Source organism: Bacillus salipaludis, from assembly GCF_004358205.1.
Map to the genome: position 1 here is coordinate 230,687 of NZ_SMYO01000008.1, position 57,671 is coordinate 288,357.

A 57,671-nucleotide genomic window follows, 5' to 3' on the forward strand; every position below is an offset into this window, starting at 1 on the left:
TAATGACTGGACTCCATGATAGAATTTCTGTACAAGATATCGGTATTGATAATATAACAGACGCAGATGGACTAGCTGTTGGAAGACCATCTGGATTTGTGGGTAAAACGATAGAACCGTTTTTAAGTGGTAATTATACGGTTTGCGATGAGCAATTATATATGTTGCTAAAGGAACTAGTTGATACAGAGGCGATTCGTTTAGAACCTTCTGCACTAGCAGGCATGATTGGCCCCATTAAATTATTTAAAGAGGGAACCGATTATTTACAGAAGCATAATTTAACTAAAAAAATGAACAAGGCTACACATATTATTTGGGGAACAGGTGGAAACATGGTTCCTGAAGAAATGATGGCAGAATATTATCGAAAAGGATTGAAGTTAACGTTAAATGAACAATAAGTAAATTAACACGGGGTTAGGTATTCTTTAACCATCCCATCATAGAATAATGAGGTCTTAATATAACGTTACACCGTGCATCGCATGGACTAATTCCTATCAGCTACTTGCATAAGTATTGAATTCGTTTAAAACTTCTAGTTAGATGGGGGAAGGAGCTCCTATCCCCATCTAATGGTCAGATTTGGCTCAAATATGATTTTCTCGGGAGAAATATTATAATTATCTGACGGTCATTCCTTATTAATGTAATAAAATAAATAAATATAAAAGTAAGGAGAATAAATGTTTAGATTTTCAAAGAGATGAAGGGTTTTAAGGCTAGAATACAAAATGAAGTTATAGTGAATTTTTTCTTGTTTTACAAATGGTTAGAGTCCATAGAAATAAGGAGAGGAACGCTTTGCGTTCCTCTTTTTTATTAACATCCATTGGTCCCAGTAGGAAACAACCCCAGTTAAAAAAGCATTTCTTCTTTTTCTTTTCCGAATTTTTTATTCTCTTTTTTCTCTTTTTCTTTTAATACATAGCTGAGTAAGTCTAGTAAAATACGGGCTGCTACTTGTCCAGTTATGCCCGTTAGATCATATGGAGGGGCAACTTCTACTAAATCAAACCCGATGACTTCTCCTCTTTTGGAAATTCCTTTAAGCAATTCATTAACCTCATCGTAGAGGAGCCCACCTGGAGAAGGTGTTCCTGTTCCAGGTGCAATGGACGGATCGATTCCGTCAATATCAATCGTTACATAATATTTTTCTCCTGCAGGAATAAGCTCCAACACTTCTTTAAGTCCCATTTTTCTCATCTGACGAGGTGATAGGATCACGCTGCCATACGCTCTTGCTGCATCGACGTCTTCTTTTTTGCTGCTGCTGATCCCGCGAATACCGAACTGGAATATTTTCTGAACATAATCCAGCTCAGATAAGCGACGAATGCAATTTCCATGACCATACCTCATTCCTGAGCGATGATCCGCCCAGTCTAGATGGGCATCAATTTGAATCACATGAAACGGACCTATGTCTTCTAGTCCCTTTCCAACTGCTGCTGTGATGGAGTGATCGCCTCCTAATACAACCGGCATAGCACCTTTGGAAATAATTTTTCGTATTGCTTCTTCTGTATTTTCATGGCACTGCATAATATCTCCGTGTACCATGTCTACATCACCACAGTCGACGACTTTCCATTCAGGCCCAAGATACATAGTATCATTTTCAATATCATAAGCACCATCCAGACCGAAACTATATAATGTAGAGCCTTCGCGGATTCCTCTAGGGCCCATTCTTGCACCAGATTTCCATTGTGTCCCCATGTCATTAGGCACCCCGATTACAGCTACATCTGCATCAAGCTGGTTCAGGTTCGAACATATTGGGTATTTCCCAAAAGTACAAATTCCTGTAAATGGTAAGTTTAAAAACTGCTTTTCATCACGAATAGACATTCTTGCTGCCTCCTTTTTAATTTTCATCCACTCTTTTTCCTTATGCAAAGTTTTCTGAGGGGGGCCGTTTGTTAACCAATTATTTTTAATTCTATTTTTATATTGTTTACACAATTAGCTTTCAATTAAAGTTGTTGTTTTCTCCTCATAAGTCTTTTGAAATAAATTCAGATAGTCTTCTTTTGTCAAATCCCTTGAATTTGCCTGAGTACACAAATGTTTAAAGGCTCCTTCTGCTAGGAATGGGAAGTCTTCGGGATTTACATTACTTAAATCTCGAAAGCTAGGAATGCCGATTTTATTTGCCAGCTCTTTTAACAACACAACACCTTCATAAGCCGTTTCTTCAATTGTTTTTCCTTCAGGATTTGCCCCAAGCTTGATTGCTACCATGGCGTGCTTTTCTGGATTTGAAGGAATATTATATTCAAATACATGTGGAAGAAAAATAGAATTCGCCACTCCATGTGGAGTATCATAAAGTCCTCCAAGTGGTTCGGCCATTGCATGTACAGCCCCAAGATCCGTGTTATCAAAGGCGATACCGGCAACCAAACTGCCCAAAAGCATATTTTTCCTAGCCTCTAAATCGTGACCATTTTCTACTGCTAATGGTAGGTACTTTGCAATTAATTCTATGGAATATAGTCCCAAAGCATCTGAAAGTGGTTGAGCAACTTTGCAGGTGTAAGCTTCGATAGCATGTGTGAGTGCATCCATTCCTGTAGCTGCTGTAATGGATTTAGGCAAAGTTACTGTCAATTCAGGATCTACAAGTGCAAGTTTAGGAGCGATTTTCAAATCTAGTATCGCCTCCTTTTGTTTCGTCACGGTATCGGTAATGACAGAACCTCTTGTAACTTCACTACCGGTACCTGAAGTTGTCGGAATACAAATTAGTGGTGGGATTTCCCGTTCTAGTAAATTTACACCGTAACGTTTTCTTAATTCTCCTCCATGTGTTAAAAGTGTCCCAATTGCTTTGGCTGTATCCATTGAACTTCCGCCGCCAAGACCAATTAAAAGATCGATGTTCTCGTTTTTAAACTTTTGATAAGCACTCTCGCAATCTACATCTTTTGGATTAGGTGATATTTCATCATAAACAATATAATTAACACCTTCTTGATCTAAAGATTGTGTGATTTTGTCCAAAATTCCTGTTTGTGCAAGTCCTTTATCTGTAATAATGAGTGCTTTATTTCCCCCTAATTCTTTAGCCCTTTTCCCAATATTCTTTACTTTACCCTTTCCAAACTCTATAGAAGTAGGCAGATTAAAATGAAAATCCCATAACATATTAAATTTCCTCCTTTATTATTCCCAATATTCTGAATTTAAATCTGGTGTTTTCTCTATTTAACTAATTGCTAAACCATTCAGTTGGCTTAACATCTAAATTAATATTGATTTGTTTTACCTCAGTAAACGTATCCAAACCAAAGGTTCCTAACCCGCGGCCAATCCCGCTCTGCTTGTACCCTCCCCACGGTGCTTCATTATAGGCGAGGTTATAAGCATTAACATAGGTAATTCCGGCTCTTACTTTTTTAATAACCCTCAAAGCTTTGGCGCCATCTTGTGAAAAAACACCTGCTGCAAGCCCGTATGAGGTATCATTTGCCAGCTGGATTGCTTCCGCCTCATCTTTAAACTTTTGAACGACAAGGACTGGTCCAAAAATTTCTTCCTGAACAATTCTCATGTCAGGTTTGGTGTCAACAAATATTGTTGGCTCAATGAAATAACCATTTTCAAGCCCGTCACTTGTGATGCGGTTGCCCCCGCAAACTAATGTAGCCCCTTCGTTTAAGCCAATTTGAATATATTCAAGGATGTTCTTCATATGGTCTTCACTTACAAGCGGCCCCATCTCTGTAGACGAATCATCTCCAAGCCCAACCTGAATCTTTTTCGCTCTTTCTACTAATCTAGCAATGAACTTATCATGAATGCTCTCTTCTAATAGTAAACGCGATCCTGCATTACAAACTTGTCCGGCATTGGTAAAAATCCCATTTAATGCATAATCGATAGCTGTCTCAAAATCTGCGTCAGCGAAAACAATATTTGGTGACTTGCCGCCTAGTTCGAGTGAAATGTTTTTAATATTTCCTGTTGCTGCATTCATGATGCTTCTACCCGTTGCTGTACTACCTGTAAAAGAAATCAGATCCACCTTCTGACTTTCCGCTATTTCTTTTCCTACTGTTGAACCACCTCCCAAAACTAGGTTTGCAACACCAGCTGGTATCCCCACTTCTTCCATGATCTGAAATAATTTGTAAGTGGTGACCGGAGTGATTTCAGCTGGTTTAAATACAAGCGTATTTCCCGCAGCAAGCGCAGGGGCTATTTTCCAAGCTCCCGTCAACAATGGAAAATTCCATGCAGCGATAAGTCCGCATACACCGACAGGTTCCCGAATAACCATGGCTTGTACAGGATCGGCAACAGAATACGTTTGACCATTTGGTTTTGTCACTAACCCAGCATAGTATCGAAAGCAATCCACCGTATCAGCAATATCAAACTCAGATTCTTTAAGGGGTTTTCCCGTATTCTCTGTTTCAAGTTTGCTAAGCTCGGCTGCCCTTTCTTCAATCTTATCCGCTATTTTAAATAAGTAGGATGCACGTTCAGATGCCGGCAAGTCTGACCAAATTCCGGAGTCAAAAGCTGTTCGTGCTGCACTAATCGCCATTTGGGCTTCTTCTCTACTTCCCTGCGGAGCCTCAGCCATGATTTTACCGTTTGCGGGATTCACAGCATGACTCTTCTCTCCGCTTAACGAATCCATCCATTCACCATTAATAAACATTTTCAACTTCAACATTTTGACAAACCTCCAATATGTTATTTTTATCTTACCTGTTGAGAGATAACCTCTTGATCAATGTCTTGGTCATTTTCTGGAATCATTTCTTTATCAAAATAAAACTCAGGAAGCGGTTTGCGGAACCATTTCGTCATATAGACAAGATAAATCAATCCGCATGCCATCCAAATGCCCCCGAGAATCAACGCATCCATTTCTAAATGCGACCATAACCACATCGTAAAGGCTGCGCCAATGAGTGGTAATAATAGATACCGAATGCAATCCCGAAAAGAACGCTTGTGATTTCTGATAAAATAATGGGCGATAACAGACACATTTACCGATGTAAAGGCAATTAACGCTCCAAAATTGATAAACTTTATAACTTGTTCTAGGGTTAATAAAATTGCCAGTAAAGAAACTGCGCCAATCACAATGATGCTAAGTGACGGTGTTTTAAATTTAGGATGAATATATCCAAATATTTTTTTAGGTAATACGGAATCTCGCCCCATCGCATATAACACTCGAGAAGCGCTTGTGATTGAAGCGATACCTGAAGAGAAATTACCAATAATCACCGCTGTAATAAACATGGATTTAAATAAATTTCCTCCGACGAGCACTGCTATTTCAAGGGCTGCAGAATCAGCATGTTTGAATGAAATGCCCGGATTCACCAATTGTGCTAAGTAAGAAGAACCAATATACAAAACTCCGATAAACAATAGCATGATAATAATTGCTTTTGGAATCGTTTTTTCGGGATTGATTGTTTCCTCTGATAAAGTGGTCAGTGAATCAAAACCAAGAAAACTAAAACAAAGAATGGTAGCACCTGCCAAAATATCGGATAAGGAAACATCCGCATCAAACAATGGCTTAATTGAGAAAAGACTACCCGTCCCTACTCCTTCTGATAGACTTTTGAAAGTTAATATCCAGAAAAGGCAAACAAAAATGACTTGAGCAATCACAAAAATTTTACTAGTTATTGCTGATATCTCCACACCTAGTATACTTGGAGATACGATGCTTGCAGTCAACACAATTACCCACACATAATGCGGGATTCCAGGAAATACCGAACTCAAAAAGACAATCGACATTAAGCAGGTAACCATAGGTGTTAACAAATAATCAAGCATAATCGACCAACCCACAATGAACCCAACCTCAGAATTAATAGATTTTTGCGTAAAGGTATAGGCTGAACCTGAAATCGGGAACGCTTTCGCCATTTTGCCATAGCTGAGAGCTGTAAAAAGTATTGCTAAAAAAGCAATAATGTAAGCAGCTGTAATGACACCTTTTGAGGTAACGGCAGCAATTCCATAGGTATTAAAAAACACCATGGGGTTATTCCATGCAATTCCTAAAAAAACAACCTGTGACAAAGTAAGCGTTTTTGCAAGCGCTTTCTGTTTCATAACTCAACTCCCTCCGTGTTAATAAATTAAATTCTTAGATGATTTAGAAGATTTCGTATCCTTATTGTAAACCTTGTTGTTACACAAAGGTCAATAGGTGTATTATAATTTTTAAGGGAGGTTATCTCAGTGAAAATAAAGGAAAAATTAACCATTGGTGAAATGGCGGGGCTACGAGGGATAACGGCGGAGACCTTACGCCACTATGATCGGATTGACCTATTCAAACCTCAATATGTTGATCCCGATTCGGGGTATCGCTACTATTCTATTTTTCAATATGAAGTTTTAGGGACCATCAAAGAGTTGCGGCAACTTGGGATGAGTACAGACGAAATAAAGGAATATTTTAATGAACGTAATTTTAATAAGTCCTTGGATATTCTTAAAGCCAAACATACGGAACTTAAATCAAAACTGAGTGAGTTACATGACTTGGAGGAAAATATTCGCGGGAAAATTGGATACCTGGAGCATGTAGCGAAAGAAAAAGAACTTCAAGAGGTGTTTTTTCGCGAAATTGGAAAAAGGAAGTTAATTACCTTAAATGAAAAAATAAATAATAATTTGGAGCTTTGTTATGGTGTTATAAGGTTAGAAAATATGCTCACCGAGAAGACACCAATTCTGGCTAGTAATAGACTAGGCATTATCATCAAGGAAGCAGATCTTAGAGCGAAACGGTTTGAAGAACCTTCCATTATTTTTGTCGTTGCAAAAAATAAAGAAAAATTACCAAAACAGTGCCAAATCACTGTTCCTGCCGGTTTATTTGCATGTATTCGTTACAACGGAGAATTATTATGGAACCGAAGCGAAAGTTTGAGTAAGATTTGGGAATATCTCGAAGAAACAGGATATCACATAACTGGCGATGCACTGCAAATCATGCACGTCGATATTACAATCACAGATAAGCCAAATGAGATTACATTCGAAATTCAGGTTCCAGTTCAAATTTAGGGACGGTGGGTTAGGAACCTTGTCCCACCTTGATGAAGTGATGGGACGAGGAACCGTCCCCTTGTATCAACTCCTATTTAATTAACAAATAAAAACCACTTGGATTATCCTAAGTGGTTTTTACTTTGACTATTAGTATCATCAAAAAAGCATTACAGATATGTTAATTAATACGCTTTTTTGTATGCTACCGATAATGTTTTTCCACGAAAACCGAACTAATTATAAAAGTTCGTTTCTATTCGTGTTCCATAGCAGCCTCCTGGAAGAGCAACTGACCGTATGAGTTAACGATTACCCATCCACTGTCCATTTTAAATCCATGTAGGTAACGACTCTCCCAATACATTTAAATTCAACTCTACTTTTGTTTCCAAGCGGAACGAGTAGCTGCCTCCTTCCATATTACGCGATTATTATCGGTCGCTGCAGGCTCCGATTCACCAAAGATGGCGCGTACCCAATGTCCGTCAGTTGGATTTGGCATGAGAATAAACTTAGTTCCAAAGAGATCTTTATCCTGTTCCATCAACTTGGCACGCTTGTCAATGTCTGCAACGTAATAAATTCGGCGGAAATCGTTCAAGTTATCACCTAAATAGGAGATTACCTTATAATTTTGAGCTATCTCGTTTTGACGGGGTTCCTTGTTTGATGTGTCTCTGAGAATTGTCAGATGCTTTTTATCGACATAAGGAAATTTAAGTTTCTTTAGTTGTGTTTTTGCGTAGTGATATGTTTTTGATCCTTGGTCACGGCTCGAAACATAGAAAACCTCCACCCCTTTTTTCTTACAGTAATTAAAGAAATCCAGTGCCCCTGCAGTAGCCGCCATGTTATACGTTGGAATCCACTTGTCCCAAATCGCATCGTCGAAGAAGTCTTTATTATTGTTAATAAGATATCCCCAATAATTGACCGGACTGAGAATTGTATCATCAATATCCGTGATAACAGCTAACGGTTTATCGCCCTCCTTGCGGTTGGCAAGGGCACGATCAACTTGGATTCGTGCCATATTAAAAGATTGGTGATAGAGCGCTTTATACTCTGCTGCAGTCTGCTTCCAGGCAACTGCTACATTCAGTATATTATTGAGTCCATCTACTGTAGAACCTTCAGCACTTGGTGTTATTTTTGGTTGTTCCACTGCTGCCTGTACATGTGCTGAATGCTGTTTAGATAAGCCAAATACATAACCAACCGTTGCACTACTAAGTACAACAATAATTGCTAGAATCATTGAAAAATGTCTTTTCATTTCTTTATCCTCCTCAAATTTTTTATAACATAAAATATGTTAAATCATCACTCTGACATATTTCTGACATTATAAACAATTCTGAAAAGACGTGATTATAGAAAAAAGCGACTTGAATCGGAAACAGCTCCTTTTCAAATCGCTTTTGGTCCTTTAGAGGATTTTTATTAATTCCATATAGTGCTTTTCAACTTTTAAAGAGGGTGTGCAGCCCATTTCTTTCATAAGATATTGGCTATGCTGCTGATATTGTCTGATGAGGGCTGGCTTGTCTTTACGTTTTTCGTAGATCTCCATTGCCATAATACATGCCTTTTCCTCATAGGGGAAAAAGCGCAATAGCTTTTTCAGGTATTCCAATTCTTGTTCTATGGATTGGTTTTTATCAAAATAATTGATTAGCCGATATGTAAGTCGAATATAAATTTGGTTGATGCTTTCGCTAAGAGCAGCACTCCAAAGATAAGCTTTATTTTCAAAAAGCTCTCCACGGTAGTATGATTCAGCTTTCATAAGCAACGATACTTCTTTTTCGCTGTCAGGATGTTGGTTGCTCCTTAACAAATCCGTGGATACTCTTACAAATTCCTGATAATCCAAGAGACATTCCTCAAGCTCTACCCAGTACCCGTCACTATTACTTTTAATCTTAAGTGGCACCTGCTCATTCACAATTGTTTTCTTTAAGCGGTAAATAGAGGTATGGAGATTGGTTGTCGCCCGATCAGGGTCTAGGCTGGGCCAAAGCAAATCACAGAGCCTCCATTTGCCGATAGGTTTCCCAAGGTGCATGACAAGATAAGCCAAGAGCTCCTCTACCTTCGATGTTATCCAGTGTACCTTTTGATTTGAATGTCTCCCAAAGACTTCAAATTCGCCCATACAAAGAATTCTTCCCTTGTGCATGATTTCTTGATCCTCAATTTTGGATTCAGGCCTTTGCCGGCTCGTACGGTTCATGATTTTACGAACCACTCGATTTATTTCTTGCGCATCAACAGGCTTTAAAATATAATCCAGGGCATTAACTTTAAAAGCTTCTATCGCATACTGGCTGTATGCAGTGACAAAAATGATATGCGTTTCCCCATGAATCGCCAAAATCTTTTCTGCCAATTCCAATCCATTCATGTCTGGCATTTCAATATCCACAAACGCAACATCTGGTTTAATCTCACCAATTTTTTCAAGGGCTGTTTTAGGGTGAGTAAATTGCTTGACCACTTCCAATTGACCATTTAGATCAATCACTCGTTTTAGTAGAATATGGTTTGGATGCTCATCATCTATGGTAATCGCAATCAGCTTCGGCAAGGCAAATTTCCTCCTCCAGTTATTTTATCAAGTGTTTTTCTTAAACGGTAAATATAAAGTGATGATTGTACCATACCCTTCTCTGCTTTCAATGGTCAGTTTCGTATCTGCAATATGTCCCAGCCTTTGATGGATATTGGCAAGGCCTACTCCAAAAACAGTTCCCTTTCTAGATAAAATTTCTTTAATTTTTTGTTCCGACATCCCAACCCCATCGTCTGTAACAGTAACTTTTATCGATTCGCCTTTTGGCTGGACGGTAAGCTTTAACGTGCCCCCCTGCGTTTTTTTTACAACCCCATGCCGGATTGCATTCTCTACTAAAGGCTGTATCATCAATGGCATGATCCTTTGCTGTAAACAAGTTTCATCAATTTCGAAAATGGTTTGAAGTCGTTCTCCATATCTGGCTTCCTCAATATCCACATAAGATTTCACCAGTTCAATTTCACGTTGCAGCGTTACCAGCTCACCACGGTTATCGGTATTAAAAACAATTCTTAGGTATTTACTGAGACTGTTCAATAATTCTCCCGCTTTTTCCGAATCAGTATAGCAAAAGGCCATGATCGCGCTTAGTGCATTATATAAAAAGTGAGGTTTTATTTGCGATTGCAAATAGGCCATTTCGTTTATCGCTACTTCCTTTTCAAGTTTTTTCGAAACCTTTTTAGTTCGAATAAAACCGAATACAAATAGTGATAAAACGATCAATACAATCAGCAAAATGAAAGTGATTAGATTCCGATGTCTTTTTTGCGTGATATACCTGTTCCTAAGTTCACTTTCACCAACTTTATACTTATCAACAATATCATTTGTATCAAAATAATTCATAGCACGATTCATAATGCTTACTAAAGTATCCATCTCACCTGTCTGTTTAAAAAAATAGCAATAATATTTAGGTGATTCTTTAATGCGATAAACAGAAGTCAAATCAAAAAGCTCATTTTCATAAAAATCTTCCAAAAAGACATTTTCGTTTTGAATGATATAGTCAACATCCCTATTTTTTAGTCCGAGATACATTTTACGATCACTATCAAAATATGTGATTTGTTCTTTAGGAATAATTGTCTCAATGAAATCTGTTATGGATGTTCCCTTTACGATTCCTACTTTTTTATGAAGAAGTTCTTGCACGTATTTTATCTTTTTTGGGTTGTCTGCTTTTGCAATTACAGAATAATATGTGGAAACATACGGGTGTGAAAAGAGACCGAATTTTTGTCTAGTCTCCGTAATGCTAATTGGAAACAGGAGGTCAATATTTTTCTCTTTCACTTTGTTAACCTTTTCGGACCAACTAAGGTTTTCATCGCGTATGAAGATATAGTCTAACCCAATGAGGTGTGCAATGTTTTCAAAAAGTTCGACACTGGCACCTGAATATTTACCTTTGGCTTTATCATAAAAGGATAGGGGTGCAAAGTTGTCATCCACCATAACACGCACTTTTCCAATTGAACGTATAAACTCCTTTTCCTTTTCTGTCATAGGGAAATGATTGTACAAATATGCTTTCTGCATTTCTTTTTCATATTTTGCAACGATTGGGCCAATTGCGATGGAAATCGCTTTGTTCAGTATCGATAGTAATAGAGGATTGGAACTGCTAGTTATTACTCGATAGGTATCATAGGTTCGGGAATTAGGGACCGGACGCGCCAAGAGACCATGATCAATTAAACTTCTATAATTCCCAACATTTGAGTAGATAAAATCAATCTTATTATTTTTCAATGCATCATAAGCAGCAGAAAGATCTTTGTATGGATAATATTTTATATCGCTAAAATTATTCAGTGATTGACTGTTATCGTCTATCATGTTTAGAATACCGACTTTTTTCCCTGCAAGTGTATACACAAGTGTATCATCCGTTATTTTTTTATCATTCGAATAAAAAATGAAATTCATATTGATGCTAATGGGTTCACTAAGCAAAATCTCAGGATAGACTACTGTACGCCTTTGGATTATGGGTGACAAATCCAATGATCCATTCGATATTTTATTGATGACATCCTCTGAACTACTCACTGCGACATAAGATAGTTTTACTCCTAACACTTTTTCCAGTGTGGAGTAGAAGAGTTTATTTACCCCATATTCATTTCCATTATTTTTAAATTCATAGAATCCCCCCATGGAATCAAGATTATTAGGAACTTTCAACCCTTTTTTCCTGACATTATCAAGGTACTCTATTTCATCATCTGTGAGTGGAATCGACTCGCTTGAAAAAGAGTCTGCAGTACTACTATATTTTTCATAGATATTTTCATAGCTATTTCTATTTTTTGAAGAGGTTGCTTCTGCAACCGAGAAATTCGAAGTAAAAAGCCAAACCATAATCAAAAGTATGATCACTTTTTTTCCATTCATTCAAATAGCCCCTCATGTTGCATTATTCCATTTCACCTAATTTACGACCCGCTATTGCATTTTTTTAATCAGTATAAAATCGACATCAAGAGATATCAACAATATCTTACAAAATTATCGAAAAAATCATTTTACTTTTATTGGAGTTAAGACAAGGCTGTTTTCTTAAAGATTTCGTTCATAACAGGGAAGCCCGTTGCCATTACTACACGTCCTGTTGTCGTGTGCTGCATCACTTGTATTTCCTTTTTTGCTTTTAAAACCATCTTGGTAACCGATGGGGAAAAAATGCTCTCTGTTTCAAGCTGAGTTACTGATTTTCCAATTAAAAAAGAAACACCCTTTCCGTAAATGGCTTGGCAATTCGGACTAGCTTTTAAAACCATTCCGTTTCCATCCGTAATCACGATGTTATCTTTCGAAGCTCTAAGAATGGCATCCAATTCGATTTGAAGAGTTCCAAAGTGTTTTTCCATATAATCACTGCCTTTGCGAATGAATTTCCTTATTATTAAGATACCAATTCATTTTCAAAGTAAAAAGGCTATTCAATAGAAAAAAAGAGCGCTAAGGAAGCAAAAAGGCTTCCTTAGCACTCTTTAAAGATTACTTATTTGACGGCTTCTTTTAGTTCTTTACCTGGTTTAAAAGCGGGAACTTTAGAAGCAGCGATCTGCATTTCCTCGCCTGTTTGTGGATTACGGCCTGTTCTGGCTGCACGTTCACGTACTTCAAATGTTCCAAACCCAATTAACTGGATTTTTTCTTCCTTAGCAAGTGTATTAGAGATAGTTTCAAACAACGCATCCACCGCTTTGGTAGCATCTTTCTTAGCTAATTCTGTTTGTGTTGCGACAGCGTTGATTAGTTCAGTTTTATTCATAATCTAGCACCTCATCCTTTTATTTTAGATAGTATGTAAAAATGATATCATAACACATCTACTATAAGGTTTTCCAATTTAACAGATTCATATACATTTATTCCAAAAGAAACAGTATCCCTTAATAGTATGCTTTAAGAAAAATCATAAAAAGACACAAGCGCTTTTAACCCGTGTCATTTATTAAGTGTATCCAAACTTTTGTGAAATCTCGTGTGCCGCACTCTGACCTTTTCAACCAACGAAGGCAGCATTTCCTTTTGGTAATTCACATCAAGGCCTGCAATACTAATGCCTGCAATGATAGACCCATTGTAATTAAAAATAGGAGCAGCAACAGCAGATATATAATTTTCAAGTTCCGAATGACTTAGGAGAAAACGGCTTTTTGTTTCCATAAAAATGCTGGCAATATAATTTAACTTCTTCCATTAGAACCAATCGAAATATTTCATTTTCCCCAATCGCATTAATATATTAATCTAACGTTTGCGGTTATCATGGGTAAACCCTCTTCCAAGCACCTCGTACACATCATTAACACTCACAAATGCATAGGGATCCATTCCCTCCACCAATAATTTTAGTCGCCCTATTTCATTTCTGTTAACTACACAATAAAGCACTTCCTTACTCTCTCCTGTGTATCCTCCTTTACCGTTAAGTAATGTAACACCCCTTTCCATTTCCATTGTGATTTTCTTCGCAATCTCTGTGTTTGTATTCGATATAATCATTACGGCTTTGGCTTTATACGCTGCCTCCTGGACATAATCAATGACTTTTGCTCCGATAAATACAGCCACAAGGGTATACATAGCACGGGTCAAATCCAGATAAATAAGCGATATGGCAACGACAATTAAATCAGAAAAAAACAATGTTCGTCCAATACTCCATCCCATGTGTTTTTTCAAAAGATAGGCGATGATATCGATTCCATCTGTTGCCCCGCCAAAACGAAATACAATCCCTAATCCAATTCCGACCGAAACACCTGCATAAAGAGAAGCGAGCAATGAATCATGTAAAGGCAAAGAGAAATTTTCGAAAACACTAAGAAAAATAGATAACGATACAGTTCCCACTACCGTATAAATAAAGGCAGTTCTCCCCAGTGTCTTCCAACCTAGAAACATAAGTGGAATATTGATCAATAAATTGACTAACCCTGGATCCCAATTAAAAATAAATTTCAGTAATATGGTTATTCCTGTAATACCGCCTTCTGTTAAACCGTTACTTATGTTAAAACAATCAATGCCAAAACCCATAATGGCAGAACCTACAATAATAGCTGCTATGGGTTTTATTTCAAGTTTCATTTAACTCAACCCCTCAATGACTAAAGCTTCAAATTGATTTGATTAAAAGATTAATGCATGTTTTATGCCAAATGGTATTACTGGTTTTTAGGGATATTTAACTAACAGTGGTATTTAATTTTGCATAAACTATCTATATCTGAATAGTTGGTTAACAATAGTTTAAATACAAAAGAGGATTCTACAGTAACGGAATCCTCTTTTCATAAATATGTTATTTTTCGATTAGAGACTTTGTATGATCATAGACCACTGTACCATCAACAATTGTTAGCTGGACTTTCGTATCGGGTATTTCCTCCACCGGTATTTCAAAAAGATTTCGCTCCAAGACGACAACATCCGCAAGTTTCCCCACTTCCAATGTGCCTAATTCATGCTCTCTAAATGTACCGTAAGCTGATCCTGACGTATAGGCTTTTAAAGCATCAGCAAGCGCAATCCGTTCATGCGGATGCCACACTGTTTTTCCACTGCTGTCGATTCTCGTTACTGCACGATAGATTTGTAGAAGCGGATTCAGGATATCAACTGGGAAATCAGTTCCAAATGCCAAGTTTGCACCAGATTTTTTCAAAGTATTTATTGAAAAAACATGCTTTTCTCGTTCCGAACCAATTCGATCAGTGTAAACACCCCGTTCCGACATTGCAAAGTGATCCGGCTGCATTGAAGCAGTAACACCCAGCTCCTTAAAACGAGGGATATCATTCGGATGTATTACTTCTACATGCTCGACGGAATGACGTGAATCCCGTTTGCCGTTGACTTTTTGCGCTTCCTGATAAGCATCTAAAGCTAGACGGATGGCTCCATCACCAATCGCATGAAAACGAATACTGAAGCCTTCCTTATCTGCATCCGCCACCCATTTTTTAATCGTCTCAGCAGGGAAAGTTGTCTCACCACGTGAATCCGGTTGATCTGCATAAGGTTCTAATAAATAAGCCGTACGGGCAGTAATAACGCCATCAATAAATTGTTTCAGTCCGGACACACGGAGTTTATCCGATTGATACGTATCTCTCAATTGTTTAGCACGCTCTATATCGCCATTTAATACTGGCCATAAATGAATGCGTGTTGTTAAGTCCCCTTTATCTTCAAATTCTTTGAAAAGGCCATAATCATTAATAATATTCATTGACTCCGATGCAAATAAGTCATGGACAGCCGTTACTCCTAAACTAGCAGCATGAGTAAGGAAATTTGTTAAAAGAGCTTTCTTTTGTTCTTTCGTAAAATCATAGGCATGGCGGATGACCGCATCCGTTGCTCCTTCATAGAGAAGGCCATTTGGTTCTCCATCGTCGTCCTTCCCAATCCTGCCGAAAGAAGGGGATTCAGTATGTCGATTAATATTTGCGATCTCTAATGCCTTTGTGTTCACCCAAGCATAATGCATTTCGGCATGAAACATAAGCGCTGGACGATCAGGGAGAATCCGATCCAATGAATGACGGGTCGGTAATTTTTGAGTATCCCAATAACCTGCATCCCATGTAAATCCGATTACCCATGGATTTTCCGGATTAGCTTCAGCGAATTTGCGAATCATTTCCAGTGCTTCCTCTTCCGAACGGGCCGCGAACAGATCGACACCATTAAGGGCAACGGCCCCCTGCATAAGATGAAGATGGAAATCATGGAATCCCGGCATGATGAGTTGATCATTAAATTGATAAATTTTCGTATTCTCACCTGCAAAGTGTTTCATTTCTTTCTCAGAACCAATCGCAACAATTTTGTTATCCTTAATCGCAATCGAAGCGGGTTCAGGCTGGTCGGTAAGACCTGTAAAAACAACATCACTCGAAATAATCATATCAGCTTTTTGTTGACTCATAATTAATCAATCCTTTCATTTATATAGATAAATGCCACTTTAATGAGCTTCTTCTAAGCCAAGCTCAGGAGGCAGCTGCCTAAACATTTTTGTTAAGTTTAATAGATAGATAAATCCGATGAGAAGCCATGTTCCACCTAATAATAGGGAATGTTTGTCCAGCTTGGTAATCAACAGTCCAATAAGCGCCGTCCCAATAAGCGGGATTATCAAATATTGAATCGTTCCTTTAAAAGACCTCTGTTTTTTTCGGATAAAATAGTGTGCGATAACCGAAAGATTCACAAAGAAAAAGGCGAACAGCGCTCCAAAGTTAATAAGCGAAATGGCAGTGGTTAAATTTAGGAATAGTGCACTTAACGCAACAACACCAATGAGTAAAATATTGAATACCGGTGTGCGGTATTTTGGAGATAGATAGCCAAAGATTTTTTTCGGCAATACATCCTCCCTTCCCATTGCATACAGAATACGAGAGGCGCTCGTACCGGAAGCAACGGCTGAAGCAAAGGCGGCTGTTAGGCCGATTGCATTAAAGACACTCGTAAAAATATTCCCGCCAACATACATCGCAATGTCAATATAGGCGGATTCAGGATTTTTAAAAGACTGAAACGCTGGATAAATGAGTTGTAAAACATACGTACCCGAGATAAACATGAACCCACCAATAAGCGTGATGATATAGATCGCTCTCGGCAATGTTTTCCTGGGTTCCTTAGTCTCTTCTGACAACGTAGTAACGGCATCAAAGCCTAAAAAAGAAAAACATAAAATAGGAATAATAGATAGTAGCGTTGGTACTTTAATGTGAGAATCATAGAAGGGAACGGTTGAAAATAATGTCCCTGCTCCTCTTCCTGCAAAAATTCCTTTAATCGACAAAATCAGAAACAGTACAAACGAAAAAACTTGTAAGAGAAGTAAGATGGTATTAAAATTCGCTGCTAATTTTATACCTAGGATGTTGACAATCGTAATAATCACAATAAATGAAATGATCCAAACAGACATTGGAACGGATGGGAACATTGCATGTAGTGCGATTGCATTGAGAAGGGAACTGATCATCGGGCTAAACACATAATCGAGTATGATTGTCCAACCAACGAGAAACCCTAAATGAGGGCTTATCGATTTTTGTGCAAACGTATAAGCTGCCCCTGCATTTGGGAACGCTTTCACCAATTCCGCATAGCTATAAGCTGTAAATAACATGACAATTAGAGCAATCGCATAAGCGGTGGGGAGCATCCCATTTGTACTTGTAACAGCTACCCCATATGTTGAAAACATAGTCGTTGGAGCCATAAAGGTTAAACCAAAGAACACAACATATTTTAATGATAAAGAACGCTTTAGAGTTGGCGTGCATGTTTGATTCATAGATCAATCCTCCTTATTTGCGTATTAATTGCCCTTATTCCCTATTGAAAATGACCTTTTCGCCTATAACATAGAAATCATCCCTCATTTCAGAATAATATGAAAATATCATAAAGTCTTGTCCAACTCCAGAGTCAACTATTCCTAAAAAAAAAACAGCCTCGAATTGAAAAAATCATTTCGAAGGCTGTTTTCAATTTATCCTTTTTGAATAGGAATTTGGATTTCATAATAGGCTTCATCATATTGATCCGTCAAAGAGATATCAACCTGCATAATTGCAACAGCATCACCATTTGGAATGTAACCATGAATTTCGCAATGATGGAGCAGCTTTTTAAGCAAGTACAGCAAGTTCTCCCGATCAACTCCCCCATAGTAGGAGCATATATAGAGACCCTTTTCTAGTTTTTGAGTTGACTGTTCCGGTCCATCATCTTGAACAAGAATAAATAATTGGCATTGAAAAGCACTTAATTTACTGGAAGAATCAGATGTTTGGCGGATTTCATCAAAATATTCTTTTTTGATAAATTCTCCAAATTTATTGCTGGCCAATACCGGTATGTCCCCACCAATCATATTTTCAAGCTCCAACAGTCCAAAATATATATTTTCTTGATCCTCCCAACCTACTGGTCTGTCGAGCTGAATGTATTCTCGTTCTTCAAAATGTTTAATGACAATATCAGAATCCTGATAACTTTTTGTGAAACGTTCGATATTATTTAACCGGGTCTTCAATATTTTATGAATTTTTTGCAGCTCATTAATTTTTTCCTGAATATTGTCTAGTGATTGTTGAAGTAAATGAACCGATTTTTTGACGTTACGATTTGTTAGAAATTGCTTAATTTCCTCTAAAGAAAAACCAATTTTTCTTAATTCCTTGATGGTTCCAAGAATCTCATACTGATAAATCGAATAATACCGATAGCCAGTTTTAGGATCCGTGTAAATCGGCTTTAGCAATCCAATTTTATCGTAATGACGCAATGTATCCACTGTTACATTTCGAAGTTTTGCCATTTCTCCAATACTTAGCTTATTTTGCATGACCCTTTCTCCTTAAACGCAACTAACGGTAGTTAATAATTAGATTACAAGCTTATTATACTATTTAAAAAATTTAGTATACAATCTAAGATTTGACCAAACAGAGATAAAATTTTTTTGGGGGTCGGGTATATTGCTTAAAATCAATTATTTACACTTACAAACATGCAAATAATGGTGTATAATTACTTAAAACCACTTAAAAGGGAGGCTCAAATCTTGTACCAAGAGGAAAGATTATTATCAATCATGGATTTTCTAAAAGAGAATAACAGGATTTCGGTCGATCAAATTTGTTCACTGTTCGATGTCTCTAGAGATACAGCAAGAAGGGATCTTGTCAGGCTTGAGGAAGAAAAAGCGATTGTGCGTACTCGTGGCGGAGCGATCCTTCCATCCGTCCATGATGAGGTGAAAAACTATACAAAACGACTTAAAACTGTATCAGAAGAAAAAAAGAAAATCGGTAAAATGGCTGCCTCATTAATTTATCCTAACGACAGAGTAATCTTAGATGCCTCTACAACCGTCCAAGCTTGTGCAGAACAGATTGAAAGCATAGATTGTACCATTATCACCAACTCAATCAACCAGGCAGAAGTATTATCATCCAAGCCTCAAATAAATATTCAGCTTTTAGGGGGCACTCTGCAAAAAGAGCATCGATTTCTTTATGGCTCATCTGTAGTAGAAAAACTCTCTGAATACCATGTTGATAAGGTTTATATCGGAGTTGTTGGTATCTCGGAAAACGGATTAACGATCGCCCATGAGGAGGACGGTGTCGTAAAAAGAAAAATGATTCAGCAAGCAAAACAGGTCATTGTGCTAGCAGACCATACGAAGCTAGGCATTACAGATTTTTTTCGATTCGCTGACTTACAAGATATTGATCTCTTGATTACCGATAAAACCCCTGCGAAAGAGTTTAGGGAATTATTAAGTAAAAACAATGTAGAAATCTTAACAGCGGATTTTGAAGAAGGAGATGTTTAAAGTGGTAAAACTAATTGCCGTGGATTTGGATGGCACATTACTAAATGAAGAAAACCGTATAAGCCAAAGGAATCTGGAAGCAATTAAATTTGCCCAATCCAATGGTGTTGAAGTAGTCATCGCCACTGGTCGTGCCCATTTTGATGTTCAAGAGATTTTTAAAGATACTGGGTTGAAAACTTGGATCATTGCTGCAAATGGGGCAACCATTCATCAACCGAATGGAGAATTGGTCCACTCCAAAGCAATCAATCTTGAGGATGCCATTACTATTTTGAGCTGGCTGGAGAATGAGAACTTCTATTATGAGGTATTCACTAATCATTCAATTTTTACCCCGCAGAATGGACGGGAACTTTTAGCCATTGAAATGGATCGCGTGTCAAGTGCGAATCCAGATATAAGTATTGAACAGCTGAAATATGCTGCTGAAAAGCAATATAGTCAAACAGGCTTTTCCTATATTAAGTCATATTCAGATCTAGTAGGCAAAGAAATCGAATTGTATAACATCCTTGCATTTTCCTTTCATGAAGAGAAGCTGAAAAAAGGAAGGCGTCATTTTGAGCATTTGGAGGATGTAACAATTGTGAGCTCTGCGAAACATAATTTTGAATTCGAACATAAGAATGCATCTAAAGGCAATGCTTTAGAAATTCTTGCAAACAAGATAGGCATCCCCTTAACTGATACTGCTGCTGTCGGGGATAGTTTTAACGATTTATCCATGCTGCAGGTCGTTGGAAAAAGCTTTGCAATGGGGAATGCCCATGAAGCAATAAAGGATATATGTGATGAGGTTACCCTATCAAATGACAAAGATGGGGTTGCGCATTTGATCTATTCATTGATCCCAGTCACCGCAGATTAATTCTACAAGTTACTTAGACTCTCATTGGCGTAACGCATTTGCGGCGTGACAATGATGGTTTGAGCATATATTTTTGAATGCCCCGAAAAGGGTTAGCCGTTTTTGGGGGCTCGAAACTGAAAAAACAATGCAATTCGCAGCTGAATTGCATTGTTTTTTTGAGGTGTAAATTTATATGAATTGTTGCTTTTTAGGCTATAATCCCATTTTCAAACAAATATCGAGTATTTACAAATAATCAGGCTTATATGCATACATTACTTAAGCCTGATTCAAGAAAAGTTACGACTTTTGCACCTTCTTCAGGTGTGCCATACCGTTCCTTTATTTCGTATACTCATCCAACAGCTTGCTAATTGACTGATTAATCTCCCCAATATTCACGTTTCCCACTTGCGAATTATTCAATTCATATTTTATTTTTAATTGAATGATGCGACTGACACTGTCATTGATTCTTTGTTCGGAAATTTCCCCTTTTTGAACAGCAGTCTTTAAGGAAGAAATGGTTTCGACTATTTTGTTATAATCGTGGGCTACTAAAATAATGTCGCTGCCAGCCATGACTGATTCCACCGCCGCCCGGCCAATGGTGAAATGATTTGTAATTGCCTGCATCGTCATGTCATCAGTAATCACAACGCCACTGAAATTAAGCTGTTTTCTTAGAATCTCAGTCATAATCTTTTTAGACATGGATGCCGGAAAATGTTCATCCAGCTTTGGGAGCAAGATATGGGCTACCATTACCACATCAGCCCCATGATTAATGGCACGTTCAAACGGGATTAACTCAAGTTTTTTAAGTTGCGTTAGAGTTTTGTTGACGATGGGAAGTTCTAGATGGGAATCTACATCAGTATCTCCATGTCCGGGAAAATGCTTAATCGTTGGAATAATATTCTGCGACTGAATTCCTTTCATGGTTTGAATCCCAAGCTTGCTTACAACTTCCGGATTATTTCCGAATGACCTATTCCCTATTACTGGGTTGTGAGGATTACTATTGACATCTAGAACAGGCGCAAAATCAAGATTGAAACCAAATCCTTTTAGCTCTCTGCCTAAAATGGAACCAACTTTATAGGAAAGCTGAGTATTATTGATTGCTCCAATAACCTTATTTGTTGGAAAGTTAATAAGTCCTCCTGGCAGCCTAGAAACGCTACCGCCTTCTTGGTCAACACTTAACAAAAGCGGCATAGAGTTGGGAACATTATCAGACTTAATTTGGTTTAAAAGCTGAACCGTTTGTTGAGAGTTTACTAGATTATTAGCGTAAAAAATCAATCCTCCAACTTTGTATTTGGATATTAAATTTTTGGTATGGGCATCAACTGTGGTTCCATATATACCCCCGATGATCATCTGCCCAATTTTCTCATCCAAGCTCATACCAGATATGATTTCTGTGACACTATTTTGATGTGAAGACGGATTTGGATTATCAGTCTGTCCTGGATGATCAGATGGTTTCAGACCATCAGATTGACTTGGTTTACCCGATTGTTTTTTTATTTGGGTATAAACAGAAATATGATCCACTTCTGGATTCGGCTCCTGATCTGTTGGTTTTGGTAAAATCCACTTTAAATCGCACACAGAGGTAACATGATAAACTAAAATAATTTGGTCATGGGTACTATCTTTATAGTACCGAACCTCATCTGGTTCACCGCCCGCCTTCTTGATCTCATTTAATAGAATATTTTTTAATTCCGAATCATAAGACCTGATATCATTAACAATTTCATCATGGTAACCAAATACTACATGGTGATTTCTATACTCTTCGTAGATACCACTTGCAGTTTCAGTTCTTCGGTTAGGTTCTCCCCATTTATTATTGACTTCCTTCATTTCAGTCTTACCGGATATGAACGGGGCGTGTGCTACTTTTCCTTCCTTATACAATGAAAAGATTTCTTTTACTAGTGCATTAGCACTTGAGGTTTTGTCATGACCGGATGTGGAGGAGTTCTGACTAGGTGGAGGTGATGTTATCGTTGGATTTTTGACTGTCTGCTTCGCACTTCTATCTCCTCCGAAAACGAAAATGACAACAGCTAGAATAAGAGCTAGAGAAAGAACTGAAAAAATCAGCGGTTTCCACAGGGAATTTCTTGGTTCTGTCATATAATATTCCTCTCCTCCTTACTATAGACAAGAGAAAAAGTATTTCTTATGCTTAAATTCAACTGCTGAACCTTGTTCCATCTTGGCCGGAAAGTTGACTATCTTCCCATTTATATGCACCTATTTTAGAATCATGTTTACCATGGAGTAAACTGCTCCACTTCCCCCTAATCATTTTTCCCTTCATAGATCCCGCATCTTAAATTTTAGATTGGTTTTATTTTTTCAATAACAAATACATAAAGTAAGGCGCACCAATTAAAGCAACCATGATCCCGGCCGGTATTCCGTCGGGGTCAATGATATTTCGTCCGATCGAATCGGCGAGCAATAAGAGCCAGCCGCCTAACAGAATAGCAATCGGGATAAATAATTGGTTTCTCGGTCCGACTAAAGCCTTGGCAATATGCGGCGCCATCAGTCCAATAAAAGCAATTCCGCCGGTAACTGATACAGCTGCGGCGGCTAAAGCAACAGCAATGCTTAGAAAAACAATCCGCTCCTTTTCAAGCGCGATCCCCACGCCAATCGCAACTGGCTCACTAAGACCCAGGATATTCAAGCGATTGGCTTTATACAAGGTTAAGGGAATGAGAATCACAAGCCAAGGCAGGATTGCCCAGATAAACGGCCAATCGGTCCCCCAAATATTCCCCGCCAACCACCTTGCAATAAAATCAACCTTCGTCCGCTCCGCAGATGAAATCAGAATGATCATCAAACCTGAAAGAGCCATAGAAAAGCCGACACCGACAAGCACTAACCGGACCGGCTGCAGACCTGTACCCCGTTTATATGAAAAGACATAGATCAAAGCTGCAGTCAGAAAAGCTCCAATAAATGCAACTAGCGGAAGAACATACACAAATGAACCAACATCAATTGGAAAAAACAGAAAGAATACAGCAATCGCAACTCCAGCGCCCTGGTTAATCCCGATGATTCCCGGTTCTGCTAAATCATTGCGGGTAATTCCCTGCAAAATTGAACCAGATAAAGCGAGCGCCATTCCGGCTAATAGCGTAATCAAAATTCTCGGCAAGCGAATCGAGAATAAAACAAATTCCTCTTTAAAGGTCCCCTGCCCCATGATTGTAGGAATCAAGCGATCATAGGATACCGAAGAATAGCCAATCCCGATTGAAATAGCAATCGTCAGCAAAATCAGTACAAATAATCCCACCAGCATAATTCGCTGCTTTTTAAGTAATAAAGGATGAATCATGAGAATTTGTTCCCTCCTTTATGCACAATCATGAGAAAGAAGGGTAAACCGATGAGTGCTACAATCGCGGCAACCGGTGTTTCATAAGGAGCATTAATTGTTCGCCCCAGTGTATCGGCAAAAAGCATAAATGTCGCCCCTAAAATAGCCGAAAACGGGATAATTAATCGATAATCTGTTCCAACAATTGGACGAACGATATGCGGAACCATTAATCCAATAAAGGCCATATTGCCAACAAGGGCAACGGATGCACCGGCGAGTAAAATAATGACAAGAAACAGAACGAATTTAATATTGACCGTTTTTTGCCCTAATCCCACAGCGACTTCCTCATTTAAGCTAAGAATCGTCAGCTGCCTGGAGAGAAAAAGCGAAAGTAAGACTCCCACGACAATAAAAGGAACAATAACCCGAAGCTGATGCCAGGTGGTCCCAATCATTCCACCTGCTGTCCACATTGAAACATCCTTTGAAATTTTAAAGTAAATCCCAACACCTTCTGAAATCGCGTAAAGAAAAGCTGATACAGCCGTACCCGCCAGAACAATCCGAAGTGGTGAAAAACCGCCTTTTTTCATGACCCCGATTCCAAATACCAGAATCGAACCAATTGCGGCACCAATAAAACAGGCGACCATGATTCCAAAATAATTGGTGGACGGAATGAGGGCAATGGTAATCGCCAGCGCTGCATTAGCCCCCGCTGTTAACCCCAGCATACCTGGGTCTGCAAGCGGATTTCTTGTTAATCCTTGCATAATCGCACCGGAAACGGATAACGCCATTCCCACAAAGATGGCGGCGACTTCGCGCGGCAGGCGAATCTCTCGAATGAGGGAAATCTCTTGACTCTTCACGGTCGCTGTTAGCGCAAACCACACATCTTTGACCGTGGTATCTGCCGCTCCCAACACAATGGAAACAATAAACATCGCGAAAAATACCAACAAGAATAAGCTTAACTTGTATATAAAGGGAATCGATTTTGTCATCACAATCTCTCATCTTTCGGAAAGAGGAATTCAATAAAACTGAATTCCTCCTTTTAAAATTGTAGTTTTTGACTCTTAAAATGGATTCAGTCAAACGTTATCAAGTGAAACCCATCATGATTTATCTGCGATTCTGAGTCATTTATCTGCGAAAAAGGAACTTTTATCTGCGTACTGAAATGTTTTATCTGCGAACCAAAGAAAATAGAAAAAATTAGTTTCCTAGAAAGTCCTTTTTAAACGTTTCTAGCTGATAATCTAATGTTAACGGGTCATTGAAATAGAATTCTTTTGCATTTACTTCAAAAACATGTTTGTTTTTAACAGCTGGGATTTCTTTGTACGTATCGGTTTCTTGAAACGAGTTATCCGTATCTGAATTCTTACTTAAGATGAGATAATCCCCGGCATACTCAGGAAGGGCTTCCTGTGATAAGGCATAGTATCCATCTTTTTCTACCATCTTTTTCACTTTTTCCGGCATGTTTAACTTCATAGCTTGATATAAAATTTCTGTTCCGCGTCCCCAGTGGTCGCCGTAAGCATAGAGCTGCTTATCAAAGTTCTCTACAACCGAAACGGTCGCGTTTGGTCCAATTTTAGCTCGAATTTCTTCACCGGCTTTTTCTGCCCGCTGCTTGAAATCGTCCACCCAAGCCTGTGCTTCTTTTTGTTTATTTAATAGTTTTCCAATTTCAACGTGTTGCGTTAGATAATCTACTTTTCCGTACGTAAAAGTAACGGTAGGTGCAATTTTTTTCAATTTATCTACGTTTTTTATCGTAGACAACCCAATAATTAAATCTGGGTGTAATTCAATAATTTTTTCCAAGTTTTCATCCGATACTTCTTCGACATTTTTCAGCTTACTGTCAAAACGCGGGTTCATTTTTGACCAGGAATCCACTCCGACAAGCGGAACACCTAACGCCATGACATTCCCAGCAAATGAGGAAAGGACGACAACGCGTTTCGGATGTGCAGGAACCTTAACGGGTCCATTTTCTGATTGGTATGTAATCGTGTCTTTCTTTTTTGAATCCGAGTTAGTTGTTGTTTTAGTAGAGTTACTGCAAGCACTAATAATTAACACTAAGATTAAAATAAAGGGAATCATCAGCTTTTTCATGTTTCCTATCTCCTTTTAGTAAATTGTACGTGATGCACATGGGTTTATTGGTTCTTGGATCCTTCCCAATTTCAGCATCAATGTTGAATACCTTTCTTAACACGAGAGGAGTAAGAACCTCTTCACTCTGCCCCGCTTTCATGACTTGCCCGTCTTTTAACGCTATCAAATAATCTGCAAAACGAGCCGCTTGGTTTAAATCATGCAGCACCATGACAATCGTTCGTTCCTGTTCGCGATTAAGTCTTTGCAAGAGTTCTAGAACCTCTAACTGGTGAGCCATATCGAGATAGGTTGTTGGTTCATCGAGGAAGATGATTTCCGTTTCTTGGGCAAGAGCCATCGCAATCCAAACCCGCTGCCGCTGGCCGCCTGATAATGCATCGACAGGCCGATACTTAAAGCATGCAGTTCCAGTCACCTCAAGGGCCCAGTTAATGACTTCCATATCCTTTTTGGTCAAACGGCTAAAACCTTTTTGATAAGGAAAACGTCCATAGGAAACGAGTTCTCCTACCGATAATCCGCTGGCACTTTCAGGTGTTTGCGGCAGTATCGCCATTTTTTTAGCGAGAATTTTCGTGTTCTCCTGTGAGATATTTTTTCCGTCAAGGATTACGGTTCCAGATTGAAAAGGAATAATCCGGGATATCGCTTTTAAGAGAGTTGACTTTCCGCAGCCGTTGGAACCGATGATGGTCGTGATTTTTCTATCAGGAATTTGAACACTAAGATCTTTTACTATGACACGGTCACCGTACCCTATCGTGATTTCATTGGTATAAAGGCGAACCATTTTTTTGTAACCCCCTTTAGAAAAACGCAATTGATAATGATTATCATTTTCACAACTCCACTTTAATGGCAATTATATCCTCTGTCAATCATTTTTTTTAAATTGCTAAATTTATAGATACCTCTTTCGTGTCCGCCCTGAAAAGTTCTCTATTGCCAATTGAGTAAAAATTGTGTATGTTTAATTGAGAATGATAATCAATAACAATTATTTGCTGGGAGTGTGAGGAAATGAATCAGCAAGAATTATTTGATGTAACCGTGATTGGCGGCGGACCGGCAGGACTCTACTCTGCCTTTTACAGTGGATTACGCGAAATGAAAACAAAGATCATCGAATTTCAACCGCAGTTAGGCGGTAAATTACATATCTATCCAGAAAAGATTGTTTGGGATGTGGGCGGCTTAACACCTGTCCCCGGAGAAACCTTACGGAAGCAGCTTGTCCAGCAGGGATTAACGTTTAACCCGGAAGTCGTTTTAAATGAAAAAGTGGAGTCAATCTGCCGGGATGAAGCGGGGATTTTCGTTTTAAAAACGGCATCAGGGAAAATGCATTTTTCAAAAACGGTCATCGTGGCAGTTGGCAGCGGGATCTTAAAACCGCAAAAACTGGAAATTGAAGGTGCAGAAAGATTCGAAGTTTCGAATTTGAATTATACCGTGAAGTCGTTAAACCATTTTAAAAATAAAACAGTTATCATATCCGGCGGCAGCAATACGGCGATTGATTGGGCCAATGAGTTGGTGCCAGTTGCCAAACAAGTTTATCTAACCTATCGGAAGGACAAATTATCAGGACATGAGGCGCAGGTTTCCCAGTTATTGAACAGTTCTGCCCATTGTTTCTTAAATACCTCGATTACGAAATTAGTTGCTTCCCACGAGCATGATGTGATTAAGAAGGTGTGCTTGACCCATCAAGAAACGGGTGAAAGCTTTTCTCTGGAGATCGATGAGGTAATCATCAATCATGGCTATGAACAAGATGCGGCCTTATTGGATCATAGTGAATTGTCTATTGAACGGGCTGAGCAATCTTATATTGCTGGCAATGCGACATGTGAGTCTTCTGTTGAGGGAATTTATGCGGCTGGAGATATTCTCATGTACGAAGGGAAAGTGAATTTAATTGCGGGTGCTTTCCAAGATGCGGCCAATGCAGTCAATAAAGCAAAGCAACTTATTCAGCCGCACGCACCTAAAGTGGCGATGGTCTCTTCGCATAATGAAGTCTTTCAGAAACGGAATCGGGAATTCATTAAGCAAATGATGAAGTAAATTTCAGTAGATTTCGCCAATATACCTTCCTCAACTTCATGTTTTTTTAAAGAAGGGTTAACAGGTTTATAACATCTATGACATATTCTATTAATATTATTTCTTTATAGTATAGGTAGTGGGGGTAGCATGAGTGGCTACCATGGTATTTGGCGTAGGAGGAGCCGATACAAGTGAGCGGGTCAATATATTGGATTTAAAAGCTAAATTAAAAACCGACAAAATTTAATATGAAGAGGAAGAGAAATTATTGGGGACATTTATCAAGATACTCGCTTGATTTTGTCCCCAATCTAGTTTATTGAAGGCAGTTTTTACGTTTACTCTCCTGACTTTGGCCTCTATCATACCTGACACTGACCGCATTTCCCCTTTCATTATGATATACTTTAGAAAGTGTATTTTCCTGAAAGGAGTAAATAAATGGAATTAACAAATTCTAATACTCAGACGAAATCGTCTTATCTTTTTTTCCTCGTTACCGGGATTATCCTTGTCGCCTTTAATTTGCGACCGGCGATTACCTCTGTTGGGCCATTAATTGGAATGATTCAGAAAGATGTCGGACTTGCCCATTGGAGCGCAGGCCTGTTAATGAGTTTACCGTTAATCGTTTTTGCCGTCATGTCACCAATTGTTCCAAAACTAGCCAATCGATTTTCAAACGAAAAGACTCTGCTCATTGGCTTGGTTTCACTTTTGATTGGGATTAGTATACGGGTGATCCCCATGACATTTTTTCTCTTTGTCGGAACCCTATTGGCCGGGATGGGAATAGCGATTGGAAATGTGCTTTTGCCAGCTGTTGCAAAGGACAAGTTCCCACAAAAATTCGGGTTGATGACAAGTGTTTACTCTACCTCGATGGGATTTGTTGCATCCTTAGCATCCGGAGTAAGTGTCCCATTAGCAACGGGATTAAACCTTGGCTGGCAGGGAGCCTTAATTGTTTGGGGAATTCCAGCTATTGTAGCCATCTTGGTTTGGAGCTTTCTTGTCAAATTTAATCAAGGAAGCCAGAATGCAGTCAGAAAAGTAACTCCCAGTTCAAATCAAATCTGGCGTTCAAAACTTGCCTGGCAAATCGCCATTTTTATGGGGTTTCAATCCTTCTTATTTTATGTAACGATTTCTTGGCTGCCTGAAATCCTGCACAGTCACGGCATTAGTGTTGAAACAGCAGGTTGGCTCCTTTCCTTTACCCAACTCGTGGGATTACCGGCCAGTTTCTTCGTCCCTGTTATGGCAGGACGGTTTCGTTCACAAGTTGGTATTTCCTTCGGATTAAGTTTGAGTGCTTTAGTCGGCTTTACAGGATTACTCTTTGGCTCATCCTATCCGGTTTTAATTATCAGTATTATTTTAATCGGAATTGCCTTGGGTGGGAGCTTTCCATTAGCCCTTAGCTATATCGGCCTTCGTGCCCGAAGTGCTGCCCAAGCTGCCGATTTATCGGGAATGGCCCAATCAACTGGTTATATTCTTGCCGCAATCGGACCGTTATTTATTGGGTTTTTATATGACCAAACCCATATGTGGACCATCCCACTCATCACTCTCATTATTGTTTCTGTCATTCAGATGACATTTGGAATGCTATCCGGCCGGAATCGGTATGTGTAAGGGCGAAAACTTAACATAAGTAATTTTTATAACCAAAATGCAAAAGGTATCTCCAATTCGTTTTTCTGGGGATACCTTTTAATAATTATAAGCTGAGATCGTCCCCTCACCCTATTCTTCCTTATAAAATCGCTCACCGGTTTCCGGATTAAAGTAAACAACTAATCTTTTATTTGTAGTTGGATCAATTGAGACCTCATTTGTCCGGACGAAGCCCTTAGGCACTTGTTGTCCATGCTTCGATTTAAAGCGGCGATCCCAAATCAACCAGGAACCAATGATTAAAATAATAAGAATGATGAGTTGGATACCGTAATAACCCAAAATCCATTTCATCGTCTATTCCTTTTCCGCAATAACAGCTGTTCCATACGCGACGATTTCACTCATATTCTGACCGATTTCACCAGAGTCGAAGCGCATCATAATAATCGCATTTGCCCCCATTGCCTGCGCATTTTTCACCATGCGGTCGATTGCTTGTTTTCTAGCATCTTCCAGCATTTCTGTATACTGATTAATTTCTCCACCCACGAGCCCTTTAAGAGAAGCCATGATATCCTTACCAAGTCCTCTCGCCCTTACGGTTAATCCAAATACTGGTCCAATCACTTCTGTAATTTTATGATTCGCAATATTCTCGGTTGTTACGATGTTCATTTGAATCCGCCCCCTTTAAAAATAGTCCTACAAGTTTATTTTACTTTGCAAAGAATAGAAAATGCCATTACTTTTACAACATTTTGGTAAATTTGTCCTAAAACAAGGAAAGCCACCCCAATATTTATAGACAAATGGTTCGTTAAAAATTAGAAATTATTCCCTTATAGTAAAATTGAGGAAAATATATTTTTGTTTGTGAATAAGGATGAAGTAGTTTTATGGATAATGAGATAAATTCATTTGATGCAATCCTTGCTTTGACAATCGGTAAGCCAGAAATGCGCTTTCACCTTCTGCCGCATCATTAAAAAATACTGATTTTATTCAGTTAAATCCTTCTCAAACATCACCATATCCAATGCCCTTATCCCATTTTCAAAAATGGGCGTGGGATACTTTTTAAAGAAATCCTTTTTAATTTCAACCATCCTAAAACCAACTTTTTGATAAAAAGCAATGTTTGCAATACTAGAATTGGCGGTTCCGACGATCATTTTCTGTAATCCCTTAGATTGGTATAGTTTATAAGCCTCCATTACGACTTGTTTACCTACTCCTCTTCCTCTATACTCTTCAACGATTGCAATATTCTTAAGCTCGACTATTTGATTGGCTAGGAAAGTAAATAATGCAACACCAATACAAATCCCATCCTGGCAAATTGTGAACATCTCACCGTCATATATGTATTCCTTCACTACCTCCTCACTCTCATCAGCTAAAAGAAGATAATCAAGATATAGAATTCTTTTTTCTTGTACAACTGGATCTAGTACACAAGTATCCATAACTTCCTCCTCAATAAATTCCTTCATTCACCAATCATAATCGGTATACTTCCCCCATCACAATCCTATATAAAGAAAAATGCTAAGAAAGGACAGGGTCAAAGTAGATTTTTATGAAAAAGCTTAATTTACTTTGTTTTTGTAACCTCACAAGGCTTTGCTTTTGTTTGCATTAACAATTTTAGAGAACGGCAGAGTATTTATCTCTGTTGTAGTCTTTGTAGTAATCTATGAAGTAATCTCTGGTATTGCTTGTATCAAACCGAACTCCTCTATTTGCTCATCCAGAGACGATGGAAAGTTCATATTGATTTTAGGATAGTTTCATTTTTTACCTTAAATGACGGAATGGTCCATCCATCTACTCAAATTGTCTTGTTGCAGTTGCTCACAGGCTTTTCACTCTTCCTATTTAAGAATGGTATTATATTAATTAAATGATTTGGGAGGGATAGTAATGAAAACACTAGTAAAGGTGGTTGCTGCCATTATTGAAAATGAGCACGGTGAAGTCTTATGTGCTCTTCGGTCACCTCAAATGTCGACCCCAAATATGTGGGAATTTCCAGGTGGGAAAGTAGAAGTAAATGAAGATATTTATACCGCATTAAAAAGAGAAATTGACGAGGAATTGGATTGCAAGATTGAAACATCGAAAAAGGTTTTTAATGACACCACCCATGAATATGAAACAGTTATCATAAATTTGCTTTCGATTAAATGCAAAGTCGTGGAGGGCTCCCCTACACCAAGAGAGCACTCTAAACTAATTTGGCTAAAAAGAGAAAATCTAGATTCATTGAAATGGGCACCTGCTGATATTCCCGCAGTACTGCAGTTAATCAATGAAAAATAGTCTTCTTGTCATCGAAGACTATTTTTCACGTCAGATGCACTTTAACTAAACGTTTAATTAGTATATGCTAATTCGGGCAAAAGCTTTATTCTATGGGAATAGCTGCTTTTAATCAAATGATTGATTAGTATATCCTAATCCTTCCTAATCCTTCGCGGCCGTATAACTAATTCCCCGCCACAATTAGGGCAAACACCATTCATCTCTTTTGTACAATCATGACAGAAAGTACATTCATAACTACAGATATAAGCTTCCCCTTCCTGATGAACTGGTTGATTGCATTTTTCACATACACTCCGCATTTCTAACGCCATCACAAATCCCCCCTATTTTACTAAATTTAAAAACCTTGACCACGAAATATTCCTTCCTGTAACCACAACCGCTATCTTACGCCCCTTTATTTCTACCCCTAATTGTCTCAATGCTGCTATCCCCGCTGCACCCGAGGGTTCCACAATGTATTGATGCTTCAACATTGATTTCATCGCTTCGATGATATCTTCATCGGTTACAGTTAGAATTCGATCAATATGTTCATGGATAATCGGAAACGTTAGCGTCTCCGGTTCAATTGGCCCGCTCAATCCCTCTGCAATTGAAGGCTGCAAATCAACTGGACAGACTTCACCATTTTGATGCCAGACAGCAAATGTTGGGCTGTTCTTAGTTTGAACACCCCACACCTTAATATTGGGATTTATTGATTTAAGAGCAATACACAAACCAGCTGTAAGTCCCCCACCACCTAAACAGGTAATGACGGTGTCAACATCAGTTAAATCTTCTAAAATCTCTAAACCAATCGTCCCTCCCGCTTCAATCATGCTGCGGTTATTGTAGGCCGAAAGGAAAGTATAACCGGTTTCCTCGGCAGCTCTTAAGGCCGACACCCTCGCTTCCTCAATCGAATCAAAGTAAGTAATAACTGCCCCGTAGCTTTCCAGGGCTTTCACTTTACTCTCGTCAACATCAAACGGCAAATAGACAAACGCTGGAACGTTCAATTTATGGGCAGCATAGGCCAATCCAATGCCATGATTGCCGGCAGAAGGTGCAATCACTCCGAGTTCACATTGATTTTTTTGTAATGTTAACAGCTTATTGAAAGCTCCTCTTGCCTTGAAACTACCGGTTACCTGAAGGTCTTCCAGTTTTAAATAAATATCTGAATCATATAAGCGACTAAGCTCTCCGTTGTATTCTAGTGGCGTATGGCGGATGTAAGGCTTAATCCGACCGTGTGCCTGGATTATATGCTGTAATGTTATTAAGTCAGAATTCATAACGATCAACTCCCTTATCAACATTTTACTTGCAAACACGTGTCAGGAGATAATACCGTTAAGTTATATAGTCATAACTATTCGTTATGACTATATTTATCAGTTCAATACTGGAATGTTTTGTAATACACTATGACTACCAATACTTTTCAAGGATTTGATCCGAATGTTTAAACTCGCTCAACTTCATTACTTTGTTATCACCGTTGAGGCAGGTAGTATGACTCAAGCGGCTAAAACTCTCTTTATCTCGCAGCCTGCCCTTTCAAAACAATTATCCTTACTTGAAAAAGAACTAAATTGTCAGTTGTTCCAGCGAAAAACAACGGGCATCGAGCTTACGAAGGCGGGCAAATTTTTCTATGACAAAGCAGTTGTCATCCTAAGAGGTACAGAAAGTCTGGCCAAATCTATGGAGGCTTTCTCCAGTAAAAATACAATTAAAATTGGGGCGCTTCCCAGTATCGGAAGCTATTTTTTGCCAAGTGTGATAAGTAAAATTGGTTCATCCTTTAAGGTAGAGTTAACGTTAAAAGACACTACACAGGAATTAATTGATCTGTTGGATTCTGACTTTATTGATTTTGCCTATGTCCAGGACACTAGTAATCTTAAAAATAATATAAAATGTAAAGAACTATTCTGGGAGCCATATGATGCTATAGTACCTGGATTACAGGCTAGTGAATCAACAATTACTCTAGACGAATTTCTACAGCACAACTTAATTCTTCATAAACATCCTTGTGATATCCGCTTGTACTTCGAGAAATATTGCAGGGATCAAAACCTGGATTTCAATGTATTAATTGATCTTGAAGCCAATGAATCCATTATCCCTTTTGTTAGCAAAGGAATTGGCTCCTCCATCTTACCTAGGATGGTAACTAGCCAAGTTCAAGAAAATTCTACTAAAATCATTTTACTTGAAGGGGAAAAGCTACAGAGACGTGTGGATTTTTTATATAAACCGATGTTGAAAAAGATTGCTTTGAAACTGATTGCTTACTCGCTTGAATCTTCTTTCATTTAACTAAATGAATTTGTTTTTCCATCAAACGTCAGAATAATTCACCTAAAACAAAAATTATAGGAGGGATAATGACATGATAAAAGGTTTATATGAGGCACATTTACCAGTTAGTAACTTAAAACAATCTATTGAATTTTATCAAAAGTTAGGTCTAAAACTTTATAAAAAATATGATAAAGTTGCTTTCTTTTGGATTGAAGAAGGAAAAAGTTGGATTGGTTTATGGGAAGGTCCAGAATCAAAAATTCCTTATCATGTATCGTTGAGACATATAGCATTTTATGTTGATTTAGAAGATATAAAGAAAGCCAAGACTTGGTTAAAAGAACGTGGAATTGAGGTAAAGGAGGAGTTTGGGAAAGAACCAAAAGAACCAGTTGTTGTTCCTAATCAAGCTCACGCAATGATTTACTTTGATGACCCTGATGGGAACAGTTTGGAGTTTATTACAAGATTACCAAAAGAGATTGAGCAAGCAGAAAAAATATATTTGAGTGAGTGGGAGAAGCTATACTTATAACTCTTTAATATGTGGGATTTCAGCAATTGGTTTATGAAAAATGGTCTTTAACTAAACGTTTAATTAGTATATGCTATTGCCGGTAAAAGCTTTATTCATTGGATAGCCGCTTTTAACCAAACGATTGATTAGTATATACTAGTTCTTTTCACCTCTTTATCTATTGATAGAGCTATATTATTCCCTCCTAGGCATTCCTAATTTTGTTTTCTCTCAGGTATTCATACACTAATCTTTCATTAAATAATGCTTCTTTTTTTAATTATCAAATCCAACCACCGGCTACCTTACACCTAATTCCATTCCAAGAGTCTAGCTAGAAATGATATCATATGTATAATACATTTATTGGCTGTGAATATGTGGTGGGATTTGTACAGGCGAAGAAATTCGGAAGAAAAGAAACCGATTGGACTCATCACTGATGATGACCTTCCCTTTTAACATGGAAAAAGTCCCTCAACCAGGCTTTGAAGGACATTTCTTGATCTTGAATCACAGAAATTGTCTTTCATCCAGGCTTTGAAAGAATTTTTTCGTCCATGAAATCTAGCAGTCCGCATTAGAAGTAACTCACTACTACAATAACAACCATATATTGGTCATCATCACTTTATAGGAGGAGGAACTCCCATGTACGTTCACCGGGACTTTCCTGAATTTTCGTGGTCCAATTCCAGGCATAAAACATTCCTGGAATGTGTGCGAAAGTATTATCACCAATACTATGAATCTCATAATGGCTGGTTATATGAAGCACCCGATGAAAATAAAGCAGCCTACCGGCTTAAAAATATCAAAAACATCCCCATTCTATTGGGGGACCTAATCCACAAAGCGATTGACTGGCAGCTCAAGAAGTTTCTCAATGACAAAAGCCTGTTTACTGAAGATGAGATGATTACTTTGATCACTCGAAGTCTCAATAAGGCCTACCTTGATTCCACCAAGCATCGACAGCTATGGTTTAACAAGCCGAAGCAATACCAAATGCTCCATGAAATCTATTATGGAAATGGGCTTAGCAAGGATGCCATTGCCGCTGCGAAAATGAAGCTGGACCTATGTGTGAAGAACTTCTTCACAAGCAAGACCTACCAAGATATTCTGACAAAACTAGAGATGCATGTCTTGCATTCAGAGGATTTTCAAACGTTTGAGGTTAATGGTGTCGATGTGTTCGTTGTACTCGACTTTGTTTATAAAGATGTGAGTCAGGAAAAGTGGATTGTCGTCGACTGGAAAACGGGGAAAGAATCAGAGGATGATCGCAAACAGCTAGCCTTTTATGCCCTTTTTCTATCAAAACAACACAATATTCCAATAGAAGACATCATCCTTCGCAATGAATATTTGCTATCTGGCAAACACCAGGAATATAAATTAACCGAGTTCGAAATAGAATCCGCTCAAGCCTTAATGAATGACAGTATCTATTATATGTTGAAATACCTTGAGGATCCTGTAAAAAATATGCCGCTGAATATTGAACAGTTTGAGATGAATCCTTCGAGAAAGTGTCAGAACTGTAATTTTAAGGAGAAATGTTTGTCGGTTCATGATTCACTGAATGGTTAAAAAGCCTAAACCAAGTTGGAAGAATTTCCTCCATGGTTTAGGCTTTTTTGGTTAGGGGCAATTCCTATCCGGAATTATAATCTCCATTTTCCCTTCCTGATTGATAATTTCAACTGCCTCGTCTGCAAACAAATAAGGGGTATCAAACCGGTCCTGCTTTTTGATATCCAAGTAACTATTATTAGTAGTCAGAACGGGAAAAACCGCGTTCGTTTTCTTGAATAGATTTTGAGTAACCTCTATTTCCGCCATTAAAATAATTTGTTTATTGGAGACTGAGAAAAATAGTTTACCAATCTCTCTTTCGTTCTCATCCATAATTTTAATCTGTTGGAGGATGGAAATAAGACAGGTTACAAAATCGTTTATATGCTCATTTGCCAGCCCAGGTAATTGATACTCTGCCAAAGCTTTATTCATTCCGGTTTTGATTTCTTTAAAGGAAAATACGTCTTCAATCCGAAGCGCCGCTTTTGTTTTTCCTAGATTTTCAAACTTCTTTCTTGTTTCAACAAGGTACTCCTTAATATAGCCGGTATACTGCTCACGCTGCACCGCCAAATCAGCCAGCTCCTGAATCCAGCGAATCTCTTTACTGCGATTTCGAATCAACAACAAAAACGCATATACATCCTTTTCATCAAACGTATGATTAACTAACTTTTCATAATAATAGTTCAATAACAATTGTTCTTTCTTATCCATTGGTTTGCTCCTAGAAGAATTATTTCTATCCTATTGTAAACTTATCCTTTTAATAGGACAAACCTTCTAATGAACTAGATTCCTATACTGAGGGGAAATAAGACCCAAGACTTAGACAGCATTACAACTCTTGCTTTTTTTAAAATCCTGGGAATCCTGTTACTCTTATATAGGACTTATAGATATAGAAGGAGGTTAGTAATGAAGAAGTTTGGCCCATTTGGGGTGAAATGGTTAAAGGTGATTCATATTATATTGGTAGCATTATTTTTTGGCGGCATTATGAGTTCCTCCTTTGCTTTAAATTACGGGATAACATTAGCCACCTTCGATGAAACGTTTGAGACCTATAAAAGAATTGTGATCATTAGTGACCAGATTGTCAGAATTGGAGCTTTCGGAACTTTATTGGTCAGCTTCATCTATGGATCTTTTACAAATTGGGGGTTTTTCAAGCAATGTTGGGTTACGGTAAAATGGATTCTTTTTACAATCCAAACAATTTCACACCTCTTTTTGTCTTTCCTGCACCTCTTGAAAGACACTTCAGCCTAGCCTGCACCTCCTTTTGTCGTTCCAGCACATCGGAGAGACGTTTCTGACCTCTTCTCACCTCTTTTTGTCCTTCCAGCACATCTGGAGAGACACTTCTGCCCTCTTCTCACCTCTTTTTGTCCTTCCAGCACCTCTTGAAAGACACTTCTGCCCTCTTCTCACTTCTTTTTGTCCTTCCAGCACCCTCGGAGAGATATATTCACAGAAAAGAGGATCCCTTTTAGGAATCCTACAGATTATTTTTTATACTTTACTATACCGTCTCCAGAACCTCAGCCTTCTGCTTGGTTGATGCCGCTTTTTTTGTTACTAAACTAACAATTAATAAAACGATAATATTAATAAATAAGGCGATGATTCCATCATTCAAGTCTTTAATAGCTTGAGGAAGATGCGGGAATAGCCCGGCAACTTTTATATTCCCTAAATCCATAAAGGACACTAACACACCACCAATGATAATTCCGGCAAAGGCACCCTGTTTCGTCACAAAATTCTTTTTCATCAAGCTGGCAAAAAAGGCTGGGGCAAGTTGAGTAATAAAATTGTAAGCGATGATGGCAATACTAAAAAGGCTATTTCCACCTTTAAAAGTCAAATAAATGGCTGCAAGTGAGATAAACGGAACGAGATATTTTACTAGTTTTGCAATCTGATTGTCTGTTGTGGCTGGAGAGAATACCTGATAAATATTTTTAGCAAACAAAGTTGAAATCGTCATTAATAGTAAAGAGCTTGGTACTAAAGCAGCTAACACACCGGCTCCGCCAATCAGCCCAACAAACCATGGGTCAAATGCCTGTTTGGAAAACTTGAGTAAGATTAAATCAGCTGCACTTCCTTCTAATCCTGGTGTTTGTAAAATGGCTGCAAACCCTACAAAAAAGGCAAACAACAGAATCAATTGGTAAATGGGCATGAGGGCTGCATTTTTTCGTAAAGCCTTTTCGCTCGAAGCTGCAAAAACGGGAGAAAACCCATGCGGCCACATATAAAATCCAATGGAACTTAAGATAACAGTCGATATATACCACGATACGCTCATCCCTTGTTCTGGAAGTATAGGGAAATTGGGTTTCGCTTGATTGATCGCCTCGAACATCGGTTGAATACCGCCGTAATAATGTATAGGGAAATAAATTCCTAAAAAGACCACAATACCTAGAATCAAAATATCCTTCAAAATCGATGTCAGAGCGGAACCGTGAATACCAGAAATCATCACAAAAATGGTTACCCCAAGAGCCCCGACCCAAATAGCAGCCTTAGAAGAGATGACCCCATAAGAAGTTGCCGTCACAATATAGCCTAAGCCTTTGAATTGAAGTACTAAGTAGCAGATACATGCCACAATCCCGATCACGGCAACAAGGACTCCAAGGTAAGGACTCTGATATTTTTTTACAAAGAAATCAGATTGAGAAACTAATTTGTGTTGCTTTGCATACCTCCAAATCGCAGGAAATACGAAGTAGGAAATGACCGTTGCCAAGCAGCCATATGTGACGATGCTAAAAATCGAACCCCCATCCCGATAGGCAGAACCGCTTGCCCCTAAAAAGGTAAAGGTCGTATACATTTCACCAGCTGACAAAAGGAAAATCAATAGGGTTCCCATTCCGCGGCCCCCCACCGACCATTGTTCCAAGTTCATCTCTTTCCCTTTTTTTGCCCAAATCCCTATAGCAACAGAAACGACGAAAAATGACAAGATGAATAGCACAGCAATATTCATTTTGAATTCTCCTCCCGGTTAGCTGGATCTAAAATATAGATAATTCCAAGTATTCCTGTTGTTAAAAAAGACCAGAGTACGATCCAAAAGTGAAAAAACGGCATTCCGAGCACATAAGGAGTCATTCTATTTGTAAATAAAGCCCCTGCAACAAGGCCAAGAAATGGAATAACGGCTAGCCAATAGATGGATTTCATTCTCTCATCCCCTTAATCGTTTTGATTTAATAGTTTCAAAGTACCGTGAACCAATAACTTCGTTCCATCCTCTAAAGCTTGTTCGTCAATTGTAAACTTGGGATGATGATGTGGATAGATAATCCCTTTTCCTTCATTACCGGCACCAATTGAAACATAGGATCCTGGTACTACTTTTTGAAAGGCAGAAAAATCTTCACTTGCCATCATCGGCTTGACCAATTCCCTGCTCTCTTTTCCAAAAACTTCACAAACCGTTTCGTCTATTACTCTCGTAACTTCCTCATCATTTATAACGGGGGCGTAACCGAACTGATAATTAAATTGATAGGTGGCTCCATGTGCTTCCGTAATCCCCTTTACAATCCGTTCAATAAAGTTCGGTATCTTCTTCTGCAAGTCTGGGTTAAAACATCGAACGGACCCTCCAATCGTTACCGTACTTGGAATTACATTGATCGCACTTCCTGCATGGAACTGGGTTACTGAAATCACGGAAGTTTCCTGAGCATCCTGATACCTTGAAACTATATGTTGGAGATTCGTTACCACCTGAGCCCCAATCACAATCGGATCAATCGTTTGATCAGGTTGTGAGGCATGTCCGCCCTTACCTAAAACGGTAACTTTAAACGTATCCGCTCCGGCCATCATCGGCCCATAACTCAAACCAATTTTCCCAAGTGGAAGAGTAGAAACCAGATGGGCACCAAGGACTGATTCTACTCCGTCGAGGACACCTGCGTTCACCATTTCTTGGGCACCGCCTGGCGGCTGCTCCTCGGCATGTTGAAATAGAAAGCGAACCTCCCCCCTTATTTGCCCCTTTAACTTTGTCAGAATCTTTGCAGCGCCTAACAGCATCGCTGTATGTCCATCATGCCCGCAAGCATGCATGACACCTGAATTCCGTGAAACAAAGTTAAAATCGTTCTCCTCTTTAATTGGAAGCGCATCCATATCTGCCCGCAGTGCAATTACCTTTCCCGGCTGCGGCCCCTTTAACCGAGCCATAATACTGGTTTTTGTCGGTCGTGAAACTTCCAGATCACCAAAAGTACTTAAGGTTTCATAAACAAATTGGGCTGTTTTTACTTCCTGAAAGGATAGCTCCGGATACATATGTAAGTATCTTCGCCAGCTAACCACTTCCTCCTTAACCTCTTCGATTAAATCATTCATCATTATCATTTGGGACACGTCCATCAACCTCCTTTTTATTTTTGGTTAGTTTAAGGAAAAAATTCCTTAAATGAAGTATATAGGTTTGCGAATTAAGTTTCAATAGTTTTTTGAATTTTATGAATGTGATAATCTTTAGGTATTCTGAAAAAAGCCAAAATAAATAAGCACCCAAAACGCTGGATGCTTATAACAATCGATATATTTTACTTGGTCTTCCACGAGTAGCATAGGCCTCCTGGCCAACATATTTTGCCAACTTAACTTCACACATATCGGTTACAATTCGGCGCACATTACGCTCCGTCATTTCAAGATGTGCCGCTAGATCCTTTGTTGTAAAATCATGCCACCCCATTTTTTGAATGAGGGCAACGATTTTTTTATATGTTTTAACGCTGATATTTCCCTTTTTTAATTTTTCAATAAGGATTTCATTTTGGGAACGGATTTCATATTGTAATTCATTGTTTTGGCCGGGTGATTCGATAATTTTTCCATCATCTTGAACCATAACAATTTCGCGTTTCTTCATTTCCTTAGAATGTTGAATGGCACGAAACGCATTGATTTCAGCTGCATAAGCTGTCTCGCCGAAGCCAATTCCAACCGCAACAGTCGTTTCTGCCTCGAATGCCAATTTTTGAACGGTTTCTTCAAGCGCCGCAATTTCACGTTCAATTGCGCCGCGGGAGCTAAAAATCATGTATCGGCCGTTCCCCTTCTCAGAAAAGGACCCATTAATTTTTTCTCCCAGTTGAATCAACATTTCTTTTAGTCTGAGCTCTAGGTACTGTAAATGATAAGGGGTTTTCATTTCCTCTGCTACTCTGTTAAAATATTCAACTTCGATGATTTCAACGCCAATTTGTCTATCTTTAAAGTAGGAGGTCTTTACTTTTTCCAAAAGGATTCGAAGTGTTTGCCGTATTTCCATCAACGTCATCGACATTCGATAGGCAGGAATTCCTTCCTCTCTTAACGCTTCGCAAACAGATGGGAAACAAGTTAAGACTCCTTCAGTTTTTCCTTGATTCCATAACTCTAGGTGAAATTGCAACAATTCATTCGTATTAACATCTAAATCAAATGTTTTTGTATAGACGGTTGTTTTATTTATATTAAGCTGTGATAAAGCTTCCTCGCTGATGTTGTTTGTTGTCATCGTATCTATGCTTAGCTTTTTAATCAATCTCCCTAGTTCATCACTCAACTCTAAAAAGGCTTTAAAAAAACCTGATTCCGTAGCAGGAACATGGACCATTATTTTGTCTGTTCCCAATGTTTTTTTCGCCATTTCATAGGGGAGCGGGCCCGAAAAAAGCCACGCATGCACATCGGAATGATGTGCTGTTACAATTCTCTCTACTTCTTCGACCTCTACATAAGGTAAAGGGATGAAATCCAATTCCTGTTTATATTCTTTTGCCAAATCTAAAATCTGTTTTATAGACGTTTCTAGGCCGACTAATCCGATTTTAAACATTATGTATTCCGACTTCCTTTATAAATCCGTAATTTTCGTTGCACCATTATTGAAAATTGATAACAAAAAAGTACCTGTCCTAACATTATATCAGTTAGAGGCAGGTACTATAAATCAACATTTATTTAGATTTGGCTACATTAATAAGGAGATCTTGCACCCAAGTATCTTGTTTTCCAATAGGATACTGTCATGTCGGAGATAACAACACCTTGGTCTGCTGCACTAATGAATTTATTGTTGCCTAAGTAGATTCCAACATGTGATGGACCAGCTTTGTAGGTTTCAAAAAAGACTAGGTCCCCTACGCTTGGCGAACCAACTGGTGTAGTTGCACTCCATTGTGTGCTGGTTGTTCTAGGTATTGAAATTCCTACATGATCGAATACATATTTTGTGAAACCGCTGCAATCAAAACCACTAGGAGTATTTCCACCCCAGCGGTATGGTGTGCCTATGTATTTTTGAGCTTCAGCAATTACTTCTTGGACCTTTGATGCGGAATTAACAGCAGGTTTTTGAGTAGCCTCTGCTTGTGGTTTCGCTGCTGGTTTTTGGGTCACATTTGTTTCTGGCTTCTCTGCTGGTTTTTGGACCGTAGTTGTTTCCGGCTTTTCAACTGGTTTTTGGATAGCTGTTGATGTCGATGGTGCTGCTGGTTGAACAGACTCTTTTGAATATGTGTTTCCTTCAGATTTTTGAGTCTCAGTTGAACTGGACTTCACGGCTGGTTTTTGAGCCACCTTTGTCTCTGAAGGCGCGGCAGGTTTTACCGCAGTTTTTGCTTCCGATTTTGCCACTACACTTTTAATGATCTCTACTCGCTTCACAGCTGCTTTCGCTTTGGATTTGGTAACTTTTCTAGTTGCTTCAGAAACTTTATACGAAGCAGATGTTGCTTGGGCACCACTCACACTTAAGGTTTGTCCTACATGAATGCGGTCTGATGTTAAGTGGTTGATATTTTTAAGCTGTACAACAGATAGATTAAAACGAGCTCCAATTTCAGATAGCGTGTCCCCTTTTTTAACCACATATTTTTGGTTAACAGAGAGGGTCGGAGCAGAAACTTGAGTACTAGTTTTTGAATTTGGTATTTTTAATTGCTGGCCAATACGAATCAAATCTGATGATAAGCCATTCAAGCTTTTCAGCTCACTAACAGTCGTACCATTCGCTCTTGCTAGTTTCCATAGACTATCACCAGGTTTTACGGTGTAGGTAAGGGTTAATTTTTGATTTACATATATTTTATCACTTGAAAGGTTGTTCCATTCTTTTAAGTGATTGATCGAAACATTTTGTAAATGAGAGATTTTCCATAGACTATCACCAGGATGAACTGTGTATGTAGGTTCTTGTGCATTGGCAGTGGCTCCAAATGCAGTAAGTACAAGCCCGGCCGTTGCAGCTGCTGTTACTAGATTTTTTTTCAACTAAAGCACTCCTTACTTTCATTATTAATACATAGATATAATAATGAAAAGTACAATCATGCACATCCACACAAAGTGGTAATACAGTAAATTTATTGAATATGTGGTCGTGTAAACGCTTTCTATTACAAACTATAGAAATAGCGGTAAATATTATAACATCGGGGTTTTACCGCTATTTTTTCCCATCTACCACTTGACCTAAGTAACACATTTGTAAACAATTTTTAATCTGTTAGAATATTTTTTCATAAATACTATTAGCCTAGTAAGAAATTCTGTTTTTGACGATATATAGACATTTTGACCTGTTTTGGATGAAACTGTCACCTAGCCGTTTATTAGTGTCGTTATTGACCTATATTTAGTTTTTGAATCAGCTTTAGCACTAACGGGCTGGTCTCATCTGGTAATTCTCGTATCGGAAAGAATCCAGCAGCAAGCGATTCCACCCCATCCACTTTGATGTTACTGCTTTTAATATTATTTGAAGTATATACAATTGTAACTGGATAGAATTCATCGCCATTTTCCAGCTTTCTGAAATACTGCTCTCCTGAAAAAACATCTACAAGCTGAAGATGACCAATTTCAACTCCTGTTTCTTCAAAAACTTCTCTTTTGCCTGCCTCTTCAGCGGACTCCCCTAATTCCAGGAGCCCGCCCGGAAGCGCCCAGATGCCCTCCGGCCGTTTTTGCAAAAGAATTTCTCCTTGTTCATTGATCACGCCCACTACTGCGCCTACTAAAATAATCGCGCGGGTGCCGATGACTTTTCGCAATTCTTCAATATAGCCCATAAGTATCCTCCAAAATAATTTTATTTCTATCATATCATTATTCCTCTATTACTAATTACTAGTGCAAGCCCTTTCAGTCTCGTGTATAATGGCTAACTAGAGTCATAGACTGAATTTCGGAGTGGACTAGTATGAACCAGCAAAAGAGCTATTCACGTTTTTTTACAAATAAATATTGGGTCGTCGTGGTTGCCGTGTTTTGCTCGGTTTTATGGGGGAGTGCCTTTCCGGTTTTAAAACTAAGTTATGATGAGCTTGGCATGGCAGAAGACGATTTATCAGCAAAAATTGTTTTTGCTGGAATCCGTTTCATGATGTCGTCATTACTGCTGCTGTTTTTCATGCTCTGCGTTGATCGTAAGGCGCTCAAAGTAAACTGGCGGCAATGGCCAGCCATTATTGGTTTAGGGCTGTTTACAACGAGTTTAAGTTATTTCTTTTTTTATAATGGATTAGCCCATACATCGGGGATGAAGGCATCGATTTTAAACTCCAGCGGTGTATTTTTCGTTGTTTTTCTAGCACATTTTGTTTATAAGGATGATCGCTTAGATTGGCGGAAGGTTTTTGGGTTGATTACTGGTTTTGGCGGTATTGTGCTGTCCAATTGGGGACAGGATGCCTCACTGGATTTTTCGTTTTATGGAGAAGGATTTATGCTTCTTTCCGGATTAGCCAGTACTTTCGGTACCTTTTTATCCAAACGTCTGTCTGCTAATCTTCATCCGTTTGCTTTAACCGGATGGCAAATGTTCACTGGTTCGTTGATCATGCTCGTGGTTGGGGTTCCAAATCTTAGACCACACGCTTTTGAATTTACCGCGAATGCATGGCTTCTATTGGGGTATGCTGTATTTTTATCCGCAGCGGCCTTCGCCTTGTGGACTTCTTTGCTCAAGTATAATAAAGCGGGAGAGGTTTCTCTTTATAAGTTCGTTGTACCCGTTTCCGGGACCATTTTATCCGTGATGTTTCTACCGGGTGAACATATAACAGTTAATACAATTGTGGCCCTTCTACTTGTAGCTGTAGGTTTAGCGGCTGTGAATCAGAAAGGAAAAAAGGGCTTGTTTGGTTTAAGAAAATGGCGGCGGACTGAGGAGCAACTTTACAAATAAAAAAGAGCTTGGGGCAAGCTCTTTTTTATTTTTCAAATGATAATTCTTTAATTTTTATAATCCAATCCTTGAAGCTTGCGAATTCATTCGAATCAAATCCGAAGTATTTCTTGATGATTTGGACAGATTCGCTCTCTTGATGATGAAACACTCCATCTGAATAGATTAATTTAAAAAGTTCAACTAAGACGATATTTTTGGAACGTTCCGATTTGAATATCTTGAGTATATCCTCGATGGCAAGGCCCTTCAATTGATAATCCTCGAGTTCCATTTCTTTTTTATATTTAGTTAAAATAGTTTCTTCAAATATAGATCGATTCCCGTCAATCGCGGCAATTAAGTTAGCTAATTCAAGAAATGCTTCTCGCTCTTCTGAGTGAAGTTCTGCAAGGAACAATACATACATCTCCTTATTTTCTTTGTTTCTTTATACGAATATTAACATATTTAGTTTAAATTATATAGAAAATAGGTAACTACTTTTTTCAAAGGATTATTGATGCATAGCGAGGGTTTCGCAAAGTTCCATAGGTTCTAAATTACCCATCCTGAAAATACAATAGTTTTGGTCTTATTCCCAATAGGAGGTCTCACGATGAAAATTCAAAGACTTGGCCATGCTATGTATATTTTTAAAAGTAAGGAAGGGAAAAACTATCTGACTGATCCCTTTTTTGATTTAAATCCCGGGTTTCCGCCGGATTTGGATACCGCTGCGTTCTATCAATCTGTTGACTGTGTTTTTCTAACCCACGGTCATTTTGACCATACAAGTGGGCTGTCTAAGATCGTTGAGCATAAACCTGAAATAATGATTGTTGCACAATATGAGCTGGCATTGATTCTTCTACAGCAAGGGATTAAAAATGTACTGCCAATCAATTTAGGAGGCTCTGTTTCCTTTGATGATGTAAATGTTACGATGGTCCAGGCGAAACACACTTCCTCTTATAGGGAAACAGAAGGTACTCCTGTGTATGCGGGAGAAGCGGCCGGCTATATTTTTGATTTTAAAAATGATTATACCGTCTACCACTCAGGGGATACAGCCTTAATGTCCGATATGAAGTTAATTCAGGACGTGTATCAGCCTGAAATTGCAGTATTGTCCTCTTCAGGGCACTTTACAATGGGACCAAGGGAAGCAGCCTATGCGGTAAAACAACTGTTAGACGTTCATTACGTCATACCGAGCCATACCTTCCCAACCAACGAAACCGCCGCATCACCTGAAGCCTTAACCCAATTACTCAATGCATTTCCAGTTGTTGATTTCATGGTCGACAAAGACAAAGAACTAGAAAAGCTATTAAAGGACTACCCAAAAACAGCCGTCATCCCCCTCGGTTACGGAGAAGAAGTCACATTTGAGAAATAAAAAAGAGGTGCTTTATATTCGACAAAATTCGGGCGGTGACAGGCACCGCCCGAATTTTGTCGAATACATCCACGCCCCCCAAAAAATACCTAATAGCTTTTGATTGCCGGTATGATAGAATTTAGGAAAAGTTGATTGGGAAAGCGGAGGGTGAGCGGGGATGGGAAAGGATAAGATTTTGTCGATTTTGGAGAGGGAGTTAGTGGTTGCTCTTGGCTGTACGGAGCCCGTTGCAATTGCTTTGGCTGCGGCGACGGCGAAAAGCTATGCAAAGGGCAATATCCAAAAGATTCATCTGTATGCGAGCGGAAATATTATTAAGAATGCGAAATCGGTTGGAATTCCAGGGATGTCGGCTAAAGGTCTTGATTTTGCTGCAGCACTTGGAGCAGCAGCAGGAGACCCTGATAAGAAGCTGGAGGTTCTTGATGGACTGACAGCAGAAGATGAGCTGCTTGCATTAAAGCTGATTGAAGCGGGAAAAGTTACAACCGGACAGGCAGATACACCGAAACGACTGTATATAGAAGTAGTTTTACAAACAGATCAGCAGACAGCAAAAGTGGTTATATCTGATAATCACAGTAATATCACCCTAATCGAGGTAGATGGAAAAACGGTTTTCCTTGGCGGCTGTGAAAACATCGGGATTCAAACCGATGAGGAAGAATTAGAAGAGCTTACCATTGATGAAGTCTATGATTGGCTTCTTACTATTGACTCTCATGACCTTGATCTTGTAATAAAGAGTATCGAATTAAATCGGAAGATTGGGATTGAAGGACTCTCCGGAGAGTACGGGTTGAATGTTGGACGAACCATTAAGGAAAATGTAAAAAAAGGATATCTATCAGATGATTTGGCTACTGCCGCTATGTCACTGGCTGCTGCAGGGTCTGATGCAAGGATGGCAGGTTCCACCCTTCCAGTAATGGCCAATACGGGGAGTGGAAATCAAGGGATTGCCGTTACCCTTCCAGTGGTTGCTGTTGCAGAGAAGTTAAAAGTTTCGGAGGAAAAAATGATTCGTGCGGTTGCCCTTAGTCATCTGGTTACGATTCATATCAAATCCAAGTTTGGCCGTTTGTCCGCCCTATGCGGCGTAACGGCTGCCGGTATGGGAGCAAGCGCCGCGATTGTGTACCTGCTTGACGGCGGCCTTCCCCAAATTAAAGCAGCAATCCAAAATACGATTGGCAATGTTTCGGGAATGATCTGTGACGGTGCGAAAGCAGGCTGTGCAATGAAAGTCTCAACCTGTTCCAATGTCGCCGTTCAATCTGCCCTTTTGGCACTAAACAACCAAGCAATCCAATCAACCGACGGCTTCATTCACGACGACGTAGAAAAAAGCATCGAAAGCTTCTGCAAACTCGGAAACGAAGGAACCCGACAAACCGACCAGCTCATCCTGCAACTCATGCTCGAAAAATAAATCATGTTAACCCCTAATGAAAAGTCGGCAGTACTGCCGGCTTTTTTGTATGGCCTCATTCGACAAAATTCGGGTGGTAACAAGCACCACCCGAATTTTGTCGAATCACCTATTTTGGGTAGGGACAGGGCGTTTTTATTTTTATACAAGCTCACAACGTCATAATTCATAATATTTTGAATATATATAAATATGTTTTAAAACATTCTCACCGGAAAGGGGCATATGAACCTATGGATATTTGCATTTCTTGTGGAATGGAATTGTCAATTTTGGAAAGGACTCGAGCTGAGTGCTGGGATTGCAGGGATACGACAACGGAAGCTTATACGGAAGATGAATAATGATTGCTGTTATAGATAAAAATGTTAGAGAAAGCTGCCTGATCATCTCTTAAAGGGCAGCTTTTTCACCTTACTCGAGAAAAGTGGCCTTTTACGATGAACAGGATGAAAATATTGAAACCAAATAAGAATATAATCGTATAAACCTATGTATCGTACAAGTTATAGAATTTCATTAAATTTATTATAGATGGGAGAATTAAAATTGGGCTTAACCATTTTTCAATTTGGACAGACTCTTTTTGAGGTATACTATTGGCTGATCTTAATATCTATTTTCGGTTCTTGGTTTCCGGCTTTTCACTCCTCCAAGATTGGCGGATGGATTGGCAAACTAGTTGAACCATATTTAAGCATTTTCAGGCGGTTTATCCCCCCTCTTGGTCCGATTGATATTTCGCCTATCATCGCACTCTTTGTATTTAATTATCTAAGTAGCTTTGCCCTGGAAGGCCTCCGCCGCTCGTTGACTTTCATTGGGGTATAAGAATCTAGAGAAGACAGTAATCAGGACGGCTACTGTCTTCTTTTTATTACATATTCCTGCCGTTCGCAAAAGCGCTGAGATCTTGATTATATTTATCCACTGACTCCCAAAAGGGAGAATGCCCGGCATAAGCATAGAGGGAAAGAATTGAGTTTGGTATGATCTGTGCGTTTTCAATAGACTGTGCCGGATTAAGAATTTTATCCTTTACACCGTGGATAAGAAGAACCGGCAGTTGAATGGTTGGAAGCAGTTCATCATAGGAAACAGATCTTGTGATGATCGCTTCACGAACATAGGGAGGAACCATTGTGTTATATCCTAGTATGAAGTAAAAATCGTTCATTGTTGGATTTTGTGCAAACAGAAGTGTTACAAATTGCTTGAGAGCATTTGTACTATTAAGGGCTTTTTTGGATATGAGTCCCGGAATGATGGCCTGCATGGCTGGAGTATAATAGGTGCCGCCAGAGATTCCCGAAGAAGTTCCTACATCCACTAGGTTAATACCGGAGATATCCCCTTCCCCATAAATTTGAAGATAATCCAAAACAACCTGTCCGCCGTAGGACCAGCCAACCAGCAATGGCTTGTTTAGATTTAAGGCATGAATAATCGACTGGATGTCATCCGCCCAGTTTTGTGGATTGTGATACCCTTCCTTCGGCTTTTCAGAAAAACCGTGTCCGCGTAAATCCAAAGCAATTAAGCGAAATTGATTTAACTCCTTGGATTGAAACTGATGAATCCAACTAAGATGGTTTTGCGATACATCATGAACAAAAAGGATTGGCTTCCCGTGCGGATTTCCACCCTCCACCACAAATAATGACGTTCCAGATCCTCCTTTAATAAAAAATGATTTCATTTAACACCTCTCCAATAAAAGATACGTTATTATACTGGAGGAGTTGTCCAAAGGTGACAAAATTCGGGCGGTGCCAGGCACCACCCGAATTTTGTCGAATTTAATTAGTGGCGATAGGCCGCTAGTTGCTATTTATATTCCCTCTGAATAATGGCGATATTATCCTTGTGGCAGGTTTTAGTGAAGTTTGATGGGAATGGCATTTCTTTTTCCAATACACCCATAGCCTTTTGGTCCTCTTTTTTAACCGCTGTAATTAATCTCTCTAGATAATCTTGTGATAATTGAATTCTTCGCTTCATTTCCCCTTGACTTGTCGTCGCCTGCCCATGTCCAGGAACCATAACAGCAACGTTATGCTTCTCAAGAATCTGCTCTGCTTTTTGGAGTGTTGCTTCGTATGCCTTTGCACTGTCGTAGATAAAGGGCAGCTCGAAATCAGATAGGTAATCACCGGTAATCCAAATGCCCTCCGGCTCGATGACCGTAAATAATCCGTCATGCGTATGGCCCGGCGACAGGTAGAAGGTTATCGTGGTATCGCCAATCACTAACTTCTGACCGTCTTCTTCGATGACAATATCGATTTCCTCCGGAAAAACAATTGGATAAGGTGCTTTAATGTAATTTTCATTATAAAATTGCTGGATTAAGGACACTTTTTGTTCCTTATTTGGGTGGTCCCTTAGTCCATTGCTTCCAATTACCTTGGCACCCGGGAAGGCTTTGTAGCCAATGACATGGTCGAAATCACCGTGCGTAAATAGAAGGTATAGTTCCTTTTCCCCTTTAATCCCATTTACATGCTGTTTTATTTCTTCGATTTCGTGCGGAAGCCAGTTTGGGTCCACAACAAGAACAAAATCCTTAGCATCTACCACCGTACAAGTTGTTTGAAATAAAGCACTTTGAAACACCGTTATGTATTCATTTTCAAATTGGATCATGGCGTCTCCCTCTTTTTTTAAAATTTTATGATTTATTTCCCCAATTATATCAAATCAATCAGGTTAAATATTAAGGATTGCATAAGACCAGCACTTAATAAATATGATAACAATAAGGAATCCTAAATAAAGGAGCTGTTAAAAAATGGCCATCTTCAATAAAATCGCCTTATTTTTTGTTGTCTTATATTCCTTCATCATCATTATTAATACTTATTTAGGAGAAACGGAACGGGTTCAATCGAACGTTATTTACTTTCTTATGAACGGATTTGCTTACATCGTAACGGCAATGGAAGTGGAAAAAGAAAAACTGCTAGCAGGAGGATTGGAAGCTTGATTTTAAACTTCACCGCCATAGATACCCAAAGACTTTTCTTGGGTATCTTTTTACTTGTATTATCATTGAAGCGACTGTCCGTCTGAGGAGGACAAAACGCCCCATTTGTCCACAAACGGTGCCTGTCACCGAATTTTAGGTACTCGGATCGTAAACTTGCTTCCTTTTCCTATTTCGCTGGAAACTTTAATGGTGCCGTTATGGGTTTCTACGATCCATTTGGCGATGGAGAGTCCGAGACCATGGCCACTCATTTGGCGTGAGCGGGATTTATCTGATCGATAGAAACGTTCGAAAATTCGCTGGTAATCCACCTGCTTGATTCCAATTCCTGTATCCTCTACTTCGAGGCCAAGCGTATTCACCTCTTCAGAAATGGTTAGTTTAACATCTCCACCGTTTGGGGTGTATTTAATCGCATTGTCCAATAAAATATATAATAGCTGAGATAATCGTTCCGAATCCCCCACAACCTTCAGCGTTTCCGGGGCAGTCAAGGTTAACGTAATTTCCTTTGAGGCAGCTAGCGGCTGTACCGATTCGATTGCTTTGTCCGCAAAAAGGCGGAAGTCAAATAGTTCCGCTTTGAGTTCAATCTTGTTCGAATCCGAACGTGCAAGCGTTAGTAAATCACTGACTAACCGAGTCATCCGTTTCACTTCCTGCCTCATATTTGTAAGAAACCTTCCTGACATCTCCTCTTTATTCGGTTCCATCGTCATTTCAATGGCATCAATAGAGGATAGCAGCACACTTAATGGGGTCCGCAATTCGTGAGAGGCATCAGCCACAAATTCGCGTTGTCTTGCAAACGCTCCACTGATGGGAACCATCGCCCTTTTCGACATCAGCACACTGATCCATAACGCCCCTCCAAAAAATACCCCTCCTAGAATGACAAGGATAATGAGAATCCAATGAAATAGCTTGTAGGTAAATGAGATATCTTTTCCTACAAACAACTTGCCAATATATTGGCCATTATTATAGAGCGGCTGGCCTGCAATCATCAACTGCAGATCCTGTGCTTCCTCTCGCGGGTGAAACTCCCCCCTTATTCCCTTTCCATGCAGGCCCTCCTGTATGCGCAAGGTTTCCTTTCGAATTTCCATCCCTGTTGGATTTAGGCTCTTCACAAGACTAAGTAATTCTGGTCGCAGCCGATGATCCGCCTCATTCCCCATAACAAATTCTCCGTTTGAACTCACGACGTAGTAAAAATATTGATTCACTCCTGAAAAGATCACTTCTTGATTTTGAACATCATGGAGACCGTCCGAATTATTTTTCAAAAAGTTTTTTTCAATAAAATTCGCTTCTTGGCTTACTAATGTTTGAAGTTCATGCTCCTGATTTTTAAGGATGGTCACATGGAGAACCGCATAAACAATTAAAATAAAAAGGGTAAGAAACAAGATTAACAGACCACTATAAATTCGGGTTAATCGGCCTCGTGTACGGGTAAAAACATCCCTTTCGCTCATATTTAAAAATCCTCGAAGCAATGAACTAATTTTATGGTTCAATCTTATAGCCCACCCCTCTTATACTATGAAGTAAATCTTGCTTCCCCAAGCGGTCTAATTTCTTTCTAATTAACTTCACCGTAGCATCAATCGTTTTCGGAGCTACTTCCGAATCTAAGCCCCATATCCGATCCAAAATAAGCTCGCGCGGCAAAACTTGTCCCTTATTTTGAATCAATAAGTCTAACAGCTGAAATTCCCGCGGACTAAGCTGAATCTCATTATTCCTGAAACGAACGGTCTGGCTTAAACGATTAAAGACTAAATCATTGACAGTGGTTTTTTCCTCCAATATTGGGGCATAGTTGCGACGTGAAAGAGCACGAAGCCGCGCCAACAACTCATCTATTTCAAAGGGCTTAACAAGATAATCGTCTGCACCGGAATCCAAGCCTTCAATTCGGTCTTGAACTGTGTCCTTCGCCGTTAACATCAAAATCGCACCGGAATAGCCATTTTTTCGGAGCCGTCTGCACACAGATACCCCATCACCATTTGGCATCATCCAATCCATTATTAGGACATCATAGTGAGAAAAGCTGGCGTAATCATAGGCATCTTCTCCTTCCATCACCCACTCTACCTGATATCCTCCCTTCTTTTTTAACATATAGACAATTAATTCCCCTAAATTTACATCGTCCTCCGCCAATAATATATTCATGGAAAATTGACTCCTTTAATGTGGTTATTAACAGGAATCTACCAAAGAAACCTTTAGAAAAACTTAAAATAGGAAGCACTAAGATTAGTAGAGAATTTAAAAAGAGTTATCGGGATGCCGAATATTTGATAGTGGAATTTTTTTCATGGCTGTGTTATAGGACATTGTTGATTTTTTAACCCTAACGGAAATCAACAGACAAGTTTAACACAGCCTTTTTCATAGTAGGAAAAAATGATAAAGAGCGGTTCTAATTACTTTAGGACCGCTCTCTTATTTAAACCTCTTCTCCCTTTTATAATTCATCAATCACTTCTTTTGCAGCCCTTTCACCTGATTCAACCGCTCCATTTAGATAACCTTGATAATGAATGGATGTATGCTCTCCGGCAAAGAAGATATTCCCTTCTCGTTCACCTTCAATTCCGGAAAATTTGGTATATTGACCGATTTTCCAAAACGAATAGGACCCTTTGGACCATTTGTTACTAAGCCAATGATCAATCGTAGATATGCCATTCCAGCTACTTATAGTGCCTGGAAGTACTGGTTCGAGCTTGTCCAAAAAACTTTTTGTAATTTCCTTTAATCGTTCTTCAGTTGGGGCAATCTGTTTAGCAGCGTGTCCTCCTCCTGTATAATTTACAAGAATTCCTGATTCCCCAGGTTGCGCCCGCGTTGATTCGAACGTTTGTTGATAACCAGTATCAGATAATGTATCGCCGTTATTCTTCTGCTCACACCAGAACCGATTGAAAAATTGAGCATGAAGCTTCGTATTTACCCCCATTCCAAGTTCTTTAATCGCCACTATTTTTAAGTCACGAAATTTTGCATTCTCATAATCTATGCTTCTTAAAATATTAAAAGGAAGACAAAGAATTACTTTATCTGCCAAAACAGTCCATTCTTTTTCTTTATTTCGAAAAACAAGCTTTATTTCTTCCTTTTGTTCGATTCTTAACAGTTCAGAATTAAATCGAATTTGTCCGGCTAGATTCTGGGCTAATAATAGTGGAAGCTGATCATTACCGCCTCTTATATGAAATCGCTCATCAGAGTCTCCATACATTTGATAAGAATCGGTAAATCCTAATAGATATAGTAGATTTAATGCGCTTTGTACATGTGCATCTGCTCCAAATTCAATCGTGTAGGCCATGGTTAGTAATTGACCGAACCTAGAGTTGATGCCTCCAGAAACCGTTTCATTGATATAATCGACAATTGACATTTGGTCAAGCTCATAGCCACGTTCCGTGTAATGATTATATCTTGTGGTTTCTCCTGCTTCCTTAAGATCTCGTTGAAGTTTTGGATAAATTTCCGAAAAATCTTTAGTTGCTTCTTTAAAGGTATACGGTTTTCCATCAAAAAAGTAAACAGGTTCTGTACCCTTAGATTCTGCCATTATCAAATTATCTATTTCCAATCCTAATTCTTCAGCTAACGCTTGAATCTCTCTATGGTTTGAATCAATTAACTCACCGCCACACTCGACAATTTGACCTTCTTTAAAATAATCTCTCCTTGTTCGGCAGCGCCCGCCCACCCGGTTGGTAGCCTCATATATTGTAGAAGGAATTCCTGCCTGCTTCAGCCGGTAGGCACAAGTAAGACCCGCCAGGCCTGCCCCTACAATCACGATTCTTGGATAATCTTGTGGTTCCTTATAAACATTCAAAGGCTGTTCTTTTTCGATTTTTCCATGGTTTGGAATAGAATGTAGTTGTCCAATAGCTTGTCCATTACTTTGTTTCTCCATTTCAGCACGAACTGTCACAAAGGCCATCTTCATCATTCTTGCTAATGGTGTATGTGCCAAATAAACATCAACCCCTTTTTACTTTGCTGCAATAATTTCTTGTAACAAAGTATGTAAGAGGAGTGAAATTGCTGTAGGCTAGATGGTCAGAAAGTTAAAATTCGGTTAAAAATAGGGCTATTTATACGAAGATTTGATAAAAAAAGAGTGGCTCCTCCATGTTTGGCGGTACCACTCTTTTATCTTGATAAGAAAAATGATTAAAGATTATGTAAACAACTTTGCAAATTGCCCATACCCCTCATCCTCGAGCTTGTTTTTAGGAACAAACCTCAGGGCCGCCGAATTAATGCAATACCTCGCCCTGTCTGGACCCGGTCCATCATCAAAAACATGACCAAGATGCGAATCGGATGTTTTGCTGCGAACCTCAATTCTCCGCATACCATGCGAAGTATCAAACTTTTCCTCCAGTTCATTGCGGCGCAGGGGCTTCGTGAAGCTAGGCCAGCCGCAGCCTGCATCATATTTGTTCATGGAACTAAATAAGGGCTCCCCGGAAATGATATCTACATAAATACCTTCTTCGTCATGATTCCAGAATTCATTTTGAAACGGCGGCTCTGTTGCATTCTTTCTCGTTACCTCATACTGAAGCGGCGTTAACTCACTTCGCAGCTCGTCTTCACTTTTGCGCATCTTCCAGTTCTCACGAATAAAGCGTGCCCTGCCGGAACCTTCCCGATAAAGATTATAGTGAAACGGAAAAGTTTTATAATAATACTGATGCTTATCTTCCGCCCTGTAAAAAGGGCCAGCCGGAAGGATTTCCGTAACAATCGGTTTTTTAAAAAGGCCGCTTGCGGCAAGCTCTGCTTTTGAAGCTTCAGCTTGTTGTCTTTGGTCCTCATTATGGTAAAAAATAGCGGTCCGATAGGAGGTTCCTCGATCATTAAACTGCCCCTCCGCATCAGTCGGATCGATTTGCTGCCAAAACAGCTCCAGTAGTTTTTTATAAGAAAAGATGACTGGATCAAACGTAATTTGAACCGCCTCATAATGTCCTGTCGTATTAGAACATACCTCTTGGTACGACGGATTTTCAGTATGCCCCCCCGTATACCCCGAAACCACTTCCCTAATCCCTGGCTGCTCATCAAACGGCGAAACCATACACCAAAAACACCCGCCAGCAAACGTTGCAAGCTCGAATTGATTCTTCAATCCCATCATTCCTCCATCTTTATTACATTATCTTCATAAATTGTACGACCTTAATTGATCCTGTGACCCTATTTTATACCAATGTTTAATTGCATCGAATACGCAATGAAAAGGATCGCAACAAAAAGATAGGGTGGCAGCACACCCCAGATTACTATCACAAGAAGCTTTCAGGTTTATTTCTTAGTGGGAAGCTTACGAAAACACGTGTTCCTTCGCCTTCTTTGCTCATAATTCGAATTTTTCCAGTATGTGATCGAACAATCCAATTGGCAATCGAAAGCCCTAAGCCTGATCCCTCTAAATGACGAGTTCTGGATTTATCCCCACGGTAGTAACGGTCAAAAATATAGGGGAGATCACTTTTTGGTATCCCAATCCCAGTATCCGCTACCTCAATGACAGCACGTGAATTTTTCACATCTGCTTTAATAGTGATAACTCCATTCTCCCCCGTATACTTAAGGGCATTGTCTAACAGAATGACAAACAGCTGTTTCAGTCTCTCTTTATCCCCTATCATTTTGATTGGAAAGACTTCAGCGATTATCTGTATATTTTTTTGACTAGCCAGCGCTTTAAAATCTTTAATTACATGCTGAAGAATCTCTTCCAGCATAATAGTCTCTTGGATCAACTGGATCTGGTCCGTGTCAGACCGAGCTAATGTCAATAAATCAGAAGTCATTTTTGACATGTAGTGAATCTCTTGAATCGCCTGGTGAATGGTCTCACTTTCCTGTTCAATCGTATAATCCGGATGACGAAATAGATGTTCAAGATTTAATTTCATAACGGAAAGAGGTGTACGCAGTTCATGAGAAGCATCTGCCACAAACCGCTGTTGTTTTTCCCAGGACCTCTTGATGGGTATTAAGGCCTTATTAGCTAGATAGAGCCCAGCTAGTGCTGCAATAAACACACTTAATAAGGACCCAAAGCCAATGACCACCAATAAATGATCCAGCATTTCATTTTCACGTCTCAGATTATAAACAATTTGAATATGCTGGACTGGTGAATATTCCCCATTCTTTGGTTCAGCCATCGTGATGACACGATAGGATTCTGCTCCAATCGCTACAGTTTGAAGACCTTTCTTCTTTAATAATGGTGAAAAATGAGCCGTATCCTTTAAAGAGAGCGTACTCTGTGGTATCAC

General features: G+C 39.1%; 53 protein-coding genes and 2 pseudogenes (2 of these 55 running past the window's edge). 16 read left to right on the forward strand and 39 right to left on the reverse strand.

The features are described from left to right. Positions 1–404, forward strand: partial view of a D-serine ammonia-lyase gene (locus E2K98_RS18295; protein WP_133336627.1) — the 3' end only. The gene continues 955 nt to the left of window position 1, outside the view; the window shows 404 of its 1,359 coding nt (coding positions 956–1,359); its start codon lies off the left edge, out of view; its stop codon occupies positions 402–404. Between the two features lie 457 nt (positions 405–861). Here the strand turns inward: E2K98_RS18295 and speB are convergent, their stop codons facing one another. The 4 genes from speB to E2K98_RS18315 all read right to left on the reverse strand — a co-directional run bounded on the left by speB (position 862) and on the right by E2K98_RS18315 (position 6,111). Next, on the reverse strand, positions 862–1,860 hold the full coding sequence (gene speB, locus E2K98_RS18300; RefSeq protein WP_133336790.1) for an agmatinase: 999 nt from the start codon (positions 1,858–1,860) through the stop codon (positions 862–864). A gap of 114 nt (positions 1,861–1,974) precedes the next feature. Continuing rightward, complete coding sequence (locus tag E2K98_RS18305; RefSeq protein WP_133336629.1) at positions 1,975–3,159, reverse strand: iron-containing alcohol dehydrogenase; 1,185 nt, start codon at positions 3,157–3,159, stop codon at positions 1,975–1,977. A gap of 64 nt (positions 3,160–3,223) precedes the next feature. Then, positions 3,224–4,696: an aldehyde dehydrogenase family protein gene (locus E2K98_RS18310; RefSeq protein WP_133336631.1), complete on the reverse strand. Its 1,473-nt coding sequence runs from the start codon at positions 4,694–4,696 to the stop codon at positions 3,224–3,226. Positions 4,697–4,722: 26 nt separating this feature from the next. Beyond that, complete coding sequence (locus tag E2K98_RS18315; RefSeq protein ID WP_133336633.1) at positions 4,723–6,111, reverse strand: APC family permease; 1,389 nt, start codon at positions 6,109–6,111, stop codon at positions 4,723–4,725. A gap of 129 nt (positions 6,112–6,240) precedes the next feature. Between E2K98_RS18315 and E2K98_RS18320 the strand changes: the two genes are divergently transcribed. Continuing rightward, on the forward strand, positions 6,241–7,074 hold the full coding sequence (locus tag E2K98_RS18320; protein WP_208025383.1) for a MerR family transcriptional regulator: 834 nt from the start codon (positions 6,241–6,243) through the stop codon (positions 7,072–7,074). A gap of 361 nt (positions 7,075–7,435) precedes the next feature. Here the strand turns inward: E2K98_RS18320 and E2K98_RS18325 are convergent, their stop codons facing one another. From E2K98_RS18325 to E2K98_RS18370, 10 genes and pseudogenes are all read right to left on the reverse strand, one after another. Beyond that, on the reverse strand, positions 7,436–8,335 hold the full coding sequence (locus E2K98_RS18325) for a 5'-nucleotidase, lipoprotein e(P4) family (protein WP_208025384.1): 900 nt from the start codon (positions 8,333–8,335) through the stop codon (positions 7,436–7,438). A gap of 153 nt (positions 8,336–8,488) precedes the next feature. Continuing rightward, the gene (locus E2K98_RS18330) at positions 8,489–9,649 is read right to left on the reverse strand and encodes a response regulator (protein WP_133336635.1); all 1,161 of its coding nucleotides are present in this window, start codon (positions 9,647–9,649) and stop codon (positions 8,489–8,491) included. Positions 9,650–9,676: 27 nt separating this feature from the next. Beyond that, a complete protein-coding gene (locus tag E2K98_RS18335; protein ID WP_133336637.1) occupies positions 9,677–12,040 on the reverse strand; it encodes a histidine kinase in 2,364 nt (787 codons plus the stop codon). Between the two features lie 173 nt (positions 12,041–12,213). After that, a pseudogene (locus tag E2K98_RS18340) lies at positions 12,214–12,516 on the reverse strand (sigma-54 interaction domain-containing protein); the annotation flags it as partial. 134 nt (positions 12,517–12,650) lie between these two features. Then, positions 12,651–12,923: an HU family DNA-binding protein gene (locus tag E2K98_RS18345; protein WP_133336639.1), complete on the reverse strand. Its 273-nt coding sequence runs from the start codon at positions 12,921–12,923 to the stop codon at positions 12,651–12,653. Between the two features lie 176 nt (positions 12,924–13,099). Beyond that, on the reverse strand, positions 13,100–13,321 hold the full coding sequence (locus E2K98_RS32340; protein ID WP_133336641.1) for an IclR family transcriptional regulator domain-containing protein: 222 nt from the start codon (positions 13,319–13,321) through the stop codon (positions 13,100–13,102). Positions 13,322–13,405: 84 nt separating this feature from the next. After that, positions 13,406–14,248 carry a YitT family protein gene (locus E2K98_RS18355; RefSeq protein ID WP_133336643.1) on the reverse strand — a complete coding sequence of 281 codons (843 nt, stop codon included), beginning with the start codon at positions 14,246–14,248 and terminating at the stop codon, positions 13,406–13,408. 214 nt (positions 14,249–14,462) lie between these two features. Next, the gene (locus tag E2K98_RS18360) at positions 14,463–16,094 is read right to left on the reverse strand and encodes an amidohydrolase (protein ID WP_133336645.1); all 1,632 of its coding nucleotides are present in this window, start codon (positions 16,092–16,094) and stop codon (positions 14,463–14,465) included. Between the two features lie 39 nt (positions 16,095–16,133). After that, complete coding sequence (locus E2K98_RS18365; RefSeq protein WP_133336647.1) at positions 16,134–17,480, reverse strand: APC family permease; 1,347 nt, start codon at positions 17,478–17,480, stop codon at positions 16,134–16,136. 198 nt (positions 17,481–17,678) lie between these two features. Next, positions 17,679–18,536: a MerR family transcriptional regulator gene (locus E2K98_RS18370; RefSeq protein WP_133336649.1), complete on the reverse strand. Its 858-nt coding sequence runs from the start codon at positions 18,534–18,536 to the stop codon at positions 17,679–17,681. A gap of 219 nt (positions 18,537–18,755) precedes the next feature. On the opposite strand from E2K98_RS18370, the gene E2K98_RS18375 reads away from it, so the two are divergent. Together E2K98_RS18375 and E2K98_RS18380 are read left to right on the forward strand one after the other, a co-directional pair. Beyond that, positions 18,756–19,532, forward strand: coding sequence for a DeoR/GlpR family DNA-binding transcription regulator (locus E2K98_RS18375; RefSeq protein WP_133336651.1), 777 nt, complete (start codon positions 18,756–18,758; stop codon positions 19,530–19,532). Then, complete coding sequence (locus E2K98_RS18380) at positions 19,525–20,403, forward strand: Cof-type HAD-IIB family hydrolase (protein ID WP_133336653.1); 879 nt, start codon at positions 19,525–19,527, stop codon at positions 20,401–20,403. The genes E2K98_RS18375 and E2K98_RS18380 overlap by 8 nt, the downstream gene beginning before the upstream one ends. Positions 20,404–20,727: 324 nt before the next feature. On the opposite strand, the gene nagZ is transcribed toward E2K98_RS18380, so the two are convergent. The 5 genes from nagZ to E2K98_RS18405 all read right to left on the reverse strand — a co-directional run bounded on the left by nagZ (position 20,728) and on the right by E2K98_RS18405 (position 26,684). Next, positions 20,728–22,539: a beta-N-acetylhexosaminidase gene (gene nagZ / locus E2K98_RS18385; RefSeq protein WP_133336655.1), complete on the reverse strand. Its 1,812-nt coding sequence runs from the start codon at positions 22,537–22,539 to the stop codon at positions 20,728–20,730. Between the two features lie 217 nt (positions 22,540–22,756). Next, positions 22,757–23,764, reverse strand: coding sequence for a FecCD family ABC transporter permease (locus E2K98_RS18390; RefSeq protein WP_133336657.1), 1,008 nt, complete (start codon positions 23,762–23,764; stop codon positions 22,757–22,759). After that, positions 23,761–24,759 carry a FecCD family ABC transporter permease gene (locus E2K98_RS18395; protein WP_133336659.1) on the reverse strand — a complete coding sequence of 333 codons (999 nt, stop codon included), beginning with the start codon at positions 24,757–24,759 and terminating at the stop codon, positions 23,761–23,763. Before E2K98_RS18395 ends, E2K98_RS18390 begins: the two co-directional genes overlap by 4 nt. A 214-nt stretch (positions 24,760–24,973) precedes the next feature. After that, on the reverse strand, positions 24,974–25,888 hold the full coding sequence (locus E2K98_RS18400; RefSeq protein WP_133336661.1) for an iron-hydroxamate ABC transporter substrate-binding protein: 915 nt from the start codon (positions 25,886–25,888) through the stop codon (positions 24,974–24,976). Next, positions 25,839–26,684, reverse strand: coding sequence for an ABC transporter ATP-binding protein (locus E2K98_RS18405; RefSeq protein ID WP_133336663.1), 846 nt, complete (start codon positions 26,682–26,684; stop codon positions 25,839–25,841). Before E2K98_RS18405 ends, E2K98_RS18400 begins: the two co-directional genes overlap by 50 nt. A gap of 230 nt (positions 26,685–26,914) precedes the next feature. Between E2K98_RS18405 and E2K98_RS18410 the strand changes: the two genes are divergently transcribed. Both E2K98_RS18410 and E2K98_RS18415 read left to right on the forward strand, forming a co-directional pair. Further along, entirely contained in the window at positions 26,915–27,964 is a 1,050-nt protein-coding gene (locus tag E2K98_RS18410) for an NAD(P)/FAD-dependent oxidoreductase (protein ID WP_133336665.1), read from the forward strand. A 423-nt stretch (positions 27,965–28,387) separates the two neighbouring features. Beyond that, on the forward strand, positions 28,388–29,587 hold the full coding sequence (locus tag E2K98_RS18415; RefSeq protein WP_133336677.1) for a CynX/NimT family MFS transporter: 1,200 nt from the start codon (positions 28,388–28,390) through the stop codon (positions 29,585–29,587). 111 nt (positions 29,588–29,698) lie between these two features. Here E2K98_RS18415 and E2K98_RS18420 read toward each other — a convergent pair whose 3' ends face one another. The 3 genes from E2K98_RS18420 to E2K98_RS18430 all read right to left on the reverse strand — a co-directional run bounded on the left by E2K98_RS18420 (position 29,699) and on the right by E2K98_RS18430 (position 31,038). Then, positions 29,699–29,923, reverse strand: coding sequence for a hypothetical protein (locus E2K98_RS18420; RefSeq protein ID WP_133336679.1), 225 nt, complete (start codon positions 29,921–29,923; stop codon positions 29,699–29,701). A gap of 3 nt (positions 29,924–29,926) precedes the next feature. Beyond that, positions 29,927–30,247, reverse strand: a complete 321-nt coding sequence (locus E2K98_RS18425) for a YbjQ family protein (protein WP_026573696.1) — start codon at positions 30,245–30,247, stop codon at positions 29,927–29,929. Between the two features lie 323 nt (positions 30,248–30,570). Continuing rightward, on the reverse strand, positions 30,571–31,038 hold the full coding sequence (locus E2K98_RS18430) for a GNAT family N-acetyltransferase (protein WP_133336681.1): 468 nt from the start codon (positions 31,036–31,038) through the stop codon (positions 30,571–30,573). A 457-nt stretch (positions 31,039–31,495) separates the two neighbouring features. On the opposite strand from E2K98_RS18430, the gene E2K98_RS18435 reads away from it, so the two are divergent. Beyond that, positions 31,496–31,894: a (deoxy)nucleoside triphosphate pyrophosphohydrolase gene (locus tag E2K98_RS18435; protein ID WP_133336683.1), complete on the forward strand. Its 399-nt coding sequence runs from the start codon at positions 31,496–31,498 to the stop codon at positions 31,892–31,894. A 134-nt stretch (positions 31,895–32,028) separates the two neighbouring features. Here the strand turns inward: E2K98_RS18435 and E2K98_RS18440 are convergent, their stop codons facing one another. After that, positions 32,029–32,211, reverse strand: a complete 183-nt coding sequence (locus tag E2K98_RS18440; protein ID WP_133336685.1) for a DUF1272 domain-containing protein — start codon at positions 32,209–32,211, stop codon at positions 32,029–32,031. 12 nt (positions 32,212–32,223) lie between these two features. Further along, positions 32,224–33,183 carry a threonine ammonia-lyase gene (locus tag E2K98_RS18445; protein WP_133336687.1) on the reverse strand — a complete coding sequence of 320 codons (960 nt, stop codon included), beginning with the start codon at positions 33,181–33,183 and terminating at the stop codon, positions 32,224–32,226. A 166-nt stretch (positions 33,184–33,349) separates the two neighbouring features. Between E2K98_RS18445 and E2K98_RS18450 the strand changes: the two genes are divergently transcribed. From E2K98_RS18450 to E2K98_RS18460, 3 genes are all read left to right on the forward strand, one after another. Continuing rightward, positions 33,350–34,216, forward strand: coding sequence for a LysR family transcriptional regulator (locus E2K98_RS18450; RefSeq protein WP_133336689.1), 867 nt, complete (start codon positions 33,350–33,352; stop codon positions 34,214–34,216). Positions 34,217–34,289: 73 nt separating this feature from the next. Continuing rightward, complete coding sequence (locus tag E2K98_RS18455) at positions 34,290–34,736, forward strand: VOC family protein (protein ID WP_133336691.1); 447 nt, start codon at positions 34,290–34,292, stop codon at positions 34,734–34,736. Positions 34,737–35,369: 633 nt separating this feature from the next. Beyond that, positions 35,370–36,314 carry a PD-(D/E)XK nuclease family protein gene (locus tag E2K98_RS18460; protein WP_133336694.1) on the forward strand — a complete coding sequence of 315 codons (945 nt, stop codon included), beginning with the start codon at positions 35,370–35,372 and terminating at the stop codon, positions 36,312–36,314. Between the two features lie 51 nt (positions 36,315–36,365). On the opposite strand, the gene E2K98_RS18465 is transcribed toward E2K98_RS18460, so the two are convergent. Beyond that, positions 36,366–37,019 (reverse strand): hypothetical protein, encoded by a 654-nt coding sequence (locus E2K98_RS18465; RefSeq protein ID WP_133336696.1) that lies wholly within the window; start codon positions 37,017–37,019, stop codon positions 36,366–36,368. Positions 37,020–37,220: 201 nt separating this feature from the next. Between E2K98_RS18465 and E2K98_RS18470 the strand changes: the two genes are divergently transcribed. Further along, the gene (locus tag E2K98_RS18470) at positions 37,221–37,574 is read left to right on the forward strand and encodes a hypothetical protein (protein WP_133336698.1); all 354 of its coding nucleotides are present in this window, start codon (positions 37,221–37,223) and stop codon (positions 37,572–37,574) included. Between the two features lie 253 nt (positions 37,575–37,827). Here the strand turns inward: E2K98_RS18470 and E2K98_RS18475 are convergent, their stop codons facing one another. From E2K98_RS18475 to E2K98_RS18500, 6 genes and pseudogenes are all read right to left on the reverse strand, one after another. Further along, positions 37,828–39,309, reverse strand: a complete 1,482-nt coding sequence (locus E2K98_RS18475) for a sodium:solute symporter family protein (RefSeq protein ID WP_133336700.1) — start codon at positions 39,307–39,309, stop codon at positions 37,828–37,830. Next, positions 39,306–39,506 (reverse strand): DUF3311 domain-containing protein, encoded by a 201-nt coding sequence (locus tag E2K98_RS18480; protein ID WP_026573727.1) that lies wholly within the window; start codon positions 39,504–39,506, stop codon positions 39,306–39,308. The genes E2K98_RS18475 and E2K98_RS18480 overlap by 4 nt, the downstream gene beginning before the upstream one ends. A 12-nt stretch (positions 39,507–39,518) precedes the next feature. Further along, positions 39,519–40,697: a M20 family metallopeptidase gene (locus E2K98_RS18485; RefSeq protein WP_407921219.1), complete on the reverse strand. Its 1,179-nt coding sequence runs from the start codon at positions 40,695–40,697 to the stop codon at positions 39,519–39,521. A 178-nt stretch (positions 40,698–40,875) separates the two neighbouring features. Continuing rightward, the gene (locus E2K98_RS18490) at positions 40,876–42,174 is read right to left on the reverse strand and encodes a hypothetical protein (protein ID WP_133336702.1); all 1,299 of its coding nucleotides are present in this window, start codon (positions 42,172–42,174) and stop codon (positions 40,876–40,878) included. A 140-nt stretch (positions 42,175–42,314) separates the two neighbouring features. Then, positions 42,315–42,653: pseudogene (locus tag E2K98_RS32345) on the reverse strand (C40 family peptidase); the annotation flags it as partial. 1,307 nt (positions 42,654–43,960) lie between these two features. Next, positions 43,961–44,410, reverse strand: a complete 450-nt coding sequence (locus E2K98_RS18500) for an NUDIX hydrolase (protein WP_133336706.1) — start codon at positions 44,408–44,410, stop codon at positions 43,961–43,963. A gap of 131 nt (positions 44,411–44,541) precedes the next feature. On the opposite strand from E2K98_RS18500, the gene E2K98_RS18505 reads away from it, so the two are divergent. Further along, a complete protein-coding gene (locus E2K98_RS18505) occupies positions 44,542–45,528 on the forward strand; it encodes a DMT family transporter (protein ID WP_133336709.1) in 987 nt (328 codons plus the stop codon). Between the two features lie 25 nt (positions 45,529–45,553). On the opposite strand, the gene E2K98_RS18510 is transcribed toward E2K98_RS18505, so the two are convergent. Then, a complete protein-coding gene (locus E2K98_RS18510; RefSeq protein WP_133336711.1) occupies positions 45,554–45,928 on the reverse strand; it encodes a hypothetical protein in 375 nt (124 codons plus the stop codon). A 198-nt stretch (positions 45,929–46,126) separates the two neighbouring features. Here E2K98_RS18510 and E2K98_RS18515 point away from each other — a divergent pair, with 198 nt between their 5' ends. The 3 genes from E2K98_RS18515 (at position 46,127) to E2K98_RS18525 (ending at position 49,175) form a co-directional block, all read left to right on the forward strand. Then, a complete protein-coding gene (locus tag E2K98_RS18515) occupies positions 46,127–46,909 on the forward strand; it encodes a metal-dependent hydrolase (RefSeq protein ID WP_133336713.1) in 783 nt (260 codons plus the stop codon). A gap of 160 nt (positions 46,910–47,069) precedes the next feature. Continuing rightward, complete coding sequence (locus tag E2K98_RS18520) at positions 47,070–48,344, forward strand: L-cysteine desulfidase family protein (protein WP_133336714.1); 1,275 nt, start codon at positions 47,070–47,072, stop codon at positions 48,342–48,344. Positions 48,345–48,893: 549 nt separating this feature from the next. Beyond that, complete coding sequence (locus tag E2K98_RS18525; RefSeq protein WP_235824850.1) at positions 48,894–49,175, forward strand: YggT family protein; 282 nt, start codon at positions 48,894–48,896, stop codon at positions 49,173–49,175. 46 nt (positions 49,176–49,221) lie between these two features. On the opposite strand, the gene E2K98_RS18530 is transcribed toward E2K98_RS18525, so the two are convergent. Together E2K98_RS18530 and E2K98_RS18535 are read right to left on the reverse strand one after the other, a co-directional pair. Next, on the reverse strand, positions 49,222–50,043 hold the full coding sequence (locus tag E2K98_RS18530) for an alpha/beta fold hydrolase (RefSeq protein ID WP_133336717.1): 822 nt from the start codon (positions 50,041–50,043) through the stop codon (positions 49,222–49,224). Positions 50,044–50,171: 128 nt separating this feature from the next. Next, complete coding sequence (locus tag E2K98_RS18535; protein WP_133336719.1) at positions 50,172–50,990, reverse strand: MBL fold metallo-hydrolase; 819 nt, start codon at positions 50,988–50,990, stop codon at positions 50,172–50,174. Between the two features lie 145 nt (positions 50,991–51,135). On the opposite strand from E2K98_RS18535, the gene E2K98_RS18540 reads away from it, so the two are divergent. Further along, a complete protein-coding gene (locus tag E2K98_RS18540) occupies positions 51,136–51,330 on the forward strand; it encodes a hypothetical protein (protein WP_133336721.1) in 195 nt (64 codons plus the stop codon). A 125-nt stretch (positions 51,331–51,455) separates the two neighbouring features. On the opposite strand, the gene E2K98_RS18545 is transcribed toward E2K98_RS18540, so the two are convergent. The 5 genes from E2K98_RS18545 to E2K98_RS18565 all read right to left on the reverse strand — a co-directional run. Beyond that, positions 51,456–52,856 carry a sensor histidine kinase gene (locus tag E2K98_RS18545; protein WP_235824851.1) on the reverse strand — a complete coding sequence of 467 codons (1,401 nt, stop codon included), beginning with the start codon at positions 52,854–52,856 and terminating at the stop codon, positions 51,456–51,458. Then, positions 52,846–53,520 (reverse strand): response regulator transcription factor, encoded by a 675-nt coding sequence (locus E2K98_RS18550; protein WP_133336723.1) that lies wholly within the window; start codon positions 53,518–53,520, stop codon positions 52,846–52,848. The genes E2K98_RS18545 and E2K98_RS18550 overlap by 11 nt, the downstream gene beginning before the upstream one ends. A 295-nt stretch (positions 53,521–53,815) precedes the next feature. Next, positions 53,816–55,345, reverse strand: coding sequence for a flavin monoamine oxidase family protein (locus tag E2K98_RS18555; protein WP_133336725.1), 1,530 nt, complete (start codon positions 55,343–55,345; stop codon positions 53,816–53,818). Positions 55,346–55,552: 207 nt separating this feature from the next. Beyond that, entirely contained in the window at positions 55,553–56,515 is a 963-nt protein-coding gene (gene msrA, locus E2K98_RS18560) for a peptide-methionine (S)-S-oxide reductase MsrA (protein ID WP_133336728.1), read from the reverse strand. A gap of 151 nt (positions 56,516–56,666) precedes the next feature. Continuing rightward, on the reverse strand, positions 56,667–57,671 hold the 3' portion of the coding sequence (locus E2K98_RS18565; RefSeq protein ID WP_133336731.1) for a sensor histidine kinase. Its footprint extends 255 nt past the window's final position; only the last 1,005 of its 1,260 coding nucleotides appear in the window; the start codon falls outside the window, past its right edge — the gene reads right to left on this strand; its stop codon occupies positions 56,667–56,669.

Bases quoted from the DNA above. Each gene is read 5' to 3' on its own strand.
- E2K98_RS18505 (WP_133336709.1), top strand. From the start codon at position 44,542: ATGAACCAGCAAAAGAGCTATTCACGTTTTTTTACAAATAAATATTGG.
- E2K98_RS18425 (WP_026573696.1), bottom strand. From the start codon at position 30,247: ATGAACATCGTAACAACCGAGAATATTGCGAATCATAAAATTACAGAA.
- E2K98_RS18430 (WP_133336681.1), bottom strand. From the start codon at position 31,038: ATGGATACTTGTGTACTAGATCCAGTTGTACAAGAAAAAAGAATTCTA.
- E2K98_RS18475 (WP_133336700.1), bottom strand. From the start codon at position 39,309: ATGAATATTGCTGTGCTATTCATCTTGTCATTTTTCGTCGTTTCTGTT.
- E2K98_RS18395 (WP_133336659.1), bottom strand. From the start codon at position 24,759: ATGACAAAATCGATTCCCTTTATATACAAGTTAAGCTTATTCTTGTTG.
- E2K98_RS18470 (WP_133336698.1), top strand. From the start codon at position 37,221: ATGAAGAAGTTTGGCCCATTTGGGGTGAAATGGTTAAAGGTGATTCAT.
- E2K98_RS18455 (WP_133336691.1), top strand. From the start codon at position 34,290: ATGATAAAAGGTTTATATGAGGCACATTTACCAGTTAGTAACTTAAAA.
- E2K98_RS18550 (WP_133336723.1), bottom strand. From the start codon at position 53,520: ATGAATATATTATTGGCGGAGGACGATGTAAATTTAGGGGAATTAATT.
- E2K98_RS18530 (WP_133336717.1), bottom strand. From the start codon at position 50,043: ATGAAATCATTTTTTATTAAAGGAGGATCTGGAACGTCATTATTTGTG.
- E2K98_RS18390 (WP_133336657.1), bottom strand. From the start codon at position 23,764: ATGATTCATCCTTTATTACTTAAAAAGCAGCGAATTATGCTGGTGGGA.
- E2K98_RS18305 (WP_133336629.1), bottom strand. From the start codon at position 3,159: ATGTTATGGGATTTTCATTTTAATCTGCCTACTTCTATAGAGTTTGGA.
- E2K98_RS18310 (WP_133336631.1), bottom strand. From the start codon at position 4,696: ATGTTGAAGTTGAAAATGTTTATTAATGGTGAATGGATGGATTCGTTA.
- E2K98_RS18520 (WP_133336714.1), top strand. From the start codon at position 47,070: ATGGGAAAGGATAAGATTTTGTCGATTTTGGAGAGGGAGTTAGTGGTT.
- E2K98_RS18415 (WP_133336677.1), top strand. From the start codon at position 28,388: ATGGAATTAACAAATTCTAATACTCAGACGAAATCGTCTTATCTTTTT.
- E2K98_RS18480 (WP_026573727.1), bottom strand. From the start codon at position 39,506: ATGAAATCCATCTATTGGCTAGCCGTTATTCCATTTCTTGGCCTTGTT.
- E2K98_RS18400 (WP_133336661.1), bottom strand. From the start codon at position 25,888: ATGAAAAAGCTGATGATTCCCTTTATTTTAATCTTAGTGTTAATTATT.
- E2K98_RS18490 (WP_133336702.1), bottom strand. From the start codon at position 42,174: ATGTTTAAAATCGGATTAGTCGGCCTAGAAACGTCTATAAAACAGATT.
- nagZ (WP_133336655.1), bottom strand. From the start codon at position 22,539: ATGACAGAACCAAGAAATTCCCTGTGGAAACCGCTGATTTTTTCAGTT.
- E2K98_RS18405 (WP_133336663.1), bottom strand. From the start codon at position 26,684: ATGGTTCGCCTTTATACCAATGAAATCACGATAGGGTACGGTGACCGT.
- E2K98_RS18450 (WP_133336689.1), top strand. From the start codon at position 33,350: ATGTTTAAACTCGCTCAACTTCATTACTTTGTTATCACCGTTGAGGCA.
- E2K98_RS18315 (WP_133336633.1), bottom strand. From the start codon at position 6,111: ATGAAACAGAAAGCGCTTGCAAAAACGCTTACTTTGTCACAGGTTGTT.
- E2K98_RS18465 (WP_133336696.1), bottom strand. From the start codon at position 37,019: ATGGATAAGAAAGAACAATTGTTATTGAACTATTATTATGAAAAGTTA.
- E2K98_RS18365 (WP_133336647.1), bottom strand. From the start codon at position 17,480: ATGAATCAAACATGCACGCCAACTCTAAAGCGTTCTTTATCATTAAAA.
- E2K98_RS32340 (WP_133336641.1), bottom strand. From the start codon at position 13,321: ATGGAAACAAAAAGCCGTTTTCTCCTAAGTCATTCGGAACTTGAAAAT.
- E2K98_RS18360 (WP_133336645.1), bottom strand. From the start codon at position 16,094: ATGAGTCAACAAAAAGCTGATATGATTATTTCGAGTGATGTTGTTTTT.
- msrA (WP_133336728.1), bottom strand. From the start codon at position 56,515: ATGGGATTGAAGAATCAATTCGAGCTTGCAACGTTTGCTGGCGGGTGT.
- E2K98_RS18435 (WP_133336683.1), top strand. From the start codon at position 31,496: ATGAAAACACTAGTAAAGGTGGTTGCTGCCATTATTGAAAATGAGCAC.
- E2K98_RS18355 (WP_133336643.1), bottom strand. From the start codon at position 14,248: ATGAAACTTGAAATAAAACCCATAGCAGCTATTATTGTAGGTTCTGCC.
- E2K98_RS18485 (WP_407921219.1), bottom strand. From the start codon at position 40,697: ATGATAATGATGAATGATTTAATCGAAGAGGTTAAGGAGGAAGTGGTT.
- E2K98_RS18335 (WP_133336637.1), bottom strand. From the start codon at position 12,040: ATGAATGGAAAAAAAGTGATCATACTTTTGATTATGGTTTGGCTTTTT.
- E2K98_RS18420 (WP_133336679.1), bottom strand. From the start codon at position 29,923: ATGAAATGGATTTTGGGTTATTACGGTATCCAACTCATCATTCTTATT.
- E2K98_RS18535 (WP_133336719.1), bottom strand. From the start codon at position 50,990: ATGATCCAATTTGAAAATGAATACATAACGGTGTTTCAAAGTGCTTTA.
- E2K98_RS18460 (WP_133336694.1), top strand. From the start codon at position 35,370: ATGTACGTTCACCGGGACTTTCCTGAATTTTCGTGGTCCAATTCCAGG.
- E2K98_RS18325 (WP_208025384.1), bottom strand. From the start codon at position 8,335: ATGAAAAGACATTTTTCAATGATTCTAGCAATTATTGTTGTACTTAGT.
- E2K98_RS18445 (WP_133336687.1), bottom strand. From the start codon at position 33,183: ATGAATTCTGACTTAATAACATTACAGCATATAATCCAGGCACACGGT.
- E2K98_RS18410 (WP_133336665.1), top strand. From the start codon at position 26,915: ATGAATCAGCAAGAATTATTTGATGTAACCGTGATTGGCGGCGGACCG.
- E2K98_RS18540 (WP_133336721.1), top strand. From the start codon at position 51,136: ATGGCCATCTTCAATAAAATCGCCTTATTTTTTGTTGTCTTATATTCC.
- speB (WP_133336790.1), bottom strand. From the start codon at position 1,860: ATGTCTATTCGTGATGAAAAGCAGTTTTTAAACTTACCATTTACAGGA.
- E2K98_RS18440 (WP_133336685.1), bottom strand. From the start codon at position 32,211: ATGGCGTTAGAAATGCGGAGTGTATGTGAAAAATGCAATCAACCAGTT.
- E2K98_RS18500 (WP_133336706.1), bottom strand. From the start codon at position 44,410: ATGGGCTATATTGAAGAATTGCGAAAAGTCATCGGCACCCGCGCGATT.
- E2K98_RS18515 (WP_133336713.1), top strand. From the start codon at position 46,127: ATGAAAATTCAAAGACTTGGCCATGCTATGTATATTTTTAAAAGTAAG.
- E2K98_RS18380 (WP_133336653.1), top strand. From the start codon at position 19,525: ATGTTTAAAGTGGTAAAACTAATTGCCGTGGATTTGGATGGCACATTA.
- E2K98_RS18370 (WP_133336649.1), bottom strand. From the start codon at position 18,536: ATGCAAAATAAGCTAAGTATTGGAGAAATGGCAAAACTTCGAAATGTA.
- E2K98_RS18345 (WP_133336639.1), bottom strand. From the start codon at position 12,923: ATGAATAAAACTGAACTAATCAACGCTGTCGCAACACAAACAGAATTA.